This is a genomic window from Delftia sp. S65, from assembly GCF_016516495.1.
In the GTDB taxonomy this organism is placed as follows: domain Bacteria; phylum Pseudomonadota; class Gammaproteobacteria; order Burkholderiales; family Burkholderiaceae_C; genus Comamonas; species Comamonas acidovorans.
This window is the reverse complement of the sequence record NZ_JACVUR010000032.1, coordinates 1-55575: the sequence shown is the minus strand read 5'-3', so window position 1 is coordinate 55575 and position 55575 is coordinate 1. Positions and strand designations below refer to the sequence as shown.

At 69.2% G+C, this 55575-nt stretch carries 53 protein-coding genes (1 of these 53 only partly in view); 22 read left to right on the top strand and 31 right to left on the bottom strand.

Annotation, left to right across the window (positions count from 1 at the left end; translation table 11 throughout):
- On the bottom strand, positions 1-1557 hold the 5' portion of the coding sequence (locus IAE24_RS21875) for a VRR-NUC domain-containing protein (RefSeq protein WP_199962338.1). The gene continues 120 nt to the left of window position 1, outside the view; the window shows 1557 of its 1677 coding nt (coding positions 1-1557); its start codon is at positions 1555-1557; its stop codon lies off the left edge, out of view.
- A gap of 155 nt (positions 1558-1712) precedes the next feature.
- Between IAE24_RS21875 and IAE24_RS21870 the strand changes: the two genes are divergently transcribed.
- On the top strand, positions 1713-1892 hold the full coding sequence (locus tag IAE24_RS21870; RefSeq protein ID WP_199962339.1) for a type II toxin-antitoxin system VapB family antitoxin: 180 nt from the start codon (positions 1713-1715) through the stop codon (positions 1890-1892).
- A 159-nt stretch (positions 1893-2051) separates the two neighbouring features.
- Here IAE24_RS21870 and IAE24_RS21865 read toward each other — a convergent pair whose 3' ends face one another.
- From IAE24_RS21865 to IAE24_RS21855, 3 genes are all read right to left on the bottom strand, one after another.
- Entirely contained in the window at positions 2052-2759 is a 708-nt protein-coding gene (locus tag IAE24_RS21865) for a hypothetical protein (protein ID WP_016452681.1), read from the bottom strand.
- A 9-nt stretch (positions 2760-2768) separates the two neighbouring features.
- Positions 2769-2936, bottom strand: coding sequence for a Com family DNA-binding transcriptional regulator (locus IAE24_RS21860; RefSeq protein ID WP_080649906.1), 168 nt, complete (start codon positions 2934-2936; stop codon positions 2769-2771).
- Positions 2937-3335: 399 nt separating this feature from the next.
- Positions 3336-4088 carry a helix-turn-helix transcriptional regulator gene (locus IAE24_RS21855; RefSeq protein ID WP_199962340.1) on the bottom strand — a complete coding sequence of 251 codons (753 nt, stop codon included), beginning with the start codon at positions 4086-4088 and terminating at the stop codon, positions 3336-3338.
- A gap of 229 nt (positions 4089-4317) precedes the next feature.
- Here IAE24_RS21855 and IAE24_RS21850 point away from each other — a divergent pair, with 229 nt between their 5' ends.
- Complete coding sequence (locus tag IAE24_RS21850; RefSeq protein WP_325100562.1) at positions 4318-6003, top strand: Ig-like domain repeat protein; 1686 nt, start codon at positions 4318-4320, stop codon at positions 6001-6003.
- Here IAE24_RS21850 and IAE24_RS21845 read toward each other — a convergent pair.
- The 7 genes from IAE24_RS21845 to IAE24_RS21815 all read right to left on the bottom strand — a co-directional run bounded on the left by IAE24_RS21845 (position 5946) and on the right by IAE24_RS21815 (position 12515).
- Positions 5946-6704 (bottom strand): ABC transporter permease, encoded by a 759-nt coding sequence (locus IAE24_RS21845; protein WP_016448370.1) that lies wholly within the window; start codon positions 6702-6704, stop codon positions 5946-5948. The genes IAE24_RS21850 and IAE24_RS21845 overlap by 58 nt on opposite strands.
- Positions 6701-7942, bottom strand: coding sequence for an ABC transporter substrate-binding protein (locus tag IAE24_RS21840; protein ID WP_199962341.1), 1242 nt, complete (start codon positions 7940-7942; stop codon positions 6701-6703). Before IAE24_RS21840 ends, IAE24_RS21845 begins: the two co-directional genes overlap by 4 nt.
- Positions 7943-8031: 89 nt before the next feature.
- Positions 8032-8847, bottom strand: a complete 816-nt coding sequence (locus IAE24_RS21835) for an ABC transporter ATP-binding protein (protein WP_199962342.1) — start codon at positions 8845-8847, stop codon at positions 8032-8034.
- On the bottom strand, positions 8844-9941 hold the full coding sequence (locus IAE24_RS21830) for an acyl-CoA dehydrogenase family protein (RefSeq protein WP_200016387.1): 1098 nt from the start codon (positions 9939-9941) through the stop codon (positions 8844-8846). Before IAE24_RS21830 ends, IAE24_RS21835 begins: the two co-directional genes overlap by 4 nt.
- Positions 9931-10515, bottom strand: a complete 585-nt coding sequence (locus tag IAE24_RS21825) for a carboxymuconolactone decarboxylase family protein (RefSeq protein WP_199961974.1) — start codon at positions 10513-10515, stop codon at positions 9931-9933. The genes IAE24_RS21830 and IAE24_RS21825 overlap by 11 nt, the downstream gene beginning before the upstream one ends.
- A 130-nt stretch (positions 10516-10645) precedes the next feature.
- Positions 10646-11587, bottom strand: a complete 942-nt coding sequence (locus IAE24_RS21820; RefSeq protein ID WP_199961973.1) for an AraC family transcriptional regulator — start codon at positions 11585-11587, stop codon at positions 10646-10648.
- Positions 11588-11741: 154 nt separating this feature from the next.
- Positions 11742-12515 (bottom strand): AraC family transcriptional regulator, encoded by a 774-nt coding sequence (locus IAE24_RS21815; RefSeq protein WP_063328453.1) that lies wholly within the window; start codon positions 12513-12515, stop codon positions 11742-11744.
- Positions 12516-12696: 181 nt separating this feature from the next.
- On the opposite strand from IAE24_RS21815, the gene IAE24_RS21810 reads away from it, so the two are divergent.
- A complete protein-coding gene (locus IAE24_RS21810; RefSeq protein ID WP_063328454.1) occupies positions 12697-13965 on the top strand; it encodes an MFS transporter in 1269 nt (422 codons plus the stop codon).
- 9 nt (positions 13966-13974) lie between these two features.
- Here the strand turns inward: IAE24_RS21810 and IAE24_RS21805 are convergent, their stop codons facing one another.
- Complete coding sequence (locus tag IAE24_RS21805) at positions 13975-15003, bottom strand: Bug family tripartite tricarboxylate transporter substrate binding protein (RefSeq protein WP_199961971.1); 1029 nt, start codon at positions 15001-15003, stop codon at positions 13975-13977.
- A 203-nt stretch (positions 15004-15206) separates the two neighbouring features.
- Between IAE24_RS21805 and IAE24_RS21800 the strand changes: the two genes are divergently transcribed.
- Positions 15207-16985, top strand: a complete 1779-nt coding sequence (locus IAE24_RS21800; protein ID WP_192368306.1) for an IlvD/Edd family dehydratase — start codon at positions 15207-15209, stop codon at positions 16983-16985.
- A 90-nt stretch (positions 16986-17075) separates the two neighbouring features.
- On the top strand, positions 17076-17768 hold the full coding sequence (locus IAE24_RS21795) for a GntR family transcriptional regulator (RefSeq protein WP_199961970.1): 693 nt from the start codon (positions 17076-17078) through the stop codon (positions 17766-17768).
- Between the two features lie 34 nt (positions 17769-17802).
- Here IAE24_RS21795 and IAE24_RS21790 read toward each other — a convergent pair whose 3' ends face one another.
- On the bottom strand, positions 17803-18636 hold the full coding sequence (locus IAE24_RS21790; RefSeq protein ID WP_199961969.1) for an AraC family transcriptional regulator: 834 nt from the start codon (positions 18634-18636) through the stop codon (positions 17803-17805).
- A 70-nt stretch (positions 18637-18706) separates the two neighbouring features.
- On the opposite strand from IAE24_RS21790, the gene IAE24_RS21785 reads away from it, so the two are divergent.
- A complete protein-coding gene (locus IAE24_RS21785) occupies positions 18707-19369 on the top strand; it encodes an MSMEG_1061 family FMN-dependent PPOX-type flavoprotein (protein WP_197944352.1) in 663 nt (220 codons plus the stop codon).
- A gap of 28 nt (positions 19370-19397) precedes the next feature.
- A complete protein-coding gene (locus IAE24_RS21780; protein ID WP_199961968.1) occupies positions 19398-19802 on the top strand; it encodes a hypothetical protein in 405 nt (134 codons plus the stop codon).
- Between the two features lie 57 nt (positions 19803-19859).
- On the opposite strand, the gene IAE24_RS21775 is transcribed toward IAE24_RS21780, so the two are convergent.
- Entirely contained in the window at positions 19860-20213 is a 354-nt protein-coding gene (locus IAE24_RS21775; protein ID WP_143343481.1) for a hypothetical protein, read from the bottom strand.
- Positions 20214-20634: 421 nt separating this feature from the next.
- Here IAE24_RS21775 and IAE24_RS21770 point away from each other — a divergent pair, with 421 nt between their 5' ends.
- The 3 genes from IAE24_RS21770 (at position 20635) to IAE24_RS21760 (ending at position 23790) form a co-directional block, all read left to right on the top strand.
- A complete protein-coding gene (locus tag IAE24_RS21770; protein WP_199961967.1) occupies positions 20635-22875 on the top strand; it encodes a TonB-dependent receptor in 2241 nt (746 codons plus the stop codon).
- A 97-nt stretch (positions 22876-22972) separates the two neighbouring features.
- Positions 22973-23302: a type II toxin-antitoxin system PrlF family antitoxin gene (locus IAE24_RS21765; RefSeq protein ID WP_197944355.1), complete on the top strand. Its 330-nt coding sequence runs from the start codon at positions 22973-22975 to the stop codon at positions 23300-23302.
- Complete coding sequence (locus IAE24_RS21760; protein WP_199961965.1) at positions 23299-23790, top strand: type II toxin-antitoxin system YhaV family toxin; 492 nt, start codon at positions 23299-23301, stop codon at positions 23788-23790. The genes IAE24_RS21765 and IAE24_RS21760 overlap by 4 nt, the downstream gene beginning before the upstream one ends.
- A 14-nt stretch (positions 23791-23804) precedes the next feature.
- Here the strand turns inward: IAE24_RS21760 and IAE24_RS21755 are convergent, their stop codons facing one another.
- The 7 genes from IAE24_RS21755 to cbiE all read right to left on the bottom strand — a co-directional run bounded on the left by IAE24_RS21755 (position 23805) and on the right by cbiE (position 29931).
- Positions 23805-24317 (bottom strand): MgtC/SapB family protein, encoded by a 513-nt coding sequence (locus IAE24_RS21755; RefSeq protein WP_012207634.1) that lies wholly within the window; start codon positions 24315-24317, stop codon positions 23805-23807.
- A 115-nt stretch (positions 24318-24432) separates the two neighbouring features.
- Positions 24433-25884: a chloride channel protein gene (locus IAE24_RS21750; RefSeq protein ID WP_199961963.1), complete on the bottom strand. Its 1452-nt coding sequence runs from the start codon at positions 25882-25884 to the stop codon at positions 24433-24435.
- A 279-nt stretch (positions 25885-26163) separates the two neighbouring features.
- Entirely contained in the window at positions 26164-26493 is a 330-nt protein-coding gene (locus IAE24_RS21745) for a DHCW motif cupin fold protein (RefSeq protein ID WP_013800515.1), read from the bottom strand.
- A 63-nt stretch (positions 26494-26556) separates the two neighbouring features.
- Positions 26557-27375: a precorrin-6A synthase (deacetylating) gene (gene cobF, locus IAE24_RS21740; RefSeq protein ID WP_199961962.1), complete on the bottom strand. Its 819-nt coding sequence runs from the start codon at positions 27373-27375 to the stop codon at positions 26557-26559.
- A complete protein-coding gene (gene cobM / locus IAE24_RS21735; protein WP_199961961.1) occupies positions 27372-28238 on the bottom strand; it encodes a precorrin-4 C(11)-methyltransferase in 867 nt (288 codons plus the stop codon). Before cobM ends, cobF begins: the two co-directional genes overlap by 4 nt.
- Positions 28235-28732 carry a cobalamin biosynthesis protein gene (locus IAE24_RS21730; protein ID WP_199961960.1) on the bottom strand — a complete coding sequence of 166 codons (498 nt, stop codon included), beginning with the start codon at positions 28730-28732 and terminating at the stop codon, positions 28235-28237. Before IAE24_RS21730 ends, cobM begins: the two co-directional genes overlap by 4 nt.
- Positions 28729-29931: a precorrin-6y C5,15-methyltransferase (decarboxylating) subunit CbiE gene (gene cbiE, locus IAE24_RS21725; RefSeq protein ID WP_199961959.1), complete on the bottom strand. Its 1203-nt coding sequence runs from the start codon at positions 29929-29931 to the stop codon at positions 28729-28731. Before cbiE ends, IAE24_RS21730 begins: the two co-directional genes overlap by 4 nt.
- Between cbiE and IAE24_RS21720 the strand changes: the two genes are divergently transcribed.
- Positions 29930-30715 carry a cobalt-precorrin-6A reductase gene (locus IAE24_RS21720; RefSeq protein ID WP_199961958.1) on the top strand — a complete coding sequence of 262 codons (786 nt, stop codon included), beginning with the start codon at positions 29930-29932 and terminating at the stop codon, positions 30713-30715. The two genes, cbiE and IAE24_RS21720, sit on opposite strands and share 2 nt — an antisense overlap.
- On the opposite strand, the gene cobJ is transcribed toward IAE24_RS21720, so the two are convergent.
- From cobJ to cobG, 4 genes are read right to left on the bottom strand one after another with little or no spacing between them, the layout of a single operon-like run.
- The gene (cobJ, locus tag IAE24_RS21715) at positions 30658-31482 is read right to left on the bottom strand and encodes a precorrin-3B C(17)-methyltransferase (protein ID WP_199961957.1); all 825 of its coding nucleotides are present in this window, start codon (positions 31480-31482) and stop codon (positions 30658-30660) included. The genes IAE24_RS21720 and cobJ overlap by 58 nt on opposite strands.
- Positions 31476-32246 carry a precorrin-2 C(20)-methyltransferase gene (gene cobI, locus IAE24_RS21710; protein ID WP_065347777.1) on the bottom strand — a complete coding sequence of 257 codons (771 nt, stop codon included), beginning with the start codon at positions 32244-32246 and terminating at the stop codon, positions 31476-31478. Before cobI ends, cobJ begins: the two co-directional genes overlap by 7 nt.
- A complete protein-coding gene (locus IAE24_RS21705; RefSeq protein WP_013800507.1) occupies positions 32236-32865 on the bottom strand; it encodes a precorrin-8X methylmutase in 630 nt (209 codons plus the stop codon). The genes cobI and IAE24_RS21705 overlap by 11 nt, the downstream gene beginning before the upstream one ends.
- Positions 32865-34115 carry a precorrin-3B synthase gene (cobG, locus tag IAE24_RS21700; RefSeq protein WP_199961956.1) on the bottom strand — a complete coding sequence of 417 codons (1251 nt, stop codon included), beginning with the start codon at positions 34113-34115 and terminating at the stop codon, positions 32865-32867. Before cobG ends, IAE24_RS21705 begins: the two co-directional genes overlap by 1 nt.
- 247 nt (positions 34116-34362) lie before the next feature.
- Between cobG and IAE24_RS21695 the strand changes: the two genes are divergently transcribed.
- Together IAE24_RS21695 and IAE24_RS21690 are read left to right on the top strand one after the other, a co-directional pair.
- Positions 34363-36150 (top strand): methyl-accepting chemotaxis protein, encoded by a 1788-nt coding sequence (locus IAE24_RS21695; RefSeq protein ID WP_199961954.1) that lies wholly within the window; start codon positions 34363-34365, stop codon positions 36148-36150.
- Positions 36151-36168: 18 nt separating this feature from the next.
- Positions 36169-37302 (top strand): FecR family protein, encoded by a 1134-nt coding sequence (locus IAE24_RS21690; RefSeq protein ID WP_199961953.1) that lies wholly within the window; start codon positions 36169-36171, stop codon positions 37300-37302.
- A gap of 54 nt (positions 37303-37356) precedes the next feature.
- On the opposite strand, the gene IAE24_RS21685 is transcribed toward IAE24_RS21690, so the two are convergent.
- Together IAE24_RS21685 and IAE24_RS21680 are read right to left on the bottom strand one after the other, a co-directional pair.
- Positions 37357-38067 carry a S24 family peptidase gene (locus IAE24_RS21685; RefSeq protein WP_199961952.1) on the bottom strand — a complete coding sequence of 237 codons (711 nt, stop codon included), beginning with the start codon at positions 38065-38067 and terminating at the stop codon, positions 37357-37359.
- Positions 38068-38076: 9 nt separating this feature from the next.
- Positions 38077-38715: a LexA family protein gene (locus IAE24_RS21680; protein ID WP_083393618.1), complete on the bottom strand. Its 639-nt coding sequence runs from the start codon at positions 38713-38715 to the stop codon at positions 38077-38079.
- 80 nt (positions 38716-38795) lie between these two features.
- Between IAE24_RS21680 and IAE24_RS21675 the strand changes: the two genes are divergently transcribed.
- The 7 genes from IAE24_RS21675 (at position 38796) to IAE24_RS21645 (ending at position 45951) form a co-directional block, all read left to right on the top strand.
- Complete coding sequence (locus IAE24_RS21675) at positions 38796-39041, top strand: transcriptional regulator (RefSeq protein ID WP_074922431.1); 246 nt, start codon at positions 38796-38798, stop codon at positions 39039-39041.
- A 10-nt stretch (positions 39042-39051) separates the two neighbouring features.
- Positions 39052-39741, top strand: coding sequence for a hypothetical protein (locus IAE24_RS21670; protein ID WP_199961951.1), 690 nt, complete (start codon positions 39052-39054; stop codon positions 39739-39741).
- Between the two features lie 238 nt (positions 39742-39979).
- Entirely contained in the window at positions 39980-40579 is a 600-nt protein-coding gene (locus tag IAE24_RS21665; RefSeq protein WP_071957237.1) for an RNA polymerase sigma factor, read from the top strand.
- Positions 40576-41643 carry a FecR family protein gene (locus tag IAE24_RS21660; RefSeq protein WP_047218756.1) on the top strand — a complete coding sequence of 356 codons (1068 nt, stop codon included), beginning with the start codon at positions 40576-40578 and terminating at the stop codon, positions 41641-41643. The genes IAE24_RS21665 and IAE24_RS21660 overlap by 4 nt, the downstream gene beginning before the upstream one ends.
- A 326-nt stretch (positions 41644-41969) precedes the next feature.
- A complete protein-coding gene (locus IAE24_RS21655; protein WP_199961950.1) occupies positions 41970-44501 on the top strand; it encodes a TonB-dependent siderophore receptor in 2532 nt (843 codons plus the stop codon).
- A 99-nt stretch (positions 44502-44600) separates the two neighbouring features.
- The gene (dsbG, locus tag IAE24_RS21650; protein WP_199961949.1) at positions 44601-45215 is read left to right on the top strand and encodes a thiol:disulfide interchange protein DsbG; all 615 of its coding nucleotides are present in this window, start codon (positions 44601-44603) and stop codon (positions 45213-45215) included.
- A 58-nt stretch (positions 45216-45273) separates the two neighbouring features.
- Positions 45274-45951, top strand: a complete 678-nt coding sequence (locus tag IAE24_RS21645; protein ID WP_233626361.1) for a glutathione S-transferase family protein — start codon at positions 45274-45276, stop codon at positions 45949-45951.
- Positions 45952-45975: 24 nt separating this feature from the next.
- On the opposite strand, the gene IAE24_RS21640 is transcribed toward IAE24_RS21645, so the two are convergent.
- Genes IAE24_RS21640 through IAE24_RS21630 form a run of 3 tightly spaced genes read right to left on the bottom strand, consistent with a single transcriptional unit; the run spans position 45976 to position 51889 of the window.
- Complete coding sequence (locus IAE24_RS21640; protein WP_199961948.1) at positions 45976-47481, bottom strand: efflux transporter outer membrane subunit; 1506 nt, start codon at positions 47479-47481, stop codon at positions 45976-45978.
- Between the two features lie 5 nt (positions 47482-47486).
- Positions 47487-50642: a multidrug efflux RND transporter permease subunit gene (locus tag IAE24_RS21635; RefSeq protein WP_199961947.1), complete on the bottom strand. Its 3156-nt coding sequence runs from the start codon at positions 50640-50642 to the stop codon at positions 47487-47489.
- A gap of 26 nt (positions 50643-50668) precedes the next feature.
- Positions 50669-51889, bottom strand: coding sequence for an efflux RND transporter periplasmic adaptor subunit (locus IAE24_RS21630; RefSeq protein WP_199961946.1), 1221 nt, complete (start codon positions 51887-51889; stop codon positions 50669-50671).
- Between the two features lie 136 nt (positions 51890-52025).
- On the opposite strand from IAE24_RS21630, the gene IAE24_RS21625 reads away from it, so the two are divergent.
- Together IAE24_RS21625 and IAE24_RS21620 are read left to right on the top strand one after the other, a co-directional pair.
- Complete coding sequence (locus IAE24_RS21625; RefSeq protein WP_199961945.1) at positions 52026-52592, top strand: TetR/AcrR family transcriptional regulator; 567 nt, start codon at positions 52026-52028, stop codon at positions 52590-52592.
- 144 nt (positions 52593-52736) lie between these two features.
- The gene (locus tag IAE24_RS21620) at positions 52737-53651 is read left to right on the top strand and encodes a LysR family transcriptional regulator (RefSeq protein WP_141835693.1); all 915 of its coding nucleotides are present in this window, start codon (positions 52737-52739) and stop codon (positions 53649-53651) included.
- On the opposite strand, the gene acnA is transcribed toward IAE24_RS21620, so the two are convergent.
- A partial coding sequence (gene acnA / locus IAE24_RS21615; protein ID WP_200016386.1) for an aconitate hydratase AcnA occupies positions 53639-55575 on the bottom strand: 1937 nt, incomplete at its 5' end. The two genes, IAE24_RS21620 and acnA, sit on opposite strands and share 13 nt — an antisense overlap.

The window sequence follows — 55575 nt, the reverse complement described above, 5'->3', positions numbered from 1 at the left end:
GGCCTTGGCCTCGACCAGTTCGTAGCGGCGCTCGGCCGGCCAGAAACGCACCAGATCGGGAAAGCCCGTGCGGTTGGCCTGCACGTCGCGCAGCAGCCGCGCAAAGAACAGCTTGAGGTGGGCGGCCGGAATGCAGTCCAGCGCCAACGCCAGCAGCGGCGCGCTCAGCGTGCCCCAGAACACGAAGGGCGACTGCAGGCCCTGCTTGTCGGCATGGCGCTGCACGATGACCTCGCGCCAGCTGCCATCTTCCAGATGCGCCAGGCATTCCTCGAACAAGGCTGCGCGGCGCTGCACGAAGTCGGGCGCGGACAGGTCGGCCGGGCCGCTCTGGAAGGGGTGGAAGAAAGCGCCCGGCAGCGGCGCGAAGATGGCCGGCCAGCACAGCAGGCCGAACAGCGAGTTGATGAGCGCGTTCTCCACGTAGAACACCGGCGCGGCGTCGCTGTGCCAATGGTCGCGCAGCACGTATTCGACTGATGCGGGCCGCGCCGGCAGCTCCAGCTCCACGTCCATGCGCATCTGCGCCACCACGGGCGCCAGCGCCGCCGCACGCCCGCGCGCGCCCTGCCCCAGGCTGCGGCGCAGGCGCGGCAGCATGCGCGCCACGCGCTGCAGCTCCTCGTCACTCTCGGGCTGGGCCTGGGCGGCCTGGGCCAGCGCCATGGCATCGGCAAAGCGCTCCATGCGCTCGTACACACGCATGCGCCGGTGGCGGGCGCCGGGGTAGCGGCTTTGCGCATAGGCCTGCTCGGCACGCGCCCAGTCCTGCATGCGCTCGCAAGCCTGGCCTATGCGCAGCAGCACCTTGGCGCGGCGCTGCTCCAGCCAGGCGTTGCCGCTGGCGCAGCCGACCACCTGCTGCAGCAGCGCATCGATCTCCACGCCCTCATCCAGCGCCGCGCGGCAGGCCTGCAGGGCCAGGTAGCCATCGACATCGGCACGCGACTGGAAGGCCCGCGACGCCGCATCGAAGGCCACGGCCTCGTAGCGGAACACGCCCAGGTCGGCCAGCACGAATTCCGACCAGTCCTGGTAGAGGTTGCCGAAGAACATCAGCCGAAAGCGCTCGCACAGCGCGCCCACCATCACGCGCCAGGCGGCTTCGCCGGCTGCGACGCCCTGGGGCTGCCATTGCGCATAGGGCCTGTGCGCCTCATGCAAGGGCTGCAGGGCCTGCAAAAGCTCGGCCTTGCGCAGGCCTGCGTGAAGGGGTGAGCCTGCGAACAGCTGCAGCAGCTCGGGCTTGGTGTGCAGCGCAAACAGCTCCTCCAGCGCCATGGGGTGGTCCGCGTCCAGCCAGCCCAGCTCCAGCAGGGGCGCGGCCGCGTCGGCAATGGCGGGAATCTCTTCGTACACCAGCTTGCCGGCCCGAAACCAGGGCCCGCGCCGCATCAGCAAACGCACCATCAGCGCCCGCGAGGGCTGGGGCAGCTGCGTGAACCGGGTGAGGAATGCCTGCTCGGGCGCGTCCAGCAGATCGCCGTAACGCTGGCCAATCCAGTCCAGCGCGCGCTGGAAGTTGTGCAGGTAGTAGAAGCGGTGGGGAGGGAGCATGGGCCTGGCAGATCGGGCAGCCAGGCCGCTCGAAAACTGTATCTTTATACAGTCATCATAGCAAAACAGGAGTGACCACTTCGGAGGGAAGCGCGCTTGTCTGCAGGCTGGCGCAAGCCCAGAATTGCATCTGTTTTGATGACAGAGGGCCCGCCATGCGGATCACCGTGACGATCGACGATGCCTTGTACGAAGAAGCCCTGAAGATGTTGGAGCCAGGCATGGACGAGGCAGATCTGTTCCAACAGGTCCTCAGAACTTTCGTGAGGGTGCAGGCAGCCAAACGCCTCGCAGCACTTGGCGGCAGGGCAACCGATATGCCGGACTCCCAGTAGATTGCGTGTCGCTGGCCCTCGCCTACAGACTAGCTTTCCACCAAAGGCAGCACGATGCGCAACGCATGGCAGCATGCGTATTGACCACCCCCTGCCAGGAGGACCAGGGCATGGCGGCGATACGGCCACACGCTGCCCTGGGACCCGCTCTCAGATCACTTACGGATTGGCTATCACCTCGTCAGCATCCGACCAATAGCTGATCAGGCGTGTATAGACAAAGCCGGCGGCAGGCTTGTTGGGATCACTGATGCTGAACAACACCACCTTGCCTGCGTCACGGGAGTCATAGTTGGCCGAGTAATCCGACCAGAAGGTTGGCAGGCTGAATACGGTCTGGCCCGTACTCTTGTCCGTTGCCCGGACTGCGTGGCCGATGCTGCCGTTCTTGGAAATGCTTTCGATCACCAGTCGATACCAGCGCAGTTCCTCGAGCTTGGCCTCGCCGATGGCACCACGCGGATATTGAGCGGACGGACGATGGTGCGAGTCACCGTTGTCCTTGGTGTTGGTGATCTCAATTTCCTCAAGCGCCACGCTGCCTGGCGAATAGCCCCAATTGCCCGCAATGACAGCACCGCCACGGTTGTCACCCGCCACACTGTATGAGCCTTTGTGCCTGGCAATGATGCCCATGTGGCAAGCGGCCAGATAGCCATCGCTGAAGCGCACATCCATCACGATGGTGTGGCGGTTGTTGGCAGGGTTGTAGTTGGCAGGACGCCCCGTGTTGTCGAACACGAGCGCATGCGGATTGATATGCCGCGAATCGTAAACAAGAGGGAAACCCGTCGTGCTTTTGTACTGCTGGATGTTGTCCGGCGGCATGTACTGATCCGAGACGAGAACCTTGGAAACTTGAGCCATGGAGGCCTCCTATTCAATGGATGGAGTCGAAGGCGCTCGGCGGCACTCGGGTGGGGGGTTCGCTTGGACCCTCAGGGAATTCAACGTGCCGCAACGCGGGCACTTGATGTTCAGTAGCTGAAAGACGCCCATGGCGAGCTTTCGATTGCAGTTCGCGCATCTCACTTCCTGCTCCATGCGCTGCCTCACTGCAATGGTTGAAACAACATGCCGTCGAACACCAGAAATGGCAACGTACCGCCGCTGAGAAGGACGGCGTTGAAGCCGACAGGAGAGCAACTGGCAAAACAAAACATGAGGCCTCGGCACAGTGGATTTCAGGAAGTCCGCCGTATGGCTTGGGCGGACTTTTATTGTGCTGGCGCGAAACCTGTAGGTAAAACTGTGCCGGACGTAGCTGCACCGCTTACGTCGAGCAAGCCTGTGGTCGAGAGACAGGCGCCTGCACGCGCTGGCCCAGCGGTTTGGCATTGCCTGCCGGAGCGTCTTGCCGTAGGGCCGGTTTCCCTGCTTCTCGAAGGGCTGGGCCCGGCGCACGGCGCCCGCTCGGGTTCGCACAAGCGCGCGCGACACGCGCTAGAAATCCGGCCTGCGCATCCTCGACAAGGCGTCCTGCCGATTGACGGCTCCCAGCTTGCGGTAGATGTTTTCCAGGTGCCGCTTCACCGTGCCTGTACGCAACTCCAGCATGGTGGCGATTTCTGCGTTGGTGTTGCCGTTGGCGACCCATTGCAGCACTTCACGTTCGCGCGGGCTCAGCACGTCGGCAGCCGACGAGTCCGGTGAGAGCGCCTGCCATGCCGCCTGGCTGATTCGCTGCTGCTGGCTCAGGCGCCGCCACTGCGCCTGCGCATGCGGCCCCAGCAAGGTCAGCGCCATGCGCTCCGCCGCGGTGTAGCCGCGCGAGGCGCGTGTGACATTGAGGGTCAGCATCGCGCCGTGGCCCAGGTCCACGTCCAGCGCGAGTCCGTCCTGCTGGCCAACCTGGGAGTAGGCCTGGGCATAGAGCGCCGTCCGTTGCCATTGCCCGCGAGTCAGCAGGTCGGAAATGCTGGCGGCCTGCGTCTGGCGCTGCCGATACAAGGGGTTGTCGGCCAGATGCCGGTGCACCGCAGCGTTGACTTCGGAGGAAATGGCACGCACCGGATCGTAGGCCGTGTAGCCACGGACTTCCGCAATGCCGGAGAAATCCACCACCCGAATGTCACCCGGCACCACCAGGCGCAGCGCGTGCAGCAAATGCGTGGCCAGCGCGTGCAGATCGGGCGCGCCGTGCACCGCGAGGATGGCCTGATTGAGTTGCCCCAGTTGCTGCGTTGACAGGGTCATGTCGCGGAATCCAATGGCGTGCTCGAGGTGCTGGCGATAGGTGGGCCGGCCGAGGCCGCATTTTCAGGCCTGCGATGTGCCGCCGGCACATTTTCACGATCTTCGCAGAAAGCTAAGGTCACGCGGTCCGCAACAACAACGCGCGGGTCTGCCCGGGACACGCAGCGCAACGGGAGGAACCGTGCACGCTTTTCTTCACAGACGCCTTCTACGCCTCTGGCTTCTGTCAGTGCCTGGCGCGCTGTGCAGCCTGCTGGCACTCAATGGCCAGGCCGCGACCATCGTGGTCAATACCACGGACAACGCGCCCGGTGCAGCGGACTGCAGCCTGAATGAGGCATTGACCAGTGCCCAGATGGATGACGGCAGTTGGGGCAACGGCGCATGCGTATCGGGCAATGGCGCGGACACCATCGTGTTCGACCCGGCCGTCTTTCCGGCAGGCAGCCTCACCGCCATTGCATTGGCAGGCCATTCCATCGATCTCAACTTCACCACCTCGGACATCACGATCGACGGGGACCAGCGGGTGGCGCTCGATGGGGGCAATGCCTCCCGCCTGGTGTCGGCCCAGGGCAGCGGTGTCCAGCTCACGCTGCGCGGGCTGACACTGCGCGGCGGGCAGACCGCCGCCAGTGAAGACGGCGGCGCCATCTACCTGGACAACGGCGTCACCCTGCGCCTGGAGCGCAGCGTGGTGCAGGACAGCACGGCCGGCATCAACGGCGGGGGACTGTACAGCCGCGACAGCACGGTGACCATCGTGGACAGTGTGTTCAGCGGCAACCAGGCAGGGGGACAGGGCGGTGCCATCTACAGCACGGGCAGCGGCTCGCTGACGGTGGAGCGCAGCCGCCTGTCCGGCAACACGGCCCGCACGCTGGGCGGGGGCCTGCGCAGCGGGGTGCCGACCACCATGACCGACAGCACCGTCACCGGCAACGTGCTGGCGTCTCCGGGCTCGGGTGCCGGCGTCTCGTTCACGCTCACCCGCCCCCGCACACTCCACGGCAACCAGATCACGAACAACGCGCCCGGCAACAACTGTGGCGGCGAAACGTTCACGGGGACGGGCAACCGCTACTGGCCGGCCAGCGATACCAGTTGCCCGGCGGCGGCAGGTGCCATCGCCAAAGCGCCGCAGGCCATCACCTTCACCACGGCACCACCGGCCGGCGCACGGGTGGGGGATACCTATGACGTGACCGCCGTCGGAGGCGCCTCGGGAAACCCCGTCATGTTCGCCGTGGATGCATTGACCGCGGCGATCTGCAGCGCCTCCGGCAGCACCATCCGCTTCCAGGCCGCAGGGACATGCACGATCAACGCCAGCCAGCTCGGCGATGCAGACCATGACGCGGCTCCGCAGGCGGTGCAGATGGCGGCGGTGGGACAGGGCCCCTCCCGTGTCACGCTGACCTCCAGCGCCAATCCCTCGCGTTCCGGGCAGTCGCTGTCCTTCTCCGTGGTGGTCGCACCCGATGTCTCCCTGGACACCGCCGCCGTCCCCACGGGAACGATCGAAATCCTGGCTGGCGGCCTGTCGCTGGGCACGGCGGGTTTGTCCAATGCCAGGGCCATCATCGCCACCACCCAACTGACGGTGGCCGGCCCGCATGCCATCGTGGCCCGGTACGGCGGCGATGCGAACTATCTCGCCGCGGACAGCGGCGCATGGACCCAGACCGTGGAGCCCGCATCCCCGGCCACAGCCACCCCCCGTGCCTGCGCTGGGCCCCTGGGGAGTGCTGCTGTGCGCCGTGCTGACGGGATGGGCAGGACTGCGGCTGCGCCGCGTGCACGGCACCTGATGCGGCACCTGATGCAGCACCTGATGCCGCCGCCTGTCCGCAGGCCTCAGGCCGAATGCATCCAGCGCTGGTGCAGCCACCGCGCCGCATGGTCCAGCGCATAGCCCAGGGCGCCGATCAGCACCACGGCGGCCATCAGCTCCGAATACGCGAGGCGGTCGCGCGTGTCGAGGATGAAGTAGCCCAGGCCGGCCGATACGCCCAGCATTTCTGCGGGCACCAGCACGATCCAGATGATGCCGATGGCCAGGCGCACGCCCGTGAGGATCTGGGCCGTGATGCCGGGCAGCACCACGCGCAGCACGGTCTCGGTGCGCGTGGCCGACAGGCTGCGCGCCAGCAACAGCCAGTTGCGGTCCAGCTGGGCCACGCCGGCCGCCGTGCTCAGCAAGATGGGCCAGACGGCGGCGAAGGCCAGCAGGAAGTACACGGGCGCGTCGCCCACGCCCAGCACCATCACGGCAATGGGCATCCACGACAGCGGCGAGATCATGCGCAGAAACTGGAACACGGGCGAGAACGCCTGCGAGAACCCGCGCGACAGGCCCACCAGCACACCCAGCGGCACGCCGACCACGAAGGCCAGCAGCAGGCCCACGGCCACGCGCTGCAGGCTCAGCAGGGTGTGCATCCAGATGTCGGCGCCCGTCAGCAGCTGGCCCAGCGCCTGCAGGGAAGGCCAGGGCGCGAAGGCCGCAGCCACGGGCGTGCTGCGCGCCAGCAGCGCGCCGCCCACCCACCACAGGGCCAGGACCAGGGCCGCGCCCAGCAGCGGCAATCCAATACGTCGCAACACCTGGCTCAGACCACGATGGTTTCGCGGCGCGAGAAATCGGCCGGAATGCCGAAGACCTGCGGGCCGCCCACGGCCTGGATGGCCTTGCGCACGAAGCGGTCGTCCACCAGGTCGGTGGCCGCGAACTTGGGCTCCAGCTTGTCGAGGAAGCGCGTGTCGCCCTCGACCTTGGTGGCCTTGATGGCGCGCACCAGCTGCTCGGTGTACGAGGGATAGGGATAGGGCTGGAAGTCGATGCGCCGCTGGTGCCAGCCCTTGTTGACGACCACGCCGCTGGCCTCGTAGCTGGCGTAGTCGGTGGCGGCCAGCACCTTGGACAGCGTCTGCTGCGGATGGGGCGTGTAGCGGCGCTCGCCGGTGCTCGACAGCAGGCGCGCGGCGGCCAGGCGGTTGTCGCGCGTCCACAGCTGGGCCTTGACCACGGCATTGGTCACGCGCTGCGCCCATTCGGGCTTGTCGGCGATATCGCGCTCGGCCAGGAAGGTGACGCAGCAGGCGTGGTCCTTCCAGACATCGCCCGAGAAGCGCAGCATCTTGCCCACGCCCGCGATCTCGGCGGCGGCATTGAAGGGCTCGGCCACGATGAAGCCCGCAATCGACTTGCCGGCCAGGGCCGAGACCATTTCGGCCGGTGCCAGCACGACGAGGTTGACCTCGTTGGCCGCAATGGCGCCGCCGCGCGCCCGCGTCACGGCCGTGAGGCCGGCCTTGCGCAGCACGTCCTGCAGCAGGATGTTGTGGATGGAGTACCAGAACGGGATCGCCACGGTCTTGCCGCCCAGGTCCTGCACCTTCTGGATCTCGGGCAGCACGGTCAGGCCCGAGCCGTTGACGTGGTTCCAGGCCACGATCTTGGCGGGGAACTTGGCGCCGTAGCGCACCCACAGCGTGGAGGGCGTGAGCAGGTGGATGACGTTGACCTGGCCCGAGACGAAGGCCTCGACGATCTGGGCCCAGGAGCGGAACAGGCGCGGCGCCTCGGCCTTGAGGCCTTCGGCCTCGAACAGGCCGTTGCCGTGGGCCACCAGCAGCGGCGTGGCGTCGGTGATGGGCAGATAGCCGATCTTCACGGGCTGGTCATCGCCCTTGAAGGCCTGGGCGCGCGCATCGCCTGCGGCCAGCAGCGGCGCGGCCACCGAGGCCATGGCCAGCGCGCCCAGGCGCAGCATGTCGCGCCGCGTGAGGCCGCAGCCGCAGTCCGACGAGGCACAGATGTGGGTGTAGGAAGGGTGGTCCTGGAAGCTCATGCGAAAGACCTTTCAGAAGAGCATGGTTGAAGTCGAAGAAATGGCGGATCGGCAGGCGAGCGGGCGGGCAGGCAGGCAGGCGAGCCGGATCAGGCCTGGGCCGCATGGCGCACGCCGTGCAGGGCCGAGAGGATGTCCAGCCGCAGCGCGGTCACGGCGGCGGCCTGCTCCTCGCGCGGGCGCGCTATGTCCACGCGCCATTCGCGCACGATGTGGCCGGGCCGCCCGCCCATCAGCAGGATGCGGTCGCCCACGAGGATGGCCTCGTCGATGTCATGCGTGACCAGCAGCGCCGCCGTGTGCCAGCGGTGGACCACGTCCACCATCAGCTCCTGCATCTCGGCACGCGTGATGGCGTCCAGGGCCGAGAACGGCTCGTCGGCCAGCAGCAGCTGCGGCTCGCGGGCCAGGGCGCGCGCCAGGGCCACGCGCTGGGCCATGCCGCCCGACAGCTGCGAGGGGTAGAGCGCGCCGCTGCCGCCCAGGCCCACGGCCTGCAGCGCCTGCTCCACGCGCTGGCTGCGGGCCTCGGCCTCCAGCTTCGGCTGGCGCTCGAAGTCCAGGCCGAAGCCCACGTTGCGCCGCGCGTCCAGCCAGGGCAGCAGGCTGGGCTGCTGGAAAACGAAGCCCGCGCGCGGGTGCGGCGCGGTCAGCGGCTGTCCGAGGAACTGGAGCTCGCCCCGGCTCCAGGCGCCGCCGTCCGGCGACTCCAGGCCGCCGAGCACGCGCAGCAGCGAGGACTTGCCGCAGCCGCTGCCGCCGAGCAGGCAGACGATCTCGCGCGGGGCAATGCTCAGGGAGATGTCCTCGAACACGGCCTTGCCGGGCGCATAGCCAAAGCCCGCGCCGCGTGCCTGCAGCACGGGCGCGGGAGCGTCAGGGGAGAAAGCTTCCGTCTGGGTCATGAACTGGTGGTTGCCAGGGCCGCGCCAGCCAGCGCGCCCTGTAGCTGCGTGACGCTGGGCGTCACGATGGGGATGAAGGCCGCCTCGCGCCAACGGCGCGCAAATCCCAGCGGCTGGTCGCGATGATAAGCGCGCCCGCCGCTGGCGTGCAGCTCCAGCTGCAGGGACTGCTGCACGATGTCGTTCAATTCCAGGCGCAGGCGGAACAGGGCTTGAGGTCGGTCAAGAAAACGCCCATCGGACAGCCCGGCATGCAGCGTGGCCGTGGCCAGTTCCAGCGCGTGGCGCTGCTGCTGCAGCGGGCCGCCCAGCACATCGCGCCCGGCGCCGGCACGGGCCGAGGCCGCCGCCAGCGAGGCGCGCGCCAGGCCGATGCACAGCCCCAGCTGCAGGCCCATGAAGGCGGGCCGCACGCGCGGCAGGAAATGGTTGGCGTCGGCATGGATCACATCGGCCGGACCGATCTGCAGCCCCTCGATGGACAGCGCCGCCGTATGGCTGCCGCGCAGCGCGATCAGGTCCAGGTCGGCGCTGCGCTGCAGGCCCGCCGCATCGCCGGGCAGCGCGGCCACGAAGGGCTTTGCACCGTCGCTGCGCGAGACGGCGACGGCCACCACGAAGCGACCCGGCGGCACCAGGTTGGTGGCCCAGGGCACGCGCCCGCGCAGTGCAAGGCCGTCGGCGCTGTCGGCGCCGACAGCGCCGACGGGCGTGGCCTCGACCTGCAGGGCCTCGATGCCGCCCAGGTACTTCATGGCGTTGGACAGGCCCGTGGCGCCCGCCTGCGTGCCTTGCAGCAGGCCCGGCAGCCAGCGCTGGCGCAGCGCCGCGTTGGACGACTGCAGCAGGTATTCGACAAAGGCGCGCTGCGCCCAGAACACGAAGCCCGCCGTCAGCGAATGCCCGGCCACGCCGGCAATGGCCTCCAGCGCATCGCCCAGGCTGCCGCCCTGCCCGCCCTCGGCCACGGGCACGCCCAGGCCGAACAGGCCGTGCTGCGCCAGCCGGGGCAGCACTTCGTGCGCATGCGCAGGGCCTTCGTCCAGGGAGTCGGCATGGGCGTCCAGCCACTGCCGCAGCGAATCAGCCAGCATGTGCGTTCTCCTGCGGTTGTCGGAACTGTTCGGGCAGATAGGGCTGCAGCTGCGGGTTGACGGGGCTTTGCGCCAGGCTGTTGGCAAAGTTGCACAGCGTGGCCAGGCTGATGCCCAGCACCACCTCCAGCGCCTGCTGCTCGCTCAGGCCGGCCGCATGGAAGGCGGCCAGGGCCTCGTCGGCGACGGCGCCGCGCGTGGCGATCACGACTTCGGCAAAGCGGCGCACGGCGTCCAGGCGCGGCTGGCCCGTGTCGCGGCCGTCCTGCAGCGCCACCACCTCGGCCTGGGTCAGGCCGGCCTGCTTGAAGGCCAGCTTGGTGTGGCCGGCCACGCAGAAGTCGCAGCCATGGATGCGCGCCGCCGTGATCTGCACCACCTCGCGCTCGGCCAGCGTGAGCTGGGCGCGCGCGTTGATCTGGCCCACGGTCACATAGGTCTCCAGCGCCTGGGGCGAGTTGGCCAGGATGGCGATCAGGTTGGGCAGGAATCCGTTGCCGGCCAGGGCGCGCTCCACGAAGGGGCGGCTGGCTTCAGGAGCGGTTTGCGGGGTGTGCAGGGTCAGGCGTGCCATGGTGCTTTGCAGGAATGAAGGAATGCCTTCATGATCGGCCGCGCCCCCCTTGCCATCAATGCCGCCGCGTCGCGGATTTATGCCCGAACGTGTCAACCCGCAGGCAGATGCAGCGGGCTCGGATGGCGGCTCAGCAGCAGCGTGCCTGCGCGCGCTGCCAGGCGCCGGGCTGCTCGCCCATCACGCGCTTGAAGGCACGCGAGAAGGCCGCATAGGACTCGTAGCCCACGGCCTCGGCCACCTGGCCTATGGCCTCGCCCTGGGCCAGCCGGCGCGCGGCCAGCTGCATGCGCAGCAGCAGCAGGAATTGCTGGGGCGGCTGGCCGCAGGCCTCGGCAAACTGCCGAAAGAACGTGGCGCGCGACAGGCACACGCGCGCGGCCATGTCGGCCACGCTCCAGTTGCGGGCCGGCTCGCGCAGCAGCTCGGCCACCAGCGGCGCAAAGCCCGGCCGGCGCAGCAGGCTCCAGATGCCGCACGCCCGCGCATCGCCATGCGCGAGCTGGCGCAGGCCGTAGAAGAACAGCAGGCCCACCAGCCGGTCCATCACGGCCGAGGGCTCGGTGCCCGTGCGCAGCGCCTCGGCGCGCATCAGGTCGAACAGCATGGAGGCGCCGCTCATCGCATGGTCGTCGCCGCGCAGCACCAGGTGGTCGGGGAAGGCATCGACCAGCAGGCCGCGCATGGGACCCTCGAAGGTGAAGAAGCCGCAGGCCAGCGCCGTCTCTCCGATGCCGGCATCGCCAGTGGCGGGGCGCATGGCCTGCGGGGCGCAGGCCATGTCCGGGTCGGCATAGGGCGAGATGAAATGCGGCACATCGCGCGAGAGGAACACGCCGTCGCGCGGCTGCAGCTCCACCGAAGGCTGGCCCGGCAGGTGCAGCCAGCAGCGCCCGTCCAGGATCAGGTGAAAGCTGGCCCGCGCGCGCCCCGCCGTGGAGGCCCGCCAGCGCCCGCAGTACTGCCCCACATGGAACACGCTGGCGCGCCATTGCAGGCCGTTGAGCAGGCCGTCGATGACGCGATCGACCTGCGCTTCGGCCGCGCTGTCGGGGACTGGGTCGGGTAGCACGGTGGTACAGGCCAGGCAGTGGAGGGAATGCGGCCGGCCAGTATCGCCACGATGCAGGCGCGGGGGAACGAATCTTTGGGCATATGCTTGTGCCGCAATCGATATCTGGATCTGCATCCAAGTCCGCCCGGCCCGACCTTGGTCCGGTCGTGCCTCAGCGCTGGAAGCCCGAAGGCGGCACCCCGAAATGCCTTTTGAACATGGCCGTGAACGCGCTCTGGCTGGCGTAGCCGCAATCGAGGGCGATGTCGATGATGCGCTCGCCCGCCGCAATGCGGCCCAGCGCGAACATCAGCCGCGCCTGCTCGCGCCACTGGGCGAAGGGCATGCCGGTTTCCTTCACGAACAGGCGCTGCAGCGTCTTGGCGCTCACGCCCAGGCGCTGCGCCCAGTGTTCGGCGGTGGCGGTGTCGGCAGGCTCGCGCATCAGGGTCTCGCAGACCTGGCGCAGCCGCGCATCGGCGGACAGGGGCAGGTGCAGGGGCAGCACCTCGGCGGCGCGCAGCTCATCGACCAGCAGGTGCATCAGGCGCTCGTCGCGGCTGCCTTCGGCATAGTCCAGCGGCACGCCGACGGCGGCCACCACCAGCTCGCGCAGCAGGGGCGACACGTTGACCACGCAGGTGCGCGCGGGCAGGTCCGCAAAGGCCGAGGCGTCGATGTAGGCCGTGCGCATCTTCACATCGCCCGACATGCGCACATCGTGCTCGGCGTCGGCCTCTATCCACAGCCCCCGGTTGGGCGGCACCAGCCAGGAGCCGGAATGCAGCTGCACGGACATCACGCCTTCGATCGCATACAGCAGCTGGCCGCGCGGGTGGGAGTGCCAGCCCGTGCTGGTGCCATGCGCCCAGTTGGCCTCCATGGCGGCCATGGGGCGCCCGGTCTGGTGATACTTGAGGTATATGCGCGGCAGTTCTGCGGCCATGGGGCTTCCCGTCCTGTGCGGTTCTATGCGGCTCTATGCGGCTCTCTGTCCCGATCTCGACAATTGAAGTCAGTATAGAGAGAGACAGACGCGCACCAAACGCCTATCTTCGGTCCCACGGCCCATTGACCTTCGTCAACGCCGGACCCTGACCGTGCCGCCCTGCGGGGCCCTTTCCTCCATGACAAGCAACACCACCACTCTTGGCGCCCCGGGCGAGCTGGGCGCGCCTGCAACGCATGCCCATCCGGCGCCCGCCCATCCAGCACCCAGCCATGCCGCGCAGGGCTTTTTGCTTCGCATCGTCGGCGCCGCCGCCTTTGCCCACCTGCTCAACGACCTGATCCAGGCCGTGCTGCCGGCCGTCTATCCCATGCTCAAGACGGAGTTCTCGCTGAGCTTCGCGCAGATCGGCTGGATCTCCCTGGTCTACCAGGTCACGGCCTCGCTGCTGCAGCCCTGGATCGGCCTGTACACCGACAAGCATCCCAAGCCCTACCTGCTGCCGCTGGGCATGGTGGTGACGCTGGTGGGCGTGGGCCTGCTGGCCCTGTCCACCAGCTACCCCATGCTGCTGGCCGCCGCGTCGCTGATCGGCGTGGGCTCGTCCACCTTCCACCCCGAGGCCTCGCGCGTGGCGCGGCTGGCCTCGGGCGGGCGATTCGGCACGGCGCAATCGACCTTCCAGGTGGGCGGCAACACGGGCTCGGCCATCGGCCCGCTGATGGTGGCGGCCATCGTCATTCCGTTTGGCCAGCATGCGATCGCCTGGTTCATGCTGGTGGCGCTGCTGGCCATCTGGGTGCTGCTGCGCATCACGCATTGGCGCCTGCACCACGCGCCGGCCAAGGTGGTGGCGGCCGGCCAGCATGCGCTGACGGCGCTGAACCGCTCGCAGGTCATCCGCGCGGTGACCGTGATCTGCGTGCTGATGTTCGCCAAGTTCGTCTACATCGCGGCCTTTGCCAACTACTTCACCTTCTATCTGATCGAGCGCTTTGCCCTGCCCGTGCAGCAGTCGCAGCTGTACCTGTTCGCCTTCCTGGCGGCCGTGGCGGCGGGCACCTTCGCGGGCGGCCCGGTGGGCGACCGCATAGGGCGCAAGGCCGTGATCTGGGTGTCCTTCCTGGGCGTGGCGCCGTTTGCGCTGCTGCTGCCGCATGCCGACCTGTTCTGGACGGCCGTGCTGTCCATCGTCATCGGCCTGGTCATGTCCTCGGCCTTTGCGGCGCTGGTGGTCTACGCCCAGGAGGCCGTGCCCGGCCGCGTGGGCCTGGTCTCGGGGCTGATGTTCGGACTCATGTTCGGCATTGGCGGCCTGGGGGCTGCCGGCATGGGCAACCTGGCCGACACCCACGGCATCGTCTGGGTGTACAGCCTGGTGGCCTACCTGCCGCTGCTGGGGCTGGCAACGGCCTTTCTGCCGGAAACGCGGGCCCGGCGACGCTGAGGCGCAGCCTCAATCCGGCTGTATGCCAGCCTGCCGGATCACGGCGGACCAGCGCGCCACCTCCTCGGCGATCTGGGCACGCGCCTCGGCAGGCGTGGTGAAGGTGGGCATGGCGCCCTGGGCGACCAGGGCGTCCTTCACTTCCTGCTGCCCCATCACCTCCTTGAGCGCGCCGCTGAGCCGGGCGACGATGGGAGCGGGTGTGCCCGCAGGCGCCAGCAGGCCGAACATCGACGTCACCTCAAAGCCCGACAGCCCGGCCTCGGCCGTGGTGGGAATGTCGGCAATGGAGGGCACGCGCTGCGCCGTGGTCACGGCCAGGGCGCGCAGGCGGCCGCCCTTGATGAAGGCCTGCGTGGCGGGCAGGGTGTCGAACACCACATCCACCTGGCCGCCCATCAGATCGTTGAGCGCCGGCGTGCTGCCCTTGTAGGGCACATGGGTCAGCGGCACGCCGGCCTGCCGCTTGAACAGCTCGGCCGCCAGGTGCTGGGGCGAGCCATTGCCCGAGGAGCCGTAGTTCAGCCCGGCCGGCCGGCTTTTGGCCAGGGCGATGAACTCGCCCAGGCTGGCCGCCTTTACCGACGGGCCCACGGTCACCACCAGCGGCACGCGGCCCACCACGCCAATGGGCGCAAAGCTCTTGTCCATGGTGAAGCCTGCCGTGGACGCCATGAGCACGCTGTTGATGGAATGGCTGGTCAGCGCGCCCAGCAGCAGGGTGTAGCCATCGGGCCTTTCCTTGGCCACGGCCGCGGCGCCCAGGTTGCCCGCCGCGCCGGCCCGGTTCTCCACCACCACCGGCTGGCCCAGCGCCAGCGAGAGTCTTTGCCCCACCACGCGCCCGATCACGTCGGTGGCGCCCCCGGGCGTGTAGGGAACGACCAGCTTGATGGGCCGGGCCGGATAGGCGCCGTCGGCCAGCGCGGGCGTGGCCAGGCCTGGGCCCAGCGCCAGCGAGGCCAGCAGCGCCGCAGCCAGGGCGGCGCGCCGGTTGGGCGCATGAATGCGACGGATGCGGGATGCAGCAACAACCATGGGTGTCTCCTCCTTTTGTCTTGTGTCGGAAAAACATGCCCGGCACGCACGCCGGGCACGGCTGCATGGTTGGTCAGATAGATTATTAATAATATAGGTGATAACGACGATAATAATCCGCGGCATCCGCCGCTATCCTGCCCCTCGACAAGGCAGCGCCTGCCTTCCGACCCCGCCAAGACCCTCTGCAAAGCACCCCACCCATGACCGACCCCAAGACTCCCGATGGCGCTCCAGGCCATGACATCGCCCCCGCCGATGCGGCCACGGGCATCTCCAAGGGCCTGACCAACTACGGCGACCGCGGCTTTTCGCTATTCCTGCGCAAGGCCTTCATCAAGGGCGCGGGCTATACGGACTCGGCGCTGCAGCGCCCCGTCATCGGCATTGCCAACACGGGCAGCAGCTACAACCCCTGCCACGGCAACGCGCCCCAGCTGATCGAGGCCGTCAAGCGCGGCGTCATGCTGGCGGGCGGCTTGCCCATGGACTTCCCCACCATCTCGGTGCACGAAAGCTTCTCGGCGCCGACCAGCATGTACCTGCGCAACCTCATGTCCATGGACACCGAGGAGATGATCCGCGCCCAGCCCATGGATGCCGTCGTGCTCATCGGCGGCTGCGACAAGACGGTGCCGGCCCAGTTGATGGGCGCGGCCTCGGCGGGCATCCCGGCCATCCAGCTGATCACCGGGTCGATGCTCACCGGCTCGCACCGCAGCGAGCGCGTGGGCGCCTGCACGGACTGCCGCCGCTACTGGGGCAAGTTCCGCGCCGAAGAGATCGACGCCGAAGAGATTGCCGACGTGAACAACCAGCTGGTGGCCAGCGTGGGCACCTGCTCGGTCATGGGCACGGCCAGCACCATGGCCTGCATTGCCGAGGCGCTGGGCATGACCGTGCCCGGCGGCGCCTCGCCCCCCGCCGTCACGGCCGACCGCATCCGCATCGCCGAGCAGACCGGCACCGAGGCCGTGCGCATGGCGCGCGAGCGCCTGACCATCGACAAAATCCTCACGCCCGCCGCCTTCGAAAACGCCATGCGCGTGCTGCTGGCCATTGGCGGCTCCACCAACGGCATCGTGCACCTGGCCGCCATCGCGGGGCGCATGGGCTATGACATCGACCTCAAGGCCCTGGACCGCATGGGCCGCGACACGCCCGTGCTGCTGGACCTCAAGCCCTCGGGCGATCACTACATGGAGGACTTCCACCACGCGGGCGGCATGGCCACGCTGCTGCGCGAGCTCAAGCCCCTGCTGAACCTGGACGCCCTCACCGTCACCGGCCGCACGCTGGGCGAAGAGATCGACCGCGCCGGCCCCGGCTTTGCGCAGGACGTGGTGCGCCCGCGCTCCAACCCCATCTACCCGCAGGGCGGCATCGCCGTGCTGCAGGGCAACCTGGCGCCGGGCGGCGCCATCATCAAGCAGTCGGCCGCCCATCCCCGGCTCATGGAGCACGAAGGCCGCGCCGTGGTCTTCGAGAACGCGGCCGACCTGGCCCACCGCATCGACAGCGACGATCTGGACGTGACGGCCGACGACATCCTCGTGCTCAAGAACATCGGCCCCAAGGGTGCGCCCGGCATGCCCGAGGCGGGCTACATCCCCATCCCGCGCAAGCTGGCGCGTGCCGGCGTCAAGGACATCGTGCGCATCTCCGACGGGCGCATGAGCGGCACGGCCTTCGGCACCATCGTGCTGCACGTCACGCCGGAGTCGGCCGTGGGCGGCCCGCTGGCCCATGTGCACAACGGCGACCGCATCACGCTGTCGGTGGCGCGGCGCGAGCTCACGCTGCAGGTCAGCGACGAGGAACTGGCCCGCCGCGCCCGGCTCAGCCCGGTGACCGAGCCCACGGCCGAACGCGGCTACCGCAAGCTCTTTCTCACCACCGTGAACCAGGCCGACCAGGGCGTGGACTTCGACTTCCTGCGCTGCGCCACCGAACGCGGCACCATTCCCGGCCCGCGCGAATAGTCCATGCCAGGCAGCGCGGCACGCCCGCCATGCCCAGTGAAGGCCATCAGTTCGGACAAAATGGCGTTTTTGTCCCAACCGCCTGTCTTGATGGTCGCTGCCGCCTCACTGCCGATTTCCCTGGATGCCGAACCCGCCCCCGCAGCCGACGCCCTGGGCGCCATGGTGGCCGCGCTGGAAGAGGACGTGGTCTTCGGCCGGCTGCACCCGCGCGAACGCCTGGTCGAAGACGACCTCATGGCCCGCTTCGACGTCAAGCGCCACATCGCCCGCGAGGCCCTGGCCGCGCTGGACCGCATGGGCCTCATCGAGCGCCGCAAGAACGTGGGCGCCCTGGTGCGCTCTTTCTCCACCCAGGAAGTGCAGGAGCTGTACGAGCTGCGCGGCATGCTCGAAGTCGAGGCCGCGCGCAAGATCCCCCTGCCCGTGCCGGCCGAGAGGCTCGAACGCCTGACCTCCATCCAGCAGCAGCACGACGCCGCCGTGGCCGAAGGCAACGCGCGCCTGGTGTTCCGCATCAACCAGGCCTTTCACCAGGAACTGTTTGCGCTGGCGGGCAACGACACGCTGCACAAGGCCATCACCGAATACGCGCGCCAGACCCACCCCATCCGCTTCGCCTCCCTGGTCTCGGCCGACTACCGCGAGCGCGCACGCCAGGAACACTGGCAAATGATCGAAGCCCTGCGCGCCCAGGACCGCGATGCCCTGGTCCGCCTGTGCGCCGAGCACCTGCTGCCCTCGCGCGATGCATATCTGAATGCGCAGTTGCAGCGGTTGTAGGCGAAGTCCTTAGCTGGGCGGGCAGTGCAGCCCCTCAGTCCCGAGCCGCCCCCAACCTCCCCCGGTACGCCGCAGGCGTCTCCCCGAACGTGCGCCGGAACAGCCCGATGAAGGCGCTGGCCGTGGCGTAGCCCAGGTCCAGCGCGATGTTCGTCACCGGCGCGCCGGCGGCCAGCATCTCCAGCGAGCGCATCAGCCGTGCGCGCTGGCGCCAGGCGGTGAAGCTGAAGCCGGTTTCCGAGACAAAGCGCCGGCTCAGCGTGCGCGAGCTGACCGCGGCCCAGCGTGCCCAGGCCTCCAGGTCGCGGGCATCGGCCGGGTCGGCGATCAGCGCGCGGGCGATGCGCTGCAGGCGCGGGTCTGCGGGCAGGGGCAGGCCCAGGGGCTCCACGGGCAGGGTGCTGATCTCGTCCAGGATCACCGCCATCACATGGGCGCGGGCCTGGTCCGCCGAAGGGCCTGGTTGCACGGGCTGCGTTGTGGGCACGCCTTGCTGCCATCCCCAACCGGCGGCGCGCAGCACGGCCTCGCGCAGCAGGCCCGAGGTGCGGATGGCGCAGGGCCGCTGCGGCAGGTCAGCGCAGGCCGGCTCCGCCACATAGACGCTCCAGCCGTGGAAGGGACCATGGGAGCGGCCCGAATGCAGCTGGTGCGGCGGCAGCCACACGGCATGGATGGCGGGCACCACCCAGACCGCGTCTTCCACGCCCACCGACAGCAGCCCGCGCAGCGAGCCGAACAGCTGGCCGCGCGCGTGGCGGTGCGGCTCGGAGGCCAGCTCCTCGTCCTGGCTGCCCACGGCCGCGATCAGCACGGGGCCATCGGCACGGTTCACATGGCTGACCAGTTCAAGAATGGCATCGGGCATGGCGTCTTTGAGCTATTTGTTGGCTGATCCAGTCTACAGCCGCCAACGCCTTTGTTCTTACGCTTGTGCCATGCACACAGACAACACCGCCCTTGCAGAGCCGCCAGGCCCGGCCATCGACCTGGACTCGCTCTACGCCGCCCCGGCAGAAAGAATCCAGAAGGCCGTGCGCGACCGCCTGTCCGACTTCCACGAGGCCTATCTGCGCCAGGCCAGCTTCTTTTGCCTGGCCACGGCCGGCGAACGCGGCCTGGACGCCTCGCCGCGCGGCGGGCCGCCCGGCTTTGTGCAGGTGCTGGACGAGCGCACCGTGGCCTTTGCCGACTGGCCCGGCAACAACCGCATCGAATCCCTGCGCAACCTGCAGGCCGATGACCGCCTGGCCATGCTCTTCCTGTTCCCGGGGCTGGACATCTTCCTGCGCATCAACGGGCGCGGCCGCATCTCCACCGACCCCCATCTACTGCAGGAGCTGAGCGAAGGCCGGGGCACGCCCAAGACCGCCACCGTGGTCCTGGTCGACGAGGTGCTGCTGCACTGCGGCAAGGCCATCCACCGCTCCGGCCTCTGGAACCCGTCAAGCCAGCTGGACCGCTCCGCCCTGCCCACCGTGGGCCAGATGATGGCCGCCCTCACGCAGTTGGCCGACGCCACGGCGCCCGCCATGGATGCCGCGCAACAGGAGCAGGCCAACGCCCACTACGCCCATGCGGTCAGGCACGACCTGTACTGATGCCCTGCTTTTTCCCAGGAACCATGACATGCTGATCGATACCTCCCGCTTTCCCCTGGTCTACCTGCGCGAACCCGAAGCGCAGGCACCTGCAGACGCAGGCAGCGGCAATGACGCATCGGCCGAAGCCCAGATCGAATCCCTGCTCGACCAGGGCCGGCACTTCGTGCTGCTCACCGACCACCTGCCCGGCGACCACCCCGAGGAAAGCCACGAAGAACGCAAGCAGCGCGCCCTGTTCTTCAAGCGCAACCGCGAACGCATGCGCCAGCTGTGCCGGGGCATGGTCGTCATCACGGGCGACCGCGCCGTGCCCGCCGCCCTGCGCCTGGCCGTGCAAGGCATGGGCAAGGCGCTGGGCATGCGGGTTGCGTTTGTGCAGGGGGAGGATGAGGCGCAGGCGTGTTCGCGGGAGCTGCTGGCCGGCGCCTGAGCAGGCGCCGGCCCCTTCAGCGCGCACCTGGCCCAGTGCACGCTGCGCGCTGCGGCGCTATGCCGCCGACTCCCGCAAGGCCTGCGCCACGCGCGCCTCATCGGCTGCCTTCTCGGCCTCGCGCAGCCGCCGTTGGGCCAGATTGCGGTAGGTGCTGCCAGCCGTGATCGCCTTGCTTCTGGAGCAGTCGCCCGTGAACAGGGCGCTGTGGCGAATCGTCTTCAAGGCCTCGGCCACCACGTCCAGCCGCTGGCAGCCCTCCGGCGTCTCCAGCCACTTCAAGGCCATCTGCGCCGTGGCCGAGATCTCGGCGCAGCCCTCATCCACCAGCTTGTGGATCTCGGAGATATCGCGCGTCAGCCGCTCGATCCTGGCGGCCGAGGTCTTGGCCTGTTCCTTGGTCTGCTTCATGGCTGCGCCCTCCGTGCGAAGTGGCGCAAAGAGTGCCCCAGTTGAAGGGGTGACAAGGTATGGAAAAGACCGGCCGAAGTGACTGCGGTCATGAAAAAGCCTGCGATACCAGTGAACTGGGCGCAGACCAAGGGGTGAGAAACGGTGATCATCGTTCCGTGCTCCGGTAAGGGACAGAACTCACTTTCGGGGAGGCTCAACCGCTGTGTATTGGTGTTCTTACGCACCAGCCCCGGAACAGGGGGCCGACCGGATGATAGGCAAGTTTCCACAGCCGACACAAGCGCAGCTTCGGCAGCGATGCGCTGGCAGGGATGTGGGCACAAACAGACACATTTCCCTACAAGCTCCATACGGGGGAGTCGCATCGATAAAATTATTGGGAATCATTCTCATCACGAATTCTCATCCCGTTTTCTCCATGCACTCCCCCCTCCACACGCTGACCCCGATCGCCGGGGCCCTGGCCCTTCTTTTGTCTGCTGGCGCCGCATGGGCCCAACCTGCCCCTTCCACGGCAACGGCCGCGCCCGAGCTGGGCACCGTCACCGTGGAGGCCAGCGCCGATGCGTCGGCTGAAGGCCTGTCCAGGCCCTACGCGGGCGGCCAGGTGGCGCGCGGCGGGCGGGCCGGGATTCTGGGCACGCGCGACAACATGGAGACGCCGTTCTCCATCACCAGCTACACCAACGAGCTGATCCAGGACCGCCAGGCCAAGAGCGTGGGCGATGTACTGCAGAACGATCCTTCCGTGCGCGTGGCGCGCGGCTTCGGCAATTTCCAGGAGTCCTACTTCGTGCGCGGCTTCGTGCTGGGCTCGGACGACGTGGCCTACAACGGCCTGTACGCCCTGCTGCCGCGCCAGTACATCGCCACCGAGCTGTTCGAGCGCGTGGAGCTGCTCCGCGGCGCATCGGCCTTTCTGATGGGCGCCAGCCCCAATGGCGGCGGCCTGGGCGGCAACATCAACCTGCTGCCCAAGCGCGCGGGCAGCGATCCGCTGTCGCGCGTGACGGCAGGCATTGCCAGCGGCGGCCAGGCCTTTGTGGCGGCCGACGTGAGCCGGCGCTTCGGCCCCGACCAGGCCACGGGCATCCGCCTGAACGCTGCGCACCGTGGAGGCGACACGGCCATCGACCAGGAAAGTTCCAAGCTCGATCTGCTGTCCGTGGGCATGGACTGGCGCAGCCGCAATGTGCGCCTGTCGGGCGACATCGGCTGGCAGGACAACCGCCTCAAGCGCACGCGCACCAATGTCACGCCGGGCGCAGGGCTGGCCGCCATTCCTGCGGCGCCCGATGCTTCCTCCAACTGGGCCCAGCCCTGGACCTATTCCGACGAGCGCGACCTGTTCGGCACGCTGCGCGGCGAGTGGGACATCAACAGCAATGTGACGGCCTGGGCCGCCTATGGACTGCGCCGCAGCTCCGAGAACAACTCGCTGGCCAACATCACGCTGGCGGCGGCCGGCAATGGCGCGGCCACCACCAGCCGCTTCGACAACGCGCGCAAGGATCGCGTGAGCACGGGCGAGCTGGGCGTGCGCGCACGCCTGAATACGGGCAGCGTGGGCCATGAGATCGTGGCCAGCTACTCGGCCTTCGACCTCAAGGTCTACAACGCCTATGGCATGAGCACCGGCGGGGGCAGCAACACGCTGGCCACCAATCTCTACGACCCGCGCTACTACGCGATCACGCCGCTCAATTACCTGGGCAACGACCTGTCCAACCCCGCTTACAACCGGGGCACGCGCCTGAACAGCTTTGCGCTGGGCGACACGCTGTCGCTGATGGACGGCCGCATGCTGGTGACGGCCGGCATGCGCCGCCAGACGATAGAGACCGACTCGGTGAGCTACCGCCTCGTCAGCAACGGCGCCGTCACCAGCCAGGGCGGCGTGCGCACGGCCTATGACCAGAGCCGCACCAGCCCGGTGCTGGGCGCGGTGTTCAAGCTCACGCCCCAGGTATCGCTATACGGCAACTACATCGAGGGACTGGCCCAGGGCGACACGGCGCCGGCCAAGTCGGGCGACACCATCATCGCCAACGCGGGCCAGCAGATGTCGCCCTACGTGACCAAGCAAAAGGAAGTGGGCGTCAAGTACGACGGCGGCAAGCTGGGCGGCGGCCTGGCCTTCTTCTCCACCGACAAGCCGCGCTCGCTGATCGACGGCAACCTGTTCACCTCGGCCGGCAAGGACCGCCACCAGGGCGTGGAATTCAACGTCTTCGGCGAACCCATGCGCGGCCTGCGCCTGCTGGGCGGCGCCACCTGGCTGGACGCCAGGCAGCAGAGCACGGGCCGCGCCACCACCGACGGCAAGCGCGTCATCGGCGTGCCGCGCTTCCAGGCCACGGCGGGCGTGGAATGGGATGTGCCGGGCATCAACGGCCTGGCGCTGGACGGCCGCCTGGTGCACACCGGCGCCAGCTACGCCAACGATGTCAACACCCTGCGCGTGGCCGGATGGAACCGCCTGGACCTGGGCGTGCGCTACATGACCGAAGTGCAGGGCAAGCTGCTCACGCTGCGCCTGCGCGTGGACAACGCGACGGATCGCAACTACTGGGCCTCCGTAGGCGGCTACCCGGGCTCGGGCTACCTGACGGTGGGCGGTCCGCGCACGTTCTCGCTGAGTGCGAGTGTGGATTTCTGAGGCGGGATGCGCGTGCTTTTTGGGGAAGGAACCTTTCGCCCGGGCATGGTAATGCACCTGCATTACCATGCATGGCAGCCTATCAGGAGATGCCATCATGTTTTCGACACTTGAAGCCGAATCCACGCTCACTGACCGCTACCAGACCACCATTCCCGAAGCCGTTCGCCGCGCATTGCACCTGAGCAAGCGCGACAGGATCCACTACACCATCTTGCCCGGCGGGGAGGTCGTGCTCAGTCGCGCCGACTCCGCCGAGGATGCCGATCCCGTGCTGGGCCAGTTTCTCGGCTTTCTGGCCCAGGACATGGCAACCCACCCCGAGCGCCTGCAGACCATGGATGCCCGTCTGGCGCAGCAGATCCAGGCGCTGACCGAAGGCATCGAGGTCGATCTGGATGCACCGCTTCTGGCAGACGACGAATGAGCGCCGTACCGCCCGCCCCCTTGCGCATCCACGGCTGGACGGTATTCATGCACCCGCTTTTCCTGGCCCAGCTGCAGGCGTTGAGCCAGGAAGTGGAGGGTCTGAAAAAGAAGGACCCTGGCGGGTACACACGCAAGAACGCGACCAAGCGATTGGCGGCGATCCGCAAGCTGGCATTCGATGTCATCCCGCAGGATCCCACGCGGCCAGACTACCGCCAGGGCCATACCCTGGGCGAGGAGCACAAGCACTGGTTTCGGGCCAGGTTCTTCCAGCAGTACCGCCTGTTCTTCCGCTTTCACGCCCCCAGCAAAATCATCGTGTTCGCCTGGGTCAACGATGAGGACACCAAGCGAGCCTATGAGGGCAGCGACGATGCCTACAGGGTGTTCCGAAAAATGCTCGCCAACGGGCACCCTCCTGGCGATTGGGACAGTTTGCTGGCACAGGCGAAGTCCCCGCCATCACGCTCACAGCCGCACGCCTGAGCCGCAGCCCGCCCTCAAGTCTCGCGCGGCTTGGTATCCGGCTCCGCGTCCGCCTGCGGGGGCGGCGCACTGACCACGTGCGGCAGCATCACGAGGATGACGATGGCCAGCAGCGTGGCCAGCAGCGCGATGGCTTCGCGCCCCAGGCCGCAGGCCACGCCGATGGCGGCCGTCATCCAGATGCCGGCGGCCGTGGTCAGGCCTTGTACCTGTTCCTCGGAGTGGCGCTTGATGATGGCGCCCGCGCCCAGGAAGCCCACGCCGGCCACCACGCCCTGGATCACGCGGCTCATGTCGGCAATGCCCATGCCGCCGCGCTCGGGCACCAGCACGAACAGCGCCGCGCCCATGGCCACCAGCATGTGGGTGCGCAGGCCGGCGGCCTTGCCCTTGTGTTCTCGCTCGTAGCCGACGATGCCGCCCAGCAGGGCCGCCAGCAGCAGGCGCACCATGACGCGCGTGACCTCGGCCGCATCGGGCAGGCTGGAGAATTCCTCGGCCAGGGTGCTGGTTACTTCCTCCCACATGGCGCGTTCCTTTCCTCGGGTTGTGCGTCAGGACTCAGGAAGCGAGCATGGCGTGGCGTGCAGCGCGCCCAGGCCATCGCCCTTCGCCATTGCCTGTCAGCCAAGCGCGCCCAGCTCAGGCGCCTGCGGGCTTGCCCTGGTCCTTGGGGGGTGCAGCCGGCTCTGCGGGGCTGGCGGGCTCCGGTTCCGGCACGGCGGCCGGTGCAGGCTCAGGTGCAGGTGCAGGCTCAGGTGCAGGTGCAGGCTCGGGAGCAGGTGCAGGCACCAGACTCAGCATGTGCTGGGCCAGCGTCTCGTACAGCGGCCGGGCCAGCATGCGCGAGACCAGGCTGGCCAGCATGGCAGCGGCCATGAGGCTGAGCACCATGGAGTGGCCGTCCACCATCTCCATCACGATGATGAAGGCCGTCAGCGGCGCCTGCGTCACGGCGGCCAGGAAGGCGGCCATGCCCATGGCGATGAGGGCGGGCGCAATGTCTGCGCCCATGAGGCCGGCCACGTTGTGGCCCACGCCCGCGCCAATCGACAGCGAGGGCGCGAAGATGCCGCCCGGCACGCCCACCCAGGCCGACAGCCAGGTGGCGATGAACTTCAGGGTGACGTAGAACGAGGGCACGTCGGCCTGGCCCGCCAGCATGTGCTTGACGGCCTCCGAGCCCGCGCCGAAGGTGGCGCCGCCCGTGACCATGCCGATGACGGCGATCACCAGCGCGATCGCCGCCGCGAAGCGGATGGGAAAGCGCGCACGCAGCTGGTTGAGCCGCTCGGGCGTGCGGGTCAGCGAAGCGGCCAGCAGCTTGGCGAAGAGGCCTCCCAGCACGCCGCAGGCCAGGGTCACGCACAGGCCGGGCAGCAGCGCGTCCCAGGTCAGGTGGGGCACCTGGATGCGCCCGAAATAGCTGAGGTTGCCGAAGGCCGACACGCCCATCAGGCCGGCCAGCACGATGGCCGCGATGATCAGGCCGCTGGAGCGCGACTCCAGCTTGCGCGACAGCTCCTCGATGGCGAAGACCACGCCCGCCAGCGGCGCGTTGAAGGCCGCCGCAATGCCGGCCGCGCCGCCGGCCACCAGCAGCGCATGGTGGCTGATGCCCGAATGCGGCCCGAACCAGCGCCGCGCATGGTGCATGACACCGGCGGCCACCTGCACCGAAGGCCCCTCGCGCCCGATCGACAGCCCCGCCGCAAAGCCCGCGCTGGCCAGCGCCATCTTGGCGAAGGACAGCCACAGCGACACGAAGCGCCCGCGCTGCGCGGGGTCCAGCGCCGGGTCCAGCGTGGCGATCACCTGCGGAATGCCCGACCCCGCCGCGCCCGGCGCCCAGCGCCGCGTGAGCCACACGGCGCCCGCCGTGACGGCAGGCATCCACAGCAGAACGGCCCAGCCGCCCTGCCAGTGGTAGATGCTCTCGAAGAGTTCAAAGCCCGCATCAGCCATCAGCGTGAAGGCCACCACGCACAGCCCGGCGGCGGCCGCATAGGCCAGCACGATGGTGCGGTCCAGCCAGCGCCTGCCGTCCCGGAATTCCTGGTTCAGGTTGTGGAGGAAGTCGGGTTCTTGCTGCATCGCGTGAAGAGGCTGGGCGAAAGCTCTTCATTGTGCACAAGCCCGGCCACAGGGGCTGTGGCCAGCGGCAATGCCTACTTCACCGCTGCGTTGATGGCCGATGACTGCGTACCTGGAGAGCCTTCCGCCCGTCAGGCATTCCACCGCCCGGGCATAAGCTCCCTGGCAACCCGTGCCTTACGCCACTCAATGACGGCACGTTTGCGCAGCTCTCACCCGCGCCGGCGCGAACCTGTCGCTGACCTGCAGCGCGCTGCCGTGCCGATCGTGCCTGCAGGTTCAGTCCACCACGAAGAGCCTGGCGCCCTTGGGTGAGCGCGAGCGGTGCGGCTCGGCGTTGTCCGCCACCTGGTAGCTCATGCCGGGCGTCAGCGTGAAGCGGCGGCCGTCCGCCAGCTCGGTCTCCAGCTCGCCTTCCAGGCACAGCAGCACATGGCCCTTGGTGCACCAGTGGTCGGAGACATAGCCGGGCGTGTACTCCACCGTGCGCACGCGGATGTTGCCGAAGTTCTGCGTGCGCCAGAACGCCTGGCCGGCCTCGGCCGAATGCTCGGTGGGCGCCACGGCGGCCCAGTCGGTGGTGTTGAAGGGGATGTTGTCCATCTGCATGGCGGGATTCCTTGATGAAGGGGGTGTACAGCGTGGGGGCCGGCGTCGGCAGCAGCCTCGGTCTCAGTCCCCGCACCGCAGCAGGTAGATATCCATAATCCAGCCATGCCGCTCGCGCGCTGCGGCGCGGGCCTGCGCGATGCGCGGGGCGGCCTCGGCCAGCGGGCCGCTGTCCAGCATCTGGCGTTCCATGCCCAGGTAGGCGCCCCACCAGATATGCAGGCCGGCGTCCATGTCGCTGCCGTCCGAGTCCAGCAGCTCGGTGAAGCTGCACTGCCCGTCCAGCATGACCACGGCCGTGTCCACGCCGGGCGGCCAGCCCTGCTCGCGCAGCTGGCGGCCCGTGGTGACCACGAAGGGCTGGCCTATGCCGTTGAGCGCAATCGCATGCGCGGCGCACAGCACCTGCATGGAGCTGATGCCCGCCACCACGCGCACGCTGTGCGGCGCCGGCTGCATGCGCGCGGCGATGCGCAGGGTGCTGTCGTACAGCGCCGGGTCCCCCCAGACCAGCAGGGCGACCTGCAAGGGCTGGCCGGCCGTTCGCGGCGCCAGTCCATCGTCCAGGGACCGGGCGATGGCCGCCTGCCAGCAGCGCGTGATGGCCGCATGCCACTCATCGACCTGGGCCAGGTAGTCGTCGCCCGTGGACCGGCGCACGGGCATGTCGAAGCCTTCGATGCGCGGGCCGGGCGCAGTGAGCACGGCATCGCACAGGTCGCGGCGCAGGGCGGCGAGTTCGGCCTTGTCCTCGCCCTTGTGCGGCAGCAGGATCAGGTCGGCGGCCTGCATGGCGGCCTGGGCTTCGCGCGTGAGGTGGTCGGGGTTGCCCGTGCCGATGCCGATCAGGCTCAGCGCCACGGGCGGCAGGGCCGCGCTCATGGGGCGGGGTTCCCGAGGGGCACGTCGCTCACGGGGTCCCTCAAGGTATCCCTCGCGGTATCCAGCGCGGCATTCGCATGCACATCGGTGGCGGGAAAGCGCGGCTCGGTGCCCAGCGGGCGGTAGCGGCGGTCGTAGTCGGCCGCGTAGAGGCGGCTTTCGCCGAAGTCCTCGGCCTGCAGGCTGCGGCCCACCAGGATCAGGGCCGTGCGCTCCATGTGGGTGGCCACGGCCTCGGTCAGGCTGCCCACCGTGGTGCGCACCACGGTTTCGTCAGGCCAGCTGGCGCGCCAGACGATGGCCACAGGGCAGTCGGCGCCGTAGTGCGGCAGCAGCTCGGACTGCACCTTGGCGGCCACATGGATGGACAGATGGATGGCCAGCACGGCGCCCGTGGCCGCGAAGGCGGCCAGGTTCTCGCCCTCGGGCATGGCCGTGGCGCGGCCCGAGGTGCGCGTCAGCACCACGGACTGGCACAGGCCGGGCAGGGTCAGCTCCGCGCCCAGCGTGGCGGCGGCGGCCGCGAACGAGGGCACGCCTGGCGTGACGGTGTAGGCAATGCCGGCCTCGCGCAGGCGGCGCAGCTGCTCGCCCATGGCCGACCAGACGGACAGGTCGCCCGAGTGCAGGCGCGCCACGTCTTCGCCACGCGCCTCGGCGGCCTGGATCTCGGCCACGATGTCGTCCAGGCTCATGGATGCGGTGTTGACGATGCGCGCGCCCGGCGGGCAGTGCGCCAGCAGCTCGCGCGGTATCAGCGAGCCTGCGTACAGGCAGACCGGGCAGGCCGCCATGAGGTCGCGCCCGCGCACGGTGATCAGGTCGGCGGCGCCGGGGCCGGCGCCGATGAAATGCACGGTCATGCCGTTGCTCCTTGGTTCTTGGCCTGGCTGGCGTGGGCCAGGCAACAGTTCAGAGGTCCGCCCTGGCCCACGGCCAGGGCCAGGGTGGCGCTGCCGTCGTCCGCCACCAGGCGGGTCACGCTCAGGGCGGAGTGCGGGCCTGCGGCGGCCAGCGCCGCCGCCTCGGCCACGCTGCCCGTGCCATAGCGCGCCAGCATCCGCGGCGACTGCGTGACCACGGGCTGCCCAGGCAGTTGCCCTGGCGGCACGCGCACCAGAACGGCCGTGGGCACGACAGCCGCCATCCAGGCGGCCAGCGCCGGATGGCTGGCCTTGGTGTCCAGCACGGCCACCGCGCAGATGGGCTGGGGCGCGCAGGCGCCTGCGTCTGCGCTTTCCGGCAGCTGCGCCTGCGCACGCTGCCACAGCGCCTGCAGCGCATGGGGCAGTGCGTCCGTGTGCAGGCCCAGGCCCAGCACGCCGCAGCGGTGGGGGATGGTTTCGTCCGGATTCACCGCTGCCAGCTCCACTGCACCAGCGGCCGCGCAGCCTTCCAGCTGCGCATGCGGCCCAGCGGCTCGGCGCTGGAAATCTCCAGCCGCAGCAGCTGGCCGCCGTGCTCGGCCTGCAGTTGCACCAGCAGGGCCTCGGTCTCCAGCGTCACGGCATTGACCACCAGGCGGCAGCCCGCGGGCATGAGGGCCTGCAGGCGCTCGAACAATTCGGCGTCAAAGCCCCCGCCCACGAACACGGCCTGGGGCCGGGCCAGCGCCTGCAGCCCGGCCAGCGCCTCGGGCGCCACGCCCTGCACCACGCGCAGGCGCGCCTGCAGACCGAAGCGCCGGGCGTTGAGGCGGATGTTGTCCGCACGCGCCGCATGCTGCTCCAGGCTGATGGCCGAGCCACCGGCCAGGCACCACTCCACGGCCACCGAGCCCGAGCCGCCACCCACATCCCACAGGCATTCGCCGTGGCGCGGCGCAAGAGCCGCCAGGGTCAGCGCGCGGGCCGGGGCCTTGGTGATCTGGCCGTCGTTGGCGTACCAGTGATTGGGCCGGCCCGGCACCAGCGGCAGGGCCGCGCCGCCCTGGGCGAGTACGGCCACGGCCACGGGCGCACAGGCAGGGTCGGCGGCCAGGGCCTGGGCGGCTTCGGCGGCGCGCCATGCACGGCGGCGCTCGCGCGGGCCGCCCACGGATTCCAGGACTTCCAGGCGGCTGTCGCCCCAGCCTTCCTGCACCAGCCAGTCCGCCAATGCGGCCACGGCGGCGCCATCGCGCAGCAGCACCAGCGACTGGCGGCCTGGCGACAGGTGCGGTAGCAGCTGCTCCACGTGGCCGGCGTGCAGGCCCAGGCAGACCGTGTCTTCCAGCTTCCAGCCCAGGCGGGACGCCAGCAGCGAAAATGTCGAGGGTTGGGCGTGGCAGCGCCACTCCTGCGGCGCCAGATGCGCCGCCAGGCTGCCGCCCGCCCCGAACCAGAACGGATCGCCCGACGCCAGCACCACCGTGGGCCGGCCACGGCAGGCCAGCACGGGCGCCACGTCAAAGGGCACGGGCCAGGGGCGACCCCGCTCGCCGGCACCGGCCAGCGCCAGGTGGCGCGGCCCGCCAAAAACGGTCTCGGCCGCGTCCAGCGCGCGCAGCGCGGCGGGTGCGAGGCCGTCCAGGCCGTCTTCGTTCAGGCCCACCAATGTCAACCAGGGATCAGTCATGCCCCATGTTCTCCTGCTGGGCGGCACCAGCGGCGCCAGCCAGCTGGCCCAGGCCCTGCACCGCGCCGGCATTGCCGCCGTGTTCTCGTATGCGGGCGTCACGCAGTCGCCCGTGGCCCAGCCCCTGCCCACCCGCGTGGGAGGCTTTGGCGGCGCGCAGGGCCTGGCGCAATTCCTGCGCGGGCAGGCCATCAGCCATGTGGTCGATGCCACCCACCCGTTTGCCGCACAGATGAGCCGCAATGCCTGCCAGGCCTGCGCCGCCACCGGCACGCCGCTGCTGGCGCTGGAGCGCGAGCCCTGGCAGGCCAGTGCCGGCGACGCCTGGATCGACGTGCCCGACATGCAAGCCGCCGCTGCCGCCCTGCCCCAGGCAGCCGCCCGGGTGTTTCTGGCCGTGGGCCGCAAGCAGCTTGCGGCCTTTGCGGGCCAGCCGCAGCACCACTATCTGCTGCGCCTGGTCGATGCGCCCGAGCCCGGCAGCCTGCCCCTGCCCCACACCACGGTCGTGCTGGGGCGCGGTCCTTTCAGCGCGGACGACGATGAAGCCTTGTTGCGCACGCACGGCATCGAATGGCTGGTGGCCAAGAACGCAGGCGGCGAGGCCACGCGCGGCAAGCTCGATGCCGCACGCGCCCTGGGCCTGCCCGTGGTGATGGTGCAGCGCCCGGCGCTGCCGCAGCGCCAGCGCACCGGGTCGGTGGCTGCGGTGCTGCACTGGATTGCTCATGGCGTGCTGCCGACGGCGCCGACAGCACCGCCCGCGCCGCCATCCATGCCGTAGTGGCGTGGCGTGTAGACCCAGCGGCCCACGCGGCGCGTGGCGCTGTTGCCCACCAGGACCACGGTGCGCATGTCGGCCATCTCGGGCGTGGCCTCGGCCAGCGTGCACACGTGCAAGTGTTCCTCGGGCGTGGACACGGCGCGCGCGAACACCAGCAGGCGCTGCGGCTCGCAGCGGGTGCGCAGCAGCTGCAGCAGGCGCACAAAGCCTTCGGGCCGGCTCTTGGAGCGCGGGTTGTAGAAGGCCATGGCGAAGTCGGCCTCGGCCGCCAGTTCCACGCGCCGCGCGATCACCGGCCAGGGCTTGAGGTTGTCCGAGAGATTGATGCAGCAAAAGTCATGGCCCAGCGGCGCACCAGCGCGCGCGGCGGCGGCCAGCATGGCGGTGATGCCGGGCAGCACCTGGATATCGAGCGCCTGCCAGGCGGCGGCCTGCACCGCATCGGCGGATTCCATGGCCTCGAACACGGCCGACGCCATGGCGAACACGCCCGGGTCGCCCGAGGACACCACGACCACCTGCCGCCCCTGCGCGGCCAGCGCCAGCGCCTGGCGCGCGCGCTCCAGCTCCACGCGGTTGTCCGAGGCATGCCAGGCCACGGCCTGGCCCTGACCCGCCTGCGCCAGCAGGGCCTGCGCGCGAGACACATAGGGCAGGTAGCCGACCACATCGTCGGCCCCGTGCAAAACGGCTGCGGCTTCGGGCGTGATCTGGTCCAGTGCGCCCGGGCCCAGCCCCACCACCGTCAGGCGGCCGGCGCTCACCATGCGGCCTCCGGCCGGCGGCCCTGGCCGTGCACGAGCACGATGGCGAAATAGGGGCAGGCGTCGTCGGACACATCGCCCAGGCGCGCGACCTGCTCGCTGTCCGTGGTGCCGTTCTGCACCAGCCAGGCGGCGTCAAGCCGGCCCGTGCGCTGCAGGGCGCGGCGAATGCGCGGCAGGTTGCGGCCGACCTTCATGACGACCAGGGCCTCGGCCGTCTGCATGCGGCGCACCAGCTCGTCTTCGGACAGGGTGCCGGTCATCACGCTGAGCACGTCGTCGCCCCAGGTGATGGGCTCGCCCGTGGCGTGCCAGCAGCCCACCATGCCGGGGATGCCGGGCACCACGTCCAGCGGCACCTGCCCGCGTTCGCGCAGCCGGGTGTACAGATGCATGAAGGAGCCGTAGAGGAAGGGGTCGCCCTCGCACAGCACCACCACCTGCCCGGTCTGCGCCAGCGCTTCCAGGCGCAGGCACCAGTCGTCGTAGAAGCGCGCCAGCAGGTCCACATAGGCGGGGCTGTCCACGGGCAGCTCGGTGGTCACCGGGTATTCCATGGCGTGCTCGGCGGCGCCTTGGGCCAGCAGGCCGTCCACCAGCTGGCGGGCCTTGCCGGGCCGGCCTTTCTTGCGGAAGAACGCCACCTGGCGGGCGCCGCGCACCAGGCGGTCGGCCTTGACGCTCATGAGTTCGGGGTCGCCCGGACCCAGGCCCACGCAGACAATGCCGGGCCCGCCCTGGCTGGGACGCGGCTGCCTATTCGACATGGCTGGCCAGTGCGTTGATGGCGGCCACGGTAATGGCCGAGCCGCCCAGGCGGCCATGCACGGCCATGCAGGGAACGGGCAGGTCCTGCATCAGCGCCTGCTTGGATTCCATGGCGCCCACAAAGCCCACGGGGCAGCCGATGATGGCGGCCGGCCGGGGGCAGGCCGGGTCCTGCAGCATGTTGAGCAGGTGGAACAGGGCCGTGGGCGCATTGCCGATGGCCACCACGGCCCCGGCCAGGTGCGGGCGCCACAGCTCCAGCGCGGCGGCGCTGCGCGTGTTGCCCATGTCACGGGCCAGCGCGGGCACGCGCTCGTCCTGCAGCGTGCAGATGATGGGGTTGGCGGCGGGCAGGCGCGAGCGCGTGATGCCCTCGCTGACCATGCGCACGTCGCACAGCACGGGCGCGCCGTTTTGCAGGGCCTGTGCGGCGGCCTCGGCCATGCCGGGGGAAAAGGCCACGTGCGGGGCCAGCTCCACCAGGCCGGCGGCGTGGATCATGCGCACCACCACGCGTTCCTCGACAGGCGTGAAGCGTTCCAGCGCCGCCTCGCGGCGGATGGTGGCAAAGGACTGCCGGTAGATCTCGGCGCCATCGGTTTCGTAGCGGTGCAGCATTATTCTTTTGAAAACAGCAATCCCGGATTGTCTCGCACCGAGGCCAGGGTCCGCTGCTCCTGCGCCCTATCCCCGGCACGGCCGTGGCGCACTACGGAATAGACAGGGCCTTCGCCCTCGTCTTCACCTTCTGCCCGCAGCACCACCGTGGCCGGCGTCTGCCGCGCGCAGCCCTTGGCGCATCCGGTCACATGCAGGTGCGCGCCGTGGGGCACCTGCGGCGCCAGCTCCAGCGCCAATGTCTGCGTGGGACCCAGGGCCTGGGTGCAGCCCGGCGCGCCGGTACAGGCGGATACGCGCAGGCGCGGGTCATGGGCGTGGGTGATCCAGTCAGCGGCGTTGTCCAGCCCCGCCGCCGCCCACCAGCGGGGCAGGGCCGCGCCGGCTCCGGCGTCTTCGTCTTCCACCAGCAGCATGCGCCAGGGTGTGACACGCAAAACGGCCTGATCGGGCAGCGCACGCAGCAGCCGCGCCAGCGCCACGGCCGGCAAGCGGCCCAGCGGCGCGCCCAGCATCCAGCCCACGCCGGGCACGGCACCGGGCGCCGGTCCTTCGCCGTGGGCCGGGGTTTCTGTCTCCACCCAGTCCAGTCCGGGAGGCGGCTGCAGTTGCGCCGCCACCGCGGCCATGCGTCCGGGCCGCAAGCCCTGGGCGCGGCGAAGGGAGGCCTGACCGGCAAACCAGCGCGCCAGCGCCAGGCCTGCGGCCACGGCCTGGCTGGCATCGGCCACGGCCAGCGCCTGCTGCCGTCCATCGGGCTGCACCAGCCAGCCGGTGGCTGTGCGCTGCAGGCGGATATCGGCGGACACGCCGGCCAGCCGGCCCGGCGCGCCTTCCACCGACCAGCCGAACTTGGCCGGCAGGCCCGCCAGGTCATCGGCCGCATCCAGTGCCTGCTGCAGGGCCTGGCCCAGCGCATGGACGGCCTCCTGCGGCCGGCACAGCGGGTCGATCACCAGGTTGCGGCGGCGCTCGCGGCCTGCATCGGCATCGAGCAGGCCTGCGGCGGCCAGGGCGCGCAGCACGGCGGCGTGCCGCCCGGGCGCAATGCCGCGCAACTGCACATTGCCGCGGCTGGACAGCTCCAGCGCGCCGTTGCCTTGCACCCAGGCCAGGCGCGCCAGACGCCGCGCCTGCGCTGCCGTCAGGCGGCCCAGCGGCGGGCGCACGCGCAGCACCAGCCCATCGCCGGAGGCCATGGGCTGCCAGGCGCCGGGGCACCAGCCTTGGATGTGGGGAGGGGTATGCATGGGGTAGGGGCCCCGACTGTAGCGCCGGCGCACCCGGCATCCCAGGTGCAAGACCCGCATGCGTTCATGAAATGCGGACTTTCTTGATCCAGCCCGCCTGGGAAGCGGGCTGGTAACGCCTAACACCCACCTAGCCTGAATTTGTCAATTCAAGTTGAAATTTAACAATTCGCCCTTAGGGTTTTATCAAATTGATCATTTATTTTTGATAGAAACTGATACTTGCACCACCTACCTGGAAAGCGCCATGAATCTCCGCACCTGGACCGTCAAGACCAAGCTCTACGCCGCCTTTACCGCCCTGGCTTTACTGGTCGCACTGGTTTCCGTATCTGCCCTTCATGCGCTGGACGGCTCCGACCGCAACCTGACGCAGTTCGTCGACGGCGTGAACGCCCGCGCCCATCTGGCCGAACAGGTGCGCGCGGCCGTGGACAGCCGCGCCATCGCGGCGCGCAACCTGGTGCTGGTGAACACGCCAGCCGATCTGGACATGGAAAAAACGGCCGTGTACGCCGCCCATGCCGCGGTCAAGTCCCACCTGGACCAGCTCAAGGCCCTTGTGGCCGCGCCCGGGGTGGGCGAGGAGGCTCGCGCCCTGGTCGCCCGCATCGACCAGATAGAGCAGCGCTACGGCCCGGTGGCGCTGGACATCGTTTCGCTGGCACTGCGCCAGCAAAGGGACGAGGCCATTGCCAAGATGAACAGCGAGTGCCGGCCGCTGCTGGCCCAGCTGATCGCGGCCACCGACGAGTACAGCCAGCTCACGCGCCAGCACGCCCAGGTCATGGTGGAGCAGGCCACGCAGTCCTATGTGCAGCAACGCAACATGCAGATCGGCGTGAGCGCGGTCGCCTTCGTGCTGGCCCTGCTCATGGGCCGGCTGATCGCACGCGGCCTGACACGCGCGCTGGGGGCCGAGCCTGCCCAGCTCGGTGAAGTCGCCCGCCAGATCGCCGACGGCAACCTCGATCCCGGACTGGTGCGCAGCGAAGCGCCCGCAGGCAGCGTGCAGGCCTCGCTCAACGCCATGCACCAGAGCCTGGCCAGCGTGGTCAGCGATGTGCGCAACAACGCCGACAGCGTGGCCGTGGCCAGCGAGCAGATCGCCAAGGGCAATGCCGACCTGAGCCGCCGCACCGAGCAGCAGGCCAGCGCGCTGCAGGAAACTGCAGCCTCCATGGACGAGCTGTCTTCCACCGTGCAGCAGAACGCGGACAACGCGCGCCAGGTCAACCAGCTCGCGCGCGGCGCCAGCCAGATCGCGGCCAAGGGCGGCACCGTGGTGCAGGAAGTCGTGGGCGCCATGCAGGACATCCATGCCAGCTCGCGCCAGATCGGCGACATCGTGGGCGTGATCGACTCCATCGCCTTCCAGACCAACATCCTGGCCCTGAACGCCGCCGTCGAGGCCGCGCGTGCCGGCGAACAGGGCAAGGGCTTTGCCGTGGTGGCCGCCGAGGTGCGCACCCTGGCCCAGCGCAGCGCGCAGGCGGCCCGCGAGATCAAGCAGCTCATCAGCGATAGCGCCACGCGCGTCAGCCAGGGCGCGGAGCTGGCCGACCAGGCCGGCACCACCATGGCCGAGGTGCTGCAATCCATACAGCGCGTGACCGACCTCATGGGCGAGATCAGCAACGCCAGCGACGAGCAAAGCACCGGCGTGGCCCAGGTCGGGCAGGCCCTGAGCCAGATGGACCAGGTCACGCAGCAAAACGCCGCCCTGGTGGAGGAAAGCGCGGCGGCGGCCTCCAGCCTCAAGTCCCAGGCCCAGCGCCTGGTGCAGGCCGTGGCCATCTTCCGCCTGGGTCATCAGGGCAATGTGCCCCAGCAGCCGGGTTTTCAGGCGCCGCCGCCGGCGTCCGTGCCCATGCGCGCGGCCACGGCATCTGCGCTGGCGCCGGCCAAGCCTGCACGTGCACCTGCTTCTGCTCCTGCCCCCGTGCGGACGGCAGCTGCTGCTCGCACCTCGCCCCCTGCACGCATCGCTGCGGCCAGCCCGCCTGCCGAATCGCAGGACTGGACCAGCTTCTGAGGCCGGGAATCCGCACGCATGCGCCGCTACCGCTCCTGCACCGCGCCCCTGGACAAGGCTGCGCAGGTGCGCGAATTGGAAGAGTTCTTCCGCGGGCAAAACCCCATCGACCTCGCTGCGGCCGACTGGCACACGCGCATGGAGCAAGGCCTGACCGCCGAGGAAGAAGCCGAATTCACCGAATGGCTGGCAGCCAGCACGGCGCACGAGGCCGCCTTACGCCACCTGGGCCAGAGCCTGGCGGCAGCGCGGTCCACTCCCCCCGGACAGGTGGCACGCCTGCGCGCGGAGCAGGCACGCCGGCGCTCGCAGTCGGCGCCTCACGCACACCCGGAACCGGCCCCGCAGCGCCCGTCCTCCGAAGAGCGCCAAGGCTGGAGCTGGTCCCGCCTGCTGCCGCGCCCTGCCCTGGCGGCCCTGTGCTGCACGGTGGCCCTGGCCGTGGGCGTTGGCTGGCACCAGTGGCAGCAGCAGCCCACCTTCACCAGCAGCCACCTGACCCCACGCGGCCAGGCCAGGACCATCACCTTGCCGGATGGCACCGCACTGTCCCTGGATGCCGATACCCAGGCGCAGGTGGCCCTGTACCGCGACCGGCGCGAGGTGCGCATCACGCAAGGGCAGATCCTGTTTGCCGTGGCGCCCGACAGCGACAGGCCCTTTCATGTGCTGGCCGGCCCGGCGCGCGTCACCGTGGGCGGCACGCGGTTTTCCGTGCGCTATCGCGCCACGGGCATGGAGGCGGGCAGCGCCCAGGTGGCCGTGCAGGAAGGCCATGTGCGCGTGGCCGGTGCGCAAGGCACTGCAGCCGCTGATGCCGCGCCCGCCGCCTTGGTCGCTGGCCAGGCCCTGAGCGTGTCGCCTGCAGGCGTGCTCGGTCCGGTCTCGGCTGTGGCGCCCGGCAGCATTGCGCTGTGGCGCAAGGGACTGATCCGCTTCGAGAACACGCCCCTGGCCGACGCCCTGGCCGAGCTGGAGCGCTACGGGCCGACCGGCCTGGTGGTGCACGACCCGGCCGTGGCGGCCCTGCGTATTGGCGGCACCTACCAGGCCAGCCGCCCCGCCGAGTTCGCACGCATGCTGGCCCAGATCCTGCCCGTCACTCTGGTGGCCGGGCCCGATGGCCAGACCGAGATTACCGCTGCGCCCTGAGCACGGAGGCGGGGCGCCGGGGCCGCGCGGCGGTCTATCGAAACAGCTCGGTCGTCAGCTTCCCCGCAGCCCGCGCCGGTATTCGATCACCGTGCCCAGCAGAACCAGCCGGTTCCTGTCGCTGCGCAGCACGGCATGGTCTTCGTTGAGCGGTACCAGATCAAAGACCTCGGTGCCGTCCTCTCCCACACCGCGCACGCGGTACTTTCTGAGCAGCACCTGCCGCTTGCCATTCCTGGCCAGCACATGGTCGCCGGGCCGGGGGCTGGCCTGCGGATCGATCAGCACGCGGTCGCTCTCGCGCAATTCGGGCGACATGGCATCGCCCTCCAGCGCAAGAAAAAACGCACCGGGCGATGCGTTGTCCTTGCCGAATTCGATGTCCAGGGTTTCAGCAGACTCGGGGAATGCGCCGTCATCTGCCAGGGCTGCAGCCTGGGCATGCGAGAGAACGGGATATTGCCGCAATCCTTTGGGAAACTCCGGCAGATTGGTGCCGGGCGTGTCCCCCTCTGGAAGCAGGGCCGGCAAATCGGAAACCATCTTCACCAGCCTGGGACTGATTTCGAAAAGCGAAACCTTCAAGCCCTTGGCATACGCAATGCCCGCCTCCAGGCTGATGGGCCGGTTGCCGCTCTGGTGCTGGGAAACCATGGAGGAGCCGCCAGGAATGCCGGCCTTCTCTGCGAACTCGGCCTTGCTTTTCACAGTAGAGAGCAGGCGCTTGAGGTTCGCCGCCTCTTCCTCGATGGTCCAGGCTTTCATGCGGCAATCCTACAAATTGCTTGGTGGTCTCGGAAACCTGCGCCAGAGTCCGATCATGGTGCCGATCAGGACAAGCCGATTCTTGTCGCTACACAGTAAGGCATGGTCCTCGTTGAGAGGCACTAGTTCGAAAACCGCAACGCCTTTTTCATCGACCTCTCGCACACGGTACTTTCTGAGCAGCACCTGCCGCTTTCCGCTACTGGCAACCACAAAGTCACCAGGCTGAGGACTGGCCTGGGGATCAATCAGCACGCGGTCACCTTCGCGGAATTCGGGCGACATGGCATTTCCCTCCAGCTCCAAGAAGAAGGCCCTGGCGGACGCATCGTCCTTGCCGAATTCAATGCTTTCAGTGAGTTCGGGAAGTGCACCGACCTCGGCAAGGGCTGCAGCCTGGGTATGCGAAAGGACGGGGTACTGCCGCATGCCTTTGCGATTTTCGGCCTTGCCCGAGGGCAACCGCAGAGCCGGGGGCGGGAAGCCTGTTGCACTGGCAATGGCAACAAGCTGGTCGAACTTGGGTTCATGCACGCCATTTTCCCAATGGCCCACATTGGCTTTGCTCCGTCCAATGGCCTCGCCAAGTTCCTCTTGCGTCCATTTCTGGTGCAGGCGCGCGGCCTTGATCCAATCCTTGAGTTTCATCGCTAGGAATCGTAAAGATTTTCTAGCCTTGCGAGTCTAGAAATACTTTACTTTTAGGCTAGAAATGCTAGTCTTTGGGCATGAAGCATCCAGTTGAAAAAGCGGCCACCATCCTGGGCTCGCTAAGCGCCCTTGGCCTCGCCTTGGGAGTCTCCAAGGCCGCCGTCTGGCAATGGATGGCCGGTGGACGCCAGGTTCCTGTGAAGCACTGCCCCCGTATAGAAGCGCTGACAAGAGGTGCCGTAACACGCCGCGAATTGCGGCCGGATGACTGGCAACTGCTCTGGCCAGAGCTTGGGCACTCCGGCGGCACAGGCTCTGAATGAGCGAGGAAACATGTACAAGACCGTGTCCCATCACTTCATCCCCGGCCTGCGCTTCCACTCGTTCTGGTACTACCAGGCGCGCGGCTCCACGGGCAGGGTGCGCTGGGCGCGGCTGCCCATGGTCTCCGACGCCTGTGCGCAGGCCGATCCCCATGGCGCATGGTGGTGTGCGCAGCGGTGCGCCGCCGTTCTGGCGCAGCGGCCATGGCGGCTCATGCAACTGCCGCCCGGCCTGCCTGCGCAGCCGGATGCCCGCCAGATGGCGCATGTCCTGCAGCAATGGCTGCCGGGCTGGAGCGCTGCGCCGGCCAGCGTGCAGGTCTGTGCCCACGCGCTTGAGAACGGCGGCAGCGCGCTGCTGCAGTTGCATGTCTGGGCCAGGAGCGCGCCCAGCATTCTTTGGGCATGGGTGGTTGGGGTGGAGGTCCAGGCGCGCCAATCCCTTCAGGGGCTGACCACTGCGCCAGGCAGCCTGCAAGCCGGGCACCTGTCCCCGCGAGCCCTGCTGATCGTTCCCTTCGGCCAGGACATGCCCTGGGCCACCGGCCATACCGCCCGGGTACGCCTGCATGCACGGGGGCCTCAACTGCGCGGGCAGCATGAAGTGGTTGCGCAGGATGGCTGCTGGTTCCAGGACAGCGGGCTGGACGCCGTGGTTCTGGAGCCGGAGCCACGGCACGGTGCCGTCCCACCCATGTAAAGCGCCCCCGCACCCGCGCCAATGAGAATCAATCTCAGTACAATCGCCGCTGTTTTCAGCCAGCCCAGGCCCGGCAGCCGCTCCGGACCGCTGGCAAGCTGCCGCGCGCCGTGCCCCTGCCCTCCCCGACCACCGCCTGCCTGACCGCCGCCCGCGCCCTGCCCCGGGTGGCCGCGCCATGGCTGCCTGATGCGGGGCGGCGGCCGTGAAACGGGACCCCTTCGCCACGCAGGGCGGCATGGCACCACCCTCCGCACTGGCCGCGCTGTATGCGCGCTGGCGCCAGCCGCTGGTGCGGCTGCTGCAGGGGCGCCTGGGCAGCCGAGCGCAGGCCGAGGACACGGCCCAGCAGGTGTTCACTCAGATGGCGGCCTCGGGCCGCCTGCCCGAAGAGGGCAAGGAGCAGGCCTACCTGAGCCGCGCCGCCAGCAATCTCGCCGTGGACCAGTGGCGCCGGCAGGGCGGGGCCCAGGCCCTGGCCACGGTGTCGGCCGACAACTGCGGTGATGAACTGCAGGGCCTGGCGGCCGATGACAGCCATGACCCCGTGCGCCAGGCCCAGAACCGCCAGTACCTGGCCCGCCTGGACGATGCGCTGGGCGAGCTGCCCGAGCGCCAGCGCGAGGCCTTCACGCTGCACATCATGGAAGGATTCACGCAGGAGGAAGTGGCGCAGCGCATGGACATCTCGCTGCGCATGGTGTCCAGGCATGTGAGCCGGGCCTACGCCTACTGCGAACTGCGGTTGCAATACGGGAGCCTGGAACAGATGCAGCGCCTGCGCACCAATGCCGCAGCCCCTTCCGAACACGCCCCAGGACGCGGCCCCACGCCATGAACAAGACACCGCCCCCAGGAATGGCGCCAGACACGCTGGTGGACCTGCACGAAGCCGCCGCCCAGTGGTTCACGCGCCGCCAGACGGCGGGCTGGACGGGCGCGGACGAGCGCGCGCTGGACGCCTGGCTGCAGGCGGACCCCTTTCACCGCGAGATCTTCGACAGCATGGGCCGCACGCGCCAGCTGTTCGGCCAGCTGCAGCAGGAGCGCGTGCAGGCACAGGCACAGGCACAGGCACAGAAGCAGGTAAAGGCACAGCGCCCGCCGGCCCATGAGCCTGCGCGTCGGCGCACAGCGCCGTCTGCCATGCAGACCTGGCCTGGCCGCTGGCGGGCCGCCTTCGCCACGGCAGGCGTTGCCCTGTGCTGCGCCCTGCTGGTGGGCGGCTGGCATACCTGGGACAACACGGCGCGCTACACGCTGCAGATGGCGACCGGGCCGGGCGAAACGCGCGAGGTGGACCTGCCCGATGGCAGCCATGTGACTGTGAATTTCAGCAGCACGCTGCAGGTGCGCTACTACCCGCGCCGCCGCGAGGTGGTGCTGGACAGCGGCGAGGCCTTCTTCGAGGTGGCGCCGGATGCATCGCGGCCCTTCACCGTGGACTCGGGCCGCAGCCGCGTGAAGGTGGTGGGCACGGCCTTCAACGTGCGGGCTGCGCCGCCGCGCCTGGTGGTGAAGGTGCTGCGCGGCAAGGTCGAGGTGCGCGCCGACCGCGATGCCGCAGACGGGCCGGTGATGCTGCTGGGCCCGGCAAGCGGCGTGTCCATCGACCCCGTGACGGGCGGCCATGACACGGTGGCCGCGCCTGCGGACACGGTGGGCGACTGGCGCACCGGGCAGCTGCGGTTCAGGCGCACGCCGCTGGACGAGGTGGCCCGGGAGCTGTCGCGCTACCTGGGCCAGCCCGTGGTGCTGGCTTCCGAGGAGCTGGGCAGCCTGCCCGTGTCGGCGTTTTTCTCCACGGCCGCGCCCGAGCCCTTCATCGAGCTGCTGCCGGACCTGATTCCCGTGCGCGTGCGAAGGCAGGCCTCGGGCGGATGGCTGATTGCCAGGCGCTGAGCCGACCGGCGAAACCACTCTGTTTACAAATTGTTTCAAACAACCACAGCGACACAGGTTCGTGGTCTTCGCCAAAACCTCGTCTTGAACAGATAGGGACCGGATTTTTCCGGCACTCCCTCGGCTGCCAGCCAGCAGGGCCGAAGCAGGACTTCGCCCCCCAGCCAACGGCCGCAAACGCGGTGCGCCGCGCGCGCAGACCGGCGGGCTGGGCCTGGTGGCCGGGCCGGCATGGACTGGTGGGTATGCCGGGCAAGGGCCCGGGCCTGCGCGCACGGTGCGATGGGGCGCATGGGCGCCGTGCAGACATGACGCAGGATTCAAACGTGAAGCGGGCAAGACAACTGAGAGGGGCCCTGGGGGGCCAGGGACTGACGGCGCAGACGCGCCACGACCAAGCGGGAGCACAGATGTGCACGGCACGCCAGGGCGCCATGGCGCTGCTGGTGGCCGGCGCGGTGGCAGCGATGGCGCTGCCTGTTCCATCGCAAGCGCAGGTACCGGCACAGGAGGCGCGTGCGCAGCAGTTGCCGTTCGACATTGCGGCCCAGCCGCTGGCCACGGCGCTGGGTGCGTTCGGCAAGCAGTCCGGGCAGCAGGTGCTGTTCGACGAGGCCGATCTGGCCGGGCGCAGCGCCCAGGCCGTCAAGGGCCGGTTCACGCCACGCCAGGCGCTGGAGCAGCTGCTGGGCGGCTCGGGCATGGCCGTGGCCACGGAGCGCAGCGGCGGCTTCACGCTCAAGCCCGCACCCCGGCCCGCGGCCGGCGCGCTGACGCTGGGCGAGGTCCACGTGACCGCGCAGGCCCTGCGCAGCACGGCCACCGAAGGCACGGGCGCCTATGCGGCGCGGGCCGTGAGCATCGGCAAGAGCGAGCAGGCGCTCAAGGACACGCCCCAATCCGTCAGCGTGGTCACCGACCAGTTGATGAGGGAGCAGAACATCACCTCGGTCTACGAGGCCCTGGCCAGCACCACGGGCATCACGCTGCTGCAAAGCCCGCAGGGCGGCAAGTACATCTATTCGCGCGGCCTGGACGTGACGGGCATGCAGTACGACGGCATTCCCGTGGAGCGCCTGTACGGCCGCGCCAGCAACTACGCAGGCAGCTCGGTCATCTATGACCGCGTGGAAGTGCTGCGCGGCGCCACGGGCCTGGTGCAGGGCGGCGGCGACCCCAGCGGTGCCGTCAACCTGGTGCGCAAGCGCCCCCTGACCGAGCCAGGCGTCAGCGTCATGGCCAAGGCCGGCTCCTGGGACCGCTATGGCGCGCAGATCGATGCCAGCGGCTCCCTCAACCAGGACGGCACGCTGCGCGGCCGCGCCGTGCTGGACCGACAGGACGAGCACTCCTTCATCGACTACGTGAACAGCAAGAACACCACGCTGTACGGCACGCTGGACTACCGGCTGTCGGCCGACACGCAGGTCAGCGTGGGCGCCAGCATCGAGAGCATGAAGGGCCGGCCCTTCATCTCGGGCCTGCCGCGCTACTCCACGGGCGCCGACATCGGCCTGCCGCGCTCCACCTTCCTGGGCGCCGACTGGAACCGCCAGGACAACAGCAACAAGGCCTTGTACGCAGACCTGTCTCACCAGTTCAACGACCGCTGGCGCGCCAAGGTCTCGGCCATCCACGTGCGCGAGGAGCTGGACATGAAGTACGCGGCCTCGCTGCGCGCGGTCAATCCCTCCACCATGCTGGGGGGCAACATCGCGGCCATGACCCAGGCGCGCATGAACGCCTCCGGCCTGGATGCCCACGTGACTGGCGACATCGATGCCTTCGGCCGCCAGCACGAGCTGGTGCTGGGCGCCACCTACAGCCGCTCGCACGCCAACCCCACCTACAACGCATTGACGGCGGCCAACCCCATCGATGTGACGGCGCCCAACGCCCACATTCCCGAGCCCAGCGATGCCGCCCTGGCAGCCGTGTTCAACGAACAACGCAGGGCCATGGTGCAGCAGGCCGGTGTCTACGGCGCGCTGCGCCTGCAGGTCAGCGATCCGCTCAAGCTGGTGGTGGGCGGACGGCTGAGCAACTACAAGAGCGACTGGGACACCTACCTGCGCAGCGCCGGCGTGCCCAGCTTCAACAGCACCCATCAGGGCAATACCCGGTTCATGCCGTTCGCGGGCGCCATCTACGCCATCAATCCGCAGTGGAACGCCTATGCCAGCTACGCCAGCATCTTCAAGCCCCAGACGCTGCTGAACGCGGCCGGCGAGAACCTCAAGCCCATCATGGGCGACACCTACGAGGTCGGCATCAAGGGCGAGCTGATGGACGGCAGGCTGAACACGTCGCTTGCGCTGTACCGCGTGAACCAGAACCACCGCGCCCAGGAGGACCTGAGCACCAGCCCCACCTGCCGCGACGGCTACTACTGCTACACCGACACCGGCAAGGTCACCAGCCAGGGGCTGGATGCCGAGGTCAGCGGCGAGCTGGCGCGCGGCTGGAAGCTGTTCACGGGCTACACCTACAACAGCAACAAGTACGCCCAGGACCTGAACAACCAGGGCAAGAGCTTCAACACCTACACGCCGCGCCACCTGCTGCGCGCCTGGACCACCTACCAGCTGCCCGGTGAGTGGAATGCCTTCACCATAGGTGGCGGCGTCAATGCCCAAAGCTCCAACTACCGCCAAGTCGGCGCCGTGGCCGTGCATGTGCCCGGCCGCGCGGTCTGGAGCAGCTATGTGCGCTATCGCATCAATCGCCAGTGGGAAGCGTCGCTGAACTTCAACAACATGTTCGACAAGACCTACTACGTCTCCGTGGGCAATCTGCTCAACAGCAGTCACTACGGCGATCCGCGCAATGTGATGCTGACGCTGCGTGGCTCGTTCTGACGGTCGGCCAGGGGGATGCGGCGGGCAGGACGTGCGGGCAATAGACTAGCCACCCTGCGAAACCCGCTGCCCCCTATTCAACCGTTTCAAGGAGTTCCCATGCATCTTCAACGCACCGTCCTTTTTGCAGGCATGGCTGCCAGCCTCTTTCTGGCGGCGGGATGGGCCACGGCCGCAGAAGGCCCTGCCACGGCCCAGGCGCCACAGGCCAAGGTCCAGGCCCAGGTCCAGGCCGCCAAGCCGGCGGGCGACACCGTGCAGGCGCAGCTGGAGACCTCCACCTGGGTACCCGACGGCAAGGCCGATGCGCCGCGCGTGATCTATACCTTCACCGACCCCAACTGCAAGTACTGCCACAAGTTCTGGGAGGCCGCGCGTCCCTGGGTGGACGCAGGCAAGGTGCAGCTGCGCCACATCCTGGTGGGCGTGATCCGTGACGACAGCCCGGCCAAGGCCGCCGCCATCCTGCAGGCCCCGGACCGAGCGGCCGCACTGACGGAGCACGAGAAGAAGTCCGCCCAGGGCGGCATAGCGCCCGCCTTCAGCGTCAGCCCCGACGTGCGCAAGACGCTGGAGGCCCACCGCAAGCTGATGATGTCCCTGGGCTTCCGTGGCACGCCGGGCATCGTGGTGATCGACAGCCAGGGCGGCACCAAGAGCTATGGCGGCATGCCGCGCGATGCCGCCTTGCCCGAGGTGTTCGGGGCGCTGTGAACGCGCTGCCGTGAACGGGACGCCAGGTGGTGCCCGCACCTCGGCAGCCGCGAGTAGCATGGCCGGCAGGATCACTACTGCGGAGAACGCCACCATGCTCAAGCTCTACGGTTTTTCCAGGGTCAATGCCGGCGCACGCGGCCGCACGCGCGATCTGCGCGTGCTGTGGGCACTCGAAGAGATGCAGCTGCCCTTCGAGATCGCGGGCATGGACCATCCCGCGCACGACCTGAACACCGAGGCCTACCGCCGGCTCAGCCCCTTCGAGCAGATTCCGGCGCTGGACGATGACGGGCAGGTGATTTCGGAGTCGGCCGCCATCGTGCTGCATCTGGCCAGGAAGTGCGGCCGGCTGATGCCCTCCGATGCAACCGGCGAGGCCCAGGTGCTGCGCTGGTGCTTTGCAGCCATGAACACGGTGGAGCCGCCGCTGCTCAGCCTGATGGTTCTGGACTGGACGGCCGATGGCAGCTGCGGCAAGCACCGCGAATTCCTGGTGGGCTGGGCGCATCGCATGCTGGGCAACCTGGAGCGCTGGCTGGACGGGCGCCGCTTCATTGCCACCGACGAATTCACGGTGGCCGACATCCTGATGGCGCATGTGCTCGCCTGCATCCCGGACCGCACGCTGACCGCGCCCTGCCCCGCCGTGGAGGCCTACCGCGACAGATGCCTGGCCCGGCCCGCCTGGCAGCGGACCCTGTCGGCCTACAACGCGCGGGTGGAGGCGGCGTAGCCGGGGCGCAGGGCTGCTCGGTGCTCAGGGCTGCTGGAAGGCCGCCACAGGCTGGGACTGCGGTGGTGGCGGCGGCGCAGTCCAGCTGCCGCCCAGCACGCGGAACAGCTGGGCCAGCGCCAGCTGCCGCTGGGTCACGGTATCGATGTAGGCGCTTTCATTGGCGAAGGCGTTGCGCTGTGCGTCCAGGTAGCGCAGATGGTCGTCCACCCCCGCCTGGTAACGGGCCTGCGCCAGCCGCAGGCTTTCGCGGCTGCTGTCGCGCAGCGCCAGGCGCGCGGCTTCCTCGCGGCGCAGCGTGTCGGTGGCGGCCAGGGCGTCGGCCACTTCGCGGAAGGCGGTCTGGATGGCCTGCTCGTAGGCGGCCACGGCCATGTCCTTGCGCAGCACGGCCAGGTCGAGGTTGGCGCGGTTGCGCCCCCCGTCGAAGAGGGGCAGCGTGACCTGGGGAGTGAACGACCAGGCGCGCTGGCCCGAGCGGAACAGGTCGGACAGATCGGCGCTGGACGATCCCAGGAAGCCGGTGAGCGAGATGCGCGGGAAGAAGGCCGCGCGCGCCGCACCAATGTCCGCGCTGCGCGCACGCAGCCGGTGCTCGGCCGCCTGGATGTCCGGGCGGTGGATGAGCAGTTCGGAAGGCGTGCCGGCCGACAGGTCCTGCAGCAGCATGGGCAGGTCGGACGACTTTGTCGACTGTGCAGACCCCGCGGCCTGTGCAGACCGTGCGGACTGTGCGGACAGGTACGGCCCCAGATCCTCCACGCCCGTCAGCAGCAGCAGGGCGTTGCCGGCCTGGCGCAGCTCGCGTTCGCTGCGCTCCACGTCGGCGCGGGCCTGGGCGGCCAGGCCCAGGGCATCCTGGTGATCCAGGGCGGTGGCCGTGCCCGCCTGGCGCCGCTGCGCGGTCAGGCGCAGCGAGGATTCACGGCTTTGCAGCGTGCGCTGCGCCAGTTGCAGCCGGCGCAGGGCCCCGTCGCGGGACAGGTAGGCCTGCACCACTTCGGCACCCAGGCTGATGCGGGCCGCGCGCGCGGCCTCTTCGGTGGCCAGGTACTCGCCCAGGGCGGCTTCGGACAGGTTGCGCACGCGGCCGAACAGGTCCAGCTCGAAGGCGGCCAGCCCCAAGCCGGCCTGCCAGCTGCCCTGCACCTGCGGCTGGCCCGTGGCATTCATGTCGCCCGGCAGGCGCTGGCGCGTGCCGCCGCCCTGCAGGCCCACGCCCGGCAGGCGGTCGGCGCGCTGCACCTGGTACAGGGCGCGTGCCGCCTCCACGTTGAGCAGGGTCTGGCGCAGATCGCGGTTGTGGGCCTGGGCCAGGTCCACCAGCTGGCGCAGCTGGCGGTCGGCGATGAAGCTGTTCCAGTCCAGCGTGGCCGCCGACGAGGACAGCACGGGCGCCGCATCCTGCTGCGGCCACTGCGTGGGAATGGGCGCCTGCGGACGCTGGTGGACCGGGGCGAGGGAGCAGCCCGCCAGCACCAGGCTGGCGGCCAGCGCACACAGGGCGCGTGGGAAGAAGTGCATGGACATGGCGCTTACTCCGTGGAGGTTGCCGGGGCCTGCAAGGCAGGCGGGGTGCCGGCCGGCGCCTTGCGCCGGAACAGGGACAGCACCCAGACGAAGAAGACGGGAACGAAGACCACCCCCAGCAGCGTGGCCGACAGCATGCCGCCGATCACGCCGAAGCCGATGGCGGCCTGGCTGGAGGCGCCCGCGCCCGAGGCCAGCGCCAGCGGCACCACGCCCAGGATGAAGGCCAGCGAGGTCATGACGATGGGCCGAAAGCGCAGCCGCGCCGCCTGCAGCGCGGCCTGCGCCAGGCTGTACCCCTGCGCATGCAGGTCCTTGGCGAACTCCACGATCAGGATGGCGTTCTTGGCCGCCAGGCCGATGATGGTGATCAGGCCCACCTTGAAGTACACGTCGTTGGACAGGCCCACGGCCGAGGTGGCAAGCACCGATCCCAGCGCGCCTATGGGCACGATCAGCATCACGGCGGCGGGAATGCTCCAGCTCTCGTACAGGGCCACGAGCAGCAGGAACACCACCACGATGGCCAGCGCGAACAGCTTGGGCGCCTGGGCACCGGCGGCTTTCTCCTGGAAGGACAGGGCCGTCCACTCGTAGCCTATGCCGCGCGGCATCTCGGCCATGATGCGTTCCAGCTCGGCCATGGCCTCGCCCGTGGTGTGGCCGGGCCTGGCATCGCCCGAGATGCGGAAGGCCGGATAGCCGTTGTAGCGCGAGATCTGCACCGGCCCGCTTTCCCAGCGCACCGAGGCAAAGGCCGACAGCGGCACCTGCTGCCCGCTGGCATTGGGCACATGCAGGCGCAGGATGTCCTCGGGCCGCGCGCGGGCCTGCGCCTCGGCCTGCACCACCACGCGCTGCAGGCGGCCGGCGTTGGGGAACTCGTTGATCACGGCCGAGCCGTAGGCCGTGGACAGGGCGGTGTTGATGGCGCTGAAATCCACGCCCTGGGCCTGCGCCTTGCGCCGGTCAATGTCCAGCCGCAGCTGGGGCGCATCCTCCAGGTTTTCCATCATGGCGTAGGCAATGATGGGCGAGGCATTGGCCTTGGCCAGCAGCTGGTCGCGCGCGGCGATCAGCGCCTCGCGGCCCAGGTTGGCGCGGTCCTGCAGGCGCAGCGCAAAGCCGCCGGAGTTGCCCAGGCCGTCGATGGGCGGCGGGTCCACGGCCATGACGGTGCCGTCGGACAGGCGGGCAAAGCGCTGGTTGAAGGCCTGCACCTCGTCCCACGACGCCTGCCCGGCGCCGCGCACCGACCAGTCCTTGAGCGTGACGAAGGCCAGGGCCGCGTTCTGCCCCATGCCCGAGAAGCTGTAGCCCATCAGGAACTCCGCCTGGGCCGTGGCGGGGCGGCCCTGGATGTAGTCCTCCATGTCCTTGACCATGGCCTTGGTGCGCTCCGTGGTGGCGCCCGGCGGCAGCTGCACGCCGACGATGTAGTAGCCCATGTCCTCGTAGGGCACGAAGGATTCGGGCATGCGCGTGTACGCCACGCCCAGCCCGGCCACGATGGCGGCATACACCAGCATGCAGCGCCCGGCGCGGCGCACCAGCCGCTGGTTGAGCAGGTCGAAGCGCTCGGTCAGCGCCGCGAAGCGGCGGTTGAACCAGCCGAAGAAGCCCTTGCGCTCGGCGTGGTGGCCCTTGGCAACGGGCTTGAGCAGCGTGGCGCACAGCGCCGGCGTGAAGGTCAGCGCCAGCAGGCCCGAGAACAGGATGGACACGGCCAGCGACAGCGAGAACTGCCGGTAGATCACGCCCACCGAGCCGCTCATGAAGGCCAGCGGCAGGAACACCGCCACCAGCACCAGGGTGATGCCGACGATGGCGCCCGAGACCTGCTGCATGGCCTTGACCGTGGCGGCCAGAGGCGACAGCCCCTCCTCGGCCATGAGGCGCTCCACGTTTTCCACCACCACGATGGCGTCGTCCACCAGGATGCCGATGGCCAGCACCATGCCGAACATGGTCATCATGTTCACCGAAAAGCCCAGCGCATACATCACGCCCAGGGTGCCGGCCAGGCAGACGGGCACGACGATGGTGGGAATCAGCGTGTAGCGCAGGTTCTGCAGGAACAGCCACATCACCAGGAACACCAGCGCCACGGCCTCCACCAGGGTCTGGATGACCTTGCCGATGGCCACTTCCACGAAGCGCGAGGTGTCATAGGGCACGGCGTACTGGATGCCGGCAGGGAAGTTCTGCGACAGCTCGGCCAGGCGCGCCTTGACGGCCTTGGCCGTCTGCATGGCGTTGGCCCCGGGCGCCAGCTGCACGGCGGCGGCCACGCCCTGGCGGCCGTCCTCGCGCGAGGAAAAGCTGTAGTCCAGCTGGCCGACCTCCAGCCGCGCCACATCGGCCAGGCGCACGGCCGAGCCATCGGCCCTGGCACGCAGCACGATCTGGCCGAACTCCTCGGGCGAGGCCAGCGTGCCCTTGACGGCAATGGTGGCGCTCAGCTCCTGGCCGGGCCCTGCGGGCGAGGCGCCAAAGCTGCCGGCCGGCACCTGCGCGTTCTGGGCGGCGATGGCCGCGTTCACGTCCGCCACCGACAGGCCGTAGCCCAGCAGCTTGCCCGGATCGACCCACACGCGCATGGCCACATCGGCCGCGAAGAACTGCACCTTGCCCACGCCGGGCACGCGGCGGATCTCGTTGTTGATGTTGCGCACGGCGTAGTCGGACAGGGCCACCTCGCTGTTGCCGCTGCCGCCGCTGCCGTCCTTGTAGGTCAGCGAGTAGATCATCAGGAAGTTGGCGCTGGCCTGCTCGACCTGCAGGCCCATCTGCATCACGGACGCGGGCAGGCGCGCCTCGGCCTTTTTGATGCGGTTTTGCACCTCCACCTGGGCCAGCGCGGGCTCGGTGCCCGGGGCGAAGGTGGCCGTGATCTCGGCCAGGCCCGTGGAGCCGCTGGAGGAGTCGAAGTACAGCAGCCCCTTGGTGCCGTTGAGCTCCTCCTCGATAACGCTGGTCACCGACTCCATCACCGTGGTGGCGGAGGCGCCCGGATAGTTGGCGGTGATCGAGATCTGCGGCGGCGCCACGTTGGGAAACTGGGAGACGGGCAGCGCCGGTATGGCCAGCAGCCCGGCGAGCATGATGAAGATGGCCACCACCCAGGCGAAGTTGGGGCGGTTGATGAAGAACTTGGACATGGTCTATTCCTTGGGCAGGCGCCGGCTCAGTCGCTGGACGTGGCGGAGCTGCCGGAGGCGCTGAAGGTGCCGGACAGCCCCGCCGTAGGGGAGGCCGCGGCATCGGAAAGGGCCGTGACCTGAACCCGCGCCCCGGGCTGCAGGCCCGCCATGCGGCCCACCACCACGCGCTCGCCGCCCTTGAGGCCTGCGCTGATCTGCCACTGCGCGCCATGCATGGCCGCGGTCTGCACGGGGCGCATCTGCAGCGTGTCCTGGCCGTCCACCACCAGCACGTGGGCCTGCCCGTCGGTGCTGCGCTGCACGGCCCGCTGCGGCACCAGGATGGCGGCAGGGTCCACGCCCTGGCCCACGGTCACGCGCACATACATGCCGGGCAGCAGCATGCCGTCGCGGTTGTCGAAGCGCCCGCGCAGCGCCATCTGGCCCGTGCCGCGGTCCACCGTCACATCCGAGAACATCAGCCGCCCCGTGCGCTGCAGGCCCGTGCCGTCCACCTTCAGGGAGACCGGCGTGCCGTCCTTGCCCGCTGTCTGTGCCAGGCGGCCCTCGGCCAGGGCCGCGCGCAGGCGCTGGGCTTCGGCCACGGGCTGCTGGAAGTCGGCATAGACCGGGTCGAGCTGCTGGACCAGCGCCATGGGCGTGGCCTCGCCCTGGCCCACCAGGGCGCCCTCGGTGACCAGCGCACGGCCGATGCGACCCGCGATCGGCGCCCTGACCGTGGCGTATTCCAGGTTCAGGGCGGCCGCCTGCACCTCGGCCTGGGCGGACTGCCGCGCGGCCTGGGCCGCCTGCAGGCGGGCCTGCATGGCCTCGAAGTCCTGGCGGCTGACCGCCTCCTGCGCCACCAGCGGCGCGTTGCGGCCGACCACGGCACGCGCATCGAGCAGGGCCGCCTCGGCGCTGGCCAGCTGGCCCTGGGCGCGGGACAGCGCGGCGCGCAGGGGCGCCGGGTCGATCTGGAACAGCACCTGGCCGGCCCGGACGTCGGCACCTTCCTCGAAATGGCGGCGCAGCACGATGCCGGCCACCCGCGCACGCACCTCGGCCACGCGCACGGGCTCGATACGGCCCGGCAGCTCGCTGGACAGGGCCAGCGGCGCGGGCTGCACGGTGACGGCCTGCACCACCGGCAGCGCGTCACCCGCTGCGGCCGGAGCCTCGTTGCGGCCGCAGCCCGTTGCCAGGGCGGCCAGCACCAGGGCCGCCAGCGGCAGGCCACGTCGCTTGTTCAGACGCATGCTCATTTTCACAACCTGATTGATTCGATACGAAGGCCGCGATGGTACATATCAGAATCAAATGAGTCAACATCGATTCATTTGATGATTTGAAACATCAACAGATAAAATCCATGCACTTTCCAAGGAGGCATGACAAGCGATGACGAGCACCAAGCAAGAGGACGAAGGCAAGCTGCTGGGCGCACTGGCACTAGCGCTGCTGGACGATCCCAAGGCCAATCTGCAGGAGCTGGCACGCGCCATCGGCATCAGCAAGGCCACGCTCTACCGCTTCTGCCCCACGCGCGACCAGCTCATCGACCGGCTCATAGGGCATGCGGCCGACACCCTGTCGCGCGCCATGCACGCGGCCGAACTGGAGCGCCACGCGCCGCTGGTGGCGCTGCGCCGCCTCACCGCCCACTGCCAGGACCACCAGACGCTGCTGCTGTTCCTGATGTATTTCTGGCGCTCCGACATCTCGGTGGTCGGCCAGATAGAGAGCGAATGGGTGGCGGCCATGGATGCCTTTTTCCTGCGCGGCCAGCAGGCCGGCGTGTTCCGCATCGACATCACGGCCGCGGCCATGACCGAGCTGTGGCTTTCCATGGCCGTGGGCCTGCTGGATGCGGAACGGCGCGGCCGTGTTGCGCGGGCCAGCGTGGCGGCCGTGATGGAGCAGGCCTTCCTGCACGGCGCCCTGCAGCCCGGCGCACCAGCCGCGTAGCGCGCAGGGCGCCGATGGGGGAAACCGAGGTGATGAATGTTGGTCATGCACTGCTTTCAATCGATGAAGGCAGCCATGGAATGGATTCGCATCAATGAACTAGAATTTTTCTAGTTCAAAAATCCATGAATTTTTCTCACCAACATGTTGGAACGCACCCACCTCGCCATCGTCCGTGAAGTCGAAAAACAGGGCTCGCTGACGGCGGCGGCCGGCGTGCTGTGCGTGACGCAGTCGGCGCTGAGCCACAGCATGAAGAAGCTGGAGCAGCAGCTGGGCACGGACATCTGGCTGCGCGAAGGCCGCAGCCTGCGCCTGACGCAGGCCGGCCAGTACCTGCTGGCCGTGGCCCAGCGCGTGCTGCCCCAGCTGGACCTGGCCGAGGAGCGGCTGCGCCAGTTCGCCCAGGGCGAGCGCGGCGCGCTGCGCATCGGCATGGAGTGCCATCCCTGCTACCAGTGGCTGCTCAAGATCGTCGCGCCCTATCTGGCGAGCTGGCCCGATGTGGATGTGGATGTGAAGCAGAAATTCCAGTTCGGCGGTATCGGCGCGCTGTTCGGCTACGAGATCGACCTGCTGGTCACGCCCGATCCGCTGTTCAAGACGGGCCTGGAGTTCGTGCCCGTGTTCGACTACGAGCAGGTGCTGGTGGTCTCCAGTGCGCATGCGCTGGCAGGGGCCGATTTCGTGGAGGCCGCCCAGCTCGCGCCCGAGGTGCTGATCACCTATCCCGTTCCCATGGACCGGCTGGACATCTACAACCAGTTCCTCATGCCGGCCGGCATCACGCCGCGCCGCCAGAAGGCCATAGAGACCACGGACATCATGATGCAGATGGTGGCCAGCGGCCGGGGCGTGGCGGCCCTGCCGCGCTGGCTGGTGCAGGAGTACGCGGGCAAGCTGGACGTGGTGCCCGTGCGCCTGGGCGCCAAGGGCATTGCCAAGCAGATCTTCCTGGGCGCGCGCGTGGCGGACCTGCAGACCGACTATCTGCAGGCTTTCATCGAGCTGGCGCGCCAGCCGCTGGCCGCCGGCACGCCCCCTGCTCAGGCTGCCTGAGCCTGCGCCAGGAAGTCCTGGGCAAACCGCTGCAGCACGCCGCCCGCTTCGTAGACCGATACCTCCTCGGCCGTGTCCAGCCGGCAGGTCACCGGCACGCGCAGCGTCTGGCCACTTCTTCGTTCAATCACCAGCGTCAGTTGTGCCTGTGGCGTGCGCTCGCCCTCCACGCCATAGATCTCCGTGCCGTCCAGGGACAGGGTCTTGCGGTCGGTGCCCGGCAGGAACTGCAGCGGCAGCACGCCCATGCCGATGAGGTTGGTCCGGTGGATGCGCTCGAAGCCTTCGGCCACCACCGCCTCGACCCCGGCCAGGCGCACTCCCTTGGCGGCCCAGTCGCGTGAGCTGCCCTGGCCGTAGTCGGCGCCCGCGATGATGATCAGCGGCTGGCGGCGGTTCAGATAGGTTTCCATGGCCTCCCACATGCGCACCACGCGGCCTTCGGGCTCGATGCGCGCCAGCGGGCCCTTGTGCTGCACGCCGTCGATGACGGCCATTTCGTTGACCAGCTGCGGGTTGGCGAAGGTGGCGCGCATGGCGGTCAGGTGGTCGCCGCGGTGGGTGGCGTAGGAATTGAAGTCTTCCTCGGGCAGGCCCATGCGCGCCAGGTATTCGCCCGCGGCGCTGTCGGCCAGGATGGCGTTGGAGGGCGACAGGTGGTCGGTGGTGATGTTGTCGGGCAGCAGCGCCAGCGGCCGCATGTTGCGCAGCGTGCGCGGGAAGGCCGCCAGCGCGCCCACGCCTTCGGTATCCCAGTACGGCGGGCGGCGGATGTAGGTGGACTGGGGGCGCCAGTCGTACTGGGGCGAGGCTTTGTCTCCATCGTCCTTGCGGATGGCGAACATGGGGTCGTAGACGGTGCGGAATTGCGCAGGTTTGACCGCTTGCTCGACGATGGCGTCGATCTCCTCGTCGGCGGGCCACAGGTCCTTGAGGCGGATCTCGCGGCCTTCCACCACGCCCAGCACATCCTGCTCGATGTCAAAGCGCACCGTGCCCGCCAGCGCATAGGCCACGACCAGCGGCGGCGAGGCCAGGAAGGCCTGTTTGGCCTGGGGATGGATGCGCCCGTCGAAGTTGCGGTTGCCCGAGAGCACGGCCGTGGCGTAGAGGTCGCGCTCGACGATTTCCTGCTGGATCCTGGGGTCCAGCGCGCCGCTCATGCCGTTGCAGGTGGTGCAGGCAAAGGCGACGATGCCAAAGCCCAGCTGCTCCAGCTCGGTGAGCAGCCCGGCCTCCTTCAGGTACAGCTCCACGGCCTTGGAGCCCGGCGCCAGCGAGGATTTGACCCAGGGCTTGCGCGTGAGACCCAGGCGATTGGCATTGCGCGCCAGCAAGGCGGCGGCGATGACATTGCGCGGGTTGCTGGTGTTGGTGCAGCTGGTGATGGCGGCGATGATGACGGCCCCATCGGGCATCAGGCCCTGACGCTCCTGGGCGCGGGCAGCCTGCAGTTTTGCCGCATCGGCAATGCCGCGCTCGGCCAGGGCCGAGGTGGGCAGGCGCCGGTGCGGATTCGAGGGGCCGGCCATGTTGCGCACCACGGTGGACAGGTCGAACTGCAGCACGCGCTCGTACTGCGCATCGGCCAGGCTGTCGCTCCAGAAACCTGCGGTGCGCGCATAGGCTTCGACCAGGCGCACCTGGGCCTCGTCGCGGCCGGTCAGGCGCAGGTAGGCCAGGGTCTGGTCATCAATGGAGAACATGGCCGCCGTGGCGCCGTATTCGGGGCACATGTTGGAGATGGTGGCGCGGTCGCCGATGCTCAGGCTGTCGGCCCCCTCGCCAAAGAATTCCACATAGGCGCCCACCACCTTTTGCTGGCGCAGGAATTCGGTCAGGGCCAGCACGATGTCGGTGGCGGTGATGCCGCCCTGGCGCCGGCCCGTGAGGCGCACGCCCACGATCTCGGGCAGGCGCATCC

Excerpts from the sequence above, each read along its gene's own strand:
- IAE24_RS21760 (WP_199961965.1), top strand. The coding sequence starts at position 23,299 with ATGAGCGCCGTACCGCCCGCCCCCTTGCGCATCCACGGCTGGACGGTA.
- cbiE (WP_199961959.1), bottom strand. The coding sequence starts at position 29,931 with ATGACTGATCCCTGGTTGACATTGGTGGGCCTGAACGAAGACGGCCTG.
- IAE24_RS21625 (WP_199961945.1), top strand. The coding sequence starts at position 52,026 with ATGACGAGCACCAAGCAAGAGGACGAAGGCAAGCTGCTGGGCGCACTG.
- IAE24_RS21645 (WP_233626361.1), top strand. The coding sequence starts at position 45,274 with ATGGCCGGCAGGATCACTACTGCGGAGAACGCCACCATGCTCAAGCTC.
- IAE24_RS21695 (WP_199961954.1), top strand. The coding sequence starts at position 34,363 with ATGAATCTCCGCACCTGGACCGTCAAGACCAAGCTCTACGCCGCCTTT.
- IAE24_RS21865 (WP_016452681.1), bottom strand. The coding sequence starts at position 2,759 with ATGGCTCAAGTTTCCAAGGTTCTCGTCTCGGATCAGTACATGCCGCCG.
- cobM (WP_199961961.1), bottom strand. The coding sequence starts at position 28,238 with ATGACCGTGCATTTCATCGGCGCCGGCCCCGGCGCCGCCGACCTGATC.
- IAE24_RS21830 (WP_200016387.1), bottom strand. The coding sequence starts at position 9,941 with ATGCTGGCTGATTCGCTGCGGCAGTGGCTGGACGCCCATGCCGACTCC.
- IAE24_RS21670 (WP_199961951.1), top strand. The coding sequence starts at position 39,052 with ATGTACAAGACCGTGTCCCATCACTTCATCCCCGGCCTGCGCTTCCAC.
- IAE24_RS21785 (WP_197944352.1), top strand. The coding sequence starts at position 18,707 with ATGCACACAGACAACACCGCCCTTGCAGAGCCGCCAGGCCCGGCCATC.
- dsbG (WP_199961949.1), top strand. The coding sequence starts at position 44,601 with ATGCATCTTCAACGCACCGTCCTTTTTGCAGGCATGGCTGCCAGCCTC.
- IAE24_RS21835 (WP_199962342.1), bottom strand. The coding sequence starts at position 8,847 with ATGACCCAGACGGAAGCTTTCTCCCCTGACGCTCCCGCGCCCGTGCTG.
- IAE24_RS21745 (WP_013800515.1), bottom strand. The coding sequence starts at position 26,493 with ATGCAGATGGACAACATCCCCTTCAACACCACCGACTGGGCCGCCGTG.
- IAE24_RS21870 (WP_199962339.1), top strand. The coding sequence starts at position 1,713 with ATGCGGATCACCGTGACGATCGACGATGCCTTGTACGAAGAAGCCCTG.
- IAE24_RS21630 (WP_199961946.1), bottom strand. The coding sequence starts at position 51,889 with ATGAGCATGCGTCTGAACAAGCGACGTGGCCTGCCGCTGGCGGCCCTG.
- cobG (WP_199961956.1), bottom strand. The coding sequence starts at position 34,115 with ATGCATACCCCTCCCCACATCCAAGGCTGGTGCCCCGGCGCCTGGCAG.
- IAE24_RS21815 (WP_063328453.1), bottom strand. The coding sequence starts at position 12,515 with ATGGCCGCAGAACTGCCGCGCATATACCTCAAGTATCACCAGACCGGG.
- IAE24_RS21705 (WP_013800507.1), bottom strand. The coding sequence starts at position 32,865 with ATGCTGCACCGCTACGAAACCGATGGCGCCGAGATCTACCGGCAGTCC.
- IAE24_RS21810 (WP_063328454.1), top strand. The coding sequence starts at position 12,697 with ATGACAAGCAACACCACCACTCTTGGCGCCCCGGGCGAGCTGGGCGCG.
- IAE24_RS21780 (WP_199961968.1), top strand. The coding sequence starts at position 19,398 with ATGCTGATCGATACCTCCCGCTTTCCCCTGGTCTACCTGCGCGAACCC.
- IAE24_RS21755 (WP_012207634.1), bottom strand. The coding sequence starts at position 24,317 with ATGTGGGAGGAAGTAACCAGCACCCTGGCCGAGGAATTCTCCAGCCTG.
- IAE24_RS21805 (WP_199961971.1), bottom strand. The coding sequence starts at position 15,003 with ATGGTTGTTGCTGCATCCCGCATCCGTCGCATTCATGCGCCCAACCGG.
- IAE24_RS21660 (WP_047218756.1), top strand. The coding sequence starts at position 40,576 with ATGAACAAGACACCGCCCCCAGGAATGGCGCCAGACACGCTGGTGGAC.
- IAE24_RS21640 (WP_199961948.1), bottom strand. The coding sequence starts at position 47,481 with ATGTCCATGCACTTCTTCCCACGCGCCCTGTGTGCGCTGGCCGCCAGC.
- IAE24_RS21680 (WP_083393618.1), bottom strand. The coding sequence starts at position 38,715 with ATGAAACTCAAGGATTGGATCAAGGCCGCGCGCCTGCACCAGAAATGG.
- IAE24_RS21720 (WP_199961958.1), top strand. The coding sequence starts at position 29,930 with ATGCCCCATGTTCTCCTGCTGGGCGGCACCAGCGGCGCCAGCCAGCTG.
- IAE24_RS21800 (WP_192368306.1), top strand. The coding sequence starts at position 15,207 with ATGACCGACCCCAAGACTCCCGATGGCGCTCCAGGCCATGACATCGCC.
- IAE24_RS21825 (WP_199961974.1), bottom strand. The coding sequence starts at position 10,515 with ATGGCACGCCTGACCCTGCACACCCCGCAAACCGCTCCTGAAGCCAGC.
- IAE24_RS21855 (WP_199962340.1), bottom strand. The coding sequence starts at position 4,088 with ATGACCCTGTCAACGCAGCAACTGGGGCAACTCAATCAGGCCATCCTC.
- IAE24_RS21750 (WP_199961963.1), bottom strand. The coding sequence starts at position 25,884 with ATGCAGCAAGAACCCGACTTCCTCCACAACCTGAACCAGGAATTCCGG.
- IAE24_RS21775 (WP_143343481.1), bottom strand. The coding sequence starts at position 20,213 with ATGAAGCAGACCAAGGAACAGGCCAAGACCTCGGCCGCCAGGATCGAG.
- cobJ (WP_199961957.1), bottom strand. The coding sequence starts at position 31,482 with ATGGTGAGCGCCGGCCGCCTGACGGTGGTGGGGCTGGGCCCGGGCGCA.
- IAE24_RS21770 (WP_199961967.1), top strand. The coding sequence starts at position 20,635 with ATGCACTCCCCCCTCCACACGCTGACCCCGATCGCCGGGGCCCTGGCC.
- IAE24_RS21620 (WP_141835693.1), top strand. The coding sequence starts at position 52,737 with ATGTTGGAACGCACCCACCTCGCCATCGTCCGTGAAGTCGAAAAACAG.
- IAE24_RS21860 (WP_080649906.1), bottom strand. The coding sequence starts at position 2,936 with ATGGAGCAGGAAGTGAGATGCGCGAACTGCAATCGAAAGCTCGCCATG.
- IAE24_RS21665 (WP_071957237.1), top strand. The coding sequence starts at position 39,980 with ATGGCACCACCCTCCGCACTGGCCGCGCTGTATGCGCGCTGGCGCCAG.
- cobF (WP_199961962.1), bottom strand. The coding sequence starts at position 27,375 with ATGAGCGCGGCCCTGCCGCCCGTGGCGCTGAGCCTGATCGGCATCGGC.
- IAE24_RS21795 (WP_199961970.1), top strand. The coding sequence starts at position 17,076 with ATGGTCGCTGCCGCCTCACTGCCGATTTCCCTGGATGCCGAACCCGCC.
- IAE24_RS21690 (WP_199961953.1), top strand. The coding sequence starts at position 36,169 with ATGCGCCGCTACCGCTCCTGCACCGCGCCCCTGGACAAGGCTGCGCAG.
- IAE24_RS21790 (WP_199961969.1), bottom strand. The coding sequence starts at position 18,636 with ATGCCCGATGCCATTCTTGAACTGGTCAGCCATGTGAACCGTGCCGAT.
- cobI (WP_065347777.1), bottom strand. The coding sequence starts at position 32,246 with ATGTCGAATAGGCAGCCGCGTCCCAGCCAGGGCGGGCCCGGCATTGTC.
- IAE24_RS21635 (WP_199961947.1), bottom strand. The coding sequence starts at position 50,642 with ATGTCCAAGTTCTTCATCAACCGCCCCAACTTCGCCTGGGTGGTGGCC.
- IAE24_RS21675 (WP_074922431.1), top strand. The coding sequence starts at position 38,796 with ATGAAGCATCCAGTTGAAAAAGCGGCCACCATCCTGGGCTCGCTAAGC.
- IAE24_RS21765 (WP_197944355.1), top strand. The coding sequence starts at position 22,973 with ATGTTTTCGACACTTGAAGCCGAATCCACGCTCACTGACCGCTACCAG.
- IAE24_RS21840 (WP_199962341.1), bottom strand. The coding sequence starts at position 7,942 with ATGAGCTTCCAGGACCACCCTTCCTACACCCACATCTGTGCCTCGTCG.
- IAE24_RS21685 (WP_199961952.1), bottom strand. The coding sequence starts at position 38,067 with ATGAAAGCCTGGACCATCGAGGAAGAGGCGGCGAACCTCAAGCGCCTG.